A 57,671-nucleotide genomic window follows, 5' to 3' on the forward strand; every position below is an offset into this window, starting at 1 on the left:
TTGAGCTTCACGCCCACCGACCCATCTTCGCGACCCGCTGAGCGTGTCCCCGCACGGTCGGGGTGCGGACGCAGATGGCGGTGCGGGCCGGGCCCCGCGGCGTCGTGCCCAGTTCAACTTGCACGTGGCGCGGTTCAATGGTGACCGGGGATTCCGTGAAATCCGGGCGATCGGAAATGAGTGGTTCGCGCGTACCCATGGTGGCGCAGGCGGATAACGACCAGACACAGCCGCACAGCGCGAAAAAGTGCAGCGGGGATGATGGCACGACGGGATTCCGGAGCGCGGGGGGCTGGTGCAAGACTGGTAAATCATAGTAGGCCGATCAAGAATGCGCTGGATCGAACCGCACCCGAGTGCTACAGTAGTGCAGCGGGACACTCCCTCCAACTGGCGGTGATTAGTCGATGAGACGCTTGTGGTGCATCCTGGTAGCGGTTTGGGTAGTGATGCCCGCGCGGCCAGTACTGTCCCAGAACCCACCGCCTCGCGCGCCCGGCGCACCGCCGGCCATTGCCCGCGCGCTGTTTGACAGCAGCACGACCACCATCCCGTATTTCCCGCTCGGAGAATCACCGCTCGCGCTGCGAGGCCTCTCGCGCCCGGGCGCGTTTGTTTCCGCCGTGGGGCGGCGCGCGATCGCCATGGGCACCGAGGATGGCACACTGGAACTCTGGTCGTGGCCGGTCAAATGGCTGCACGATTTCGAGCTGTCGTTCCGCGTGCCCAAGTACACGGAACCGATTGCCGGTCACACCATTGCCCAGTCGGTGACCGAACGTCCTGAAGGCATCACCATCGAGTATGCGTACGAACAGTTCACGGTGCGGCAGCACATCTTCGTGCCGCTCGACAAGCCAGCCATCGTGATGCTGCTGGAAGTCGACGCCATTCGCCCGCTGGACATCCTCGTGCGTTTCGCGCCGGACATTCACTTCGCGTGGCCCGCGTCGCTTGGCGGACAGTACCTCATCTGGGAACAGAACGCGCGCGCCTTTCTCTTCTCGGAAGCGAAACGCTCGGTGAACGCATTCCTCGGGTCACCCGCCGTGACCGAGGCCTCGGATGTACCGGCGCATATGATGGCTGCGGCGCCACCGCAACTGGTGCTGGGGGTGGGAAGCGGCACCGAGCGATATACGGCGCCGCGATTGGGCGAGCCGCCGGGGCGCAACATCAATGCGCATGTCGCCTACATCCCCATCGTGCTGGCCGGCGGGGTGATGTCCCGTGATTCAGCACTGGCCATGTACCGGGAACTCATTGCACCTGGCGCCGCCGAGCGCGAATGGACGCGTCGCGTGGCGCATGCCGATTCGTTGCGCTCCACGATGTTCGCGCTGCACTCGCCCAGTCCGCTGCTGGACCGCGCGGTGGAATACGCCAAGGTCAATCTCGACGAGTCGTTCGTGTGCAATCCCGACCTGGGGTGCGGACTGGTGGCGGGCTATGGTCTGTCGGGTGCTGCCAGCGATCGCCCCGGATTCGGCTGGTTCTTTGGCGGCGACGCGGCCATCAACTCCTTCGCCATGAGCGGGGCGGGGCAATCTGCCTTGGTGCGTGACGGCGCGTTGCGGTTCTTCGCCAAGTATCAGCGGGCCGACGGCAAGATCACGCACGAGATCTCGCAGGGCGCCGGCCATGTGGACTGGTTCAGCTATCCGTACCCGTACTATCACGGCGATACGAGTCCCTTCTGGATTCTGGCGTTTGGTGAATACTGGCTGCAAACAGACGACTCGGCGCTCTTGCGCGAATTGTGGTCAAACCTCAAGAAGGCGTATGAGTGGTCGCGGTCCACCGACAAGAACGGCGACGGGCTCATGGAGAATCCGTCGGCGGGCGCTGGCGCGTTGGAAGTGGGCGACCTGCAGATTGGCATTCTCTCGGACGTGTACATGAGCGGCGTGTGGGTGGCGGCGCTCGACCGTTTCGCCCGCATGGCCGACAGGGTAGGCGATCCCGCGCTGGCGGTACAAGCGCGTCAGATTCGCGCCACGGCACTGGCGACGATGGAGTCGAAACTGTGGATGCCGACGCTTGGACAGTATGCGTTTGCGCTGCTGCAGGATGGTACGGTGAATCCCAACCTGACCGCGTGGGCGGCCACCGCCATGGCGTTCGGTGTGCTCGACCAGTCGCATGGCGCCCAGATGGCGGCCAAACTCGCGTCGTCGAAAATCATGACCGACTGGGGCGCGCGGCCGCTGAGTGCGACGAGCCCGTTGTTTGACCCGCTCCACTACAACAATGGCGCGGTGTGGCCGTTCGTCACAGGGTTCGTGTCGCTGGCGCAGTATGCCTACCACAATGCAGCGGCTGGCCTGTTCGCGTTGGAAGCCATCGCGCGTACCGGGTTTGATCATGCGATGGGGCGCAACCCGGAAGTCATGTCGGGGCGACTGTATAAGCCGCTTGATACGGCGGTTCCGCAGCAGTTCTTTGCCACATCGATGGTGCTCACGCCGCTCATTCGCGGTATGCTGGGCATTTCGGTGGATGCGCCGAGAGGCCACATCACGATTGCGCCGCACCTTCCGCCCGGATGGGATTCGGTAGCGGTGGACAACGTCCCCGTGGGCCCGGAACGCATCTCGTTCGTCGTGCGACGCAGCGCGGGCAGGATGACGCTCGCGGTGCGTCGGCGGGGTGGAGAGGACCGTGTGGCACTGGACGTGGCCTTTGCGCCCGCGTTGCCGCTGGGCGCGCAGGTGTCCGGCTCGGCCGAGACGCAGCGAACACCCGGCGACGTGCACGCGTCTGTGCACGGTTGGGTGGTCACCTCGAAGGAGTTCGCGGTGACCTACGCGGGCGGGTGGAGTATCGAGCCGCCTTCCATGCCGCCTGCCGTTGGCGCGCGATCGTCGGCGCCGCGTGTGCTCAGTGAGCGGCTTGATGGCGAACGATATGTGGTGGCACTGGAAGGTTTGGCCGGCAAATCCTATACGTTTCGCGTGAATCGACCCCTATCCAGCGGCGCGGCCCGCGACACGATGGTCACCTTTCCCGCGAACGGCGCCAACGCCGATGGGTACACCACTACCACGGTCACGTTTACGTCAGGGTCCCGATGAACGACTGCATCCGTCGATACGTGTCGCGCGGCGTTGTCGCCGCCCTGCTCCTCCTTAGCCCAATTGCCTGCGTGTCTGGAGACAAGTCGAAGTCCGCCAGCGTGCCGAATGCCACCGTGGTTCGCTCGCCGTTCGGCGTGCTGCCGTCCGGTGACTCGGTGCACCTGTTCACGCTCACTAACGCCAGCGGCGTCGAGCTGCGCGTGATCGACTACGGTGGCCTGGTCGTGTCGCTCAAAACGCCCGACCGCCGCGGTGCACTGGGCGACATCGTGCTGGGCTATGACGATCTTGACGGCTACGTGAAGGCGACGCCGTACTTCGGTGCGCTGGTGGGTCGCTACGCCAACCGCATTGCCAAGGGCAAGTTCACGCTGGACGGCCACACGAATTCTTTGGCCGTAAACAACGGTGTGAACGCGTTGCACGGTGGCCTGAAGGGGTTTGACAAGGTGGTGTGGCACGCTGACCCTCGGCAGGATTCAACGGGCGTGGGTGTGGTGCTGACGTACACCGCAAAGGACGGCGAGGAAGGATACCCGGGCACGGTTTCGGCGCAGGTGACGTACACGCTCACTGACCAGAACGAATTCGCCATCGACTACCTGGCCACCAGCGACAAGGCCACGCCCATCAACCTCACGCAACACAGCTATTTCAATCTTGCCGGTGATGGTGCGGGCGATGTGCTGGGTCATGTGGTGTCGATCGATGCCGACACCTTCACGCCGGTGGACTCGACGCTCATCCCGACGGGCGTATTGCAGCCGGTGAAGGGCACGCCGTTTGACCTGCGAACACCGGTGACGATAGGCGCGCATATCAACGATGCAAATACGCAATTGACCATCGCCGGTGGCTACGACCACAATTTCGTGGTGAACCGCGCCGGTGCCGGACTGACGCACGCGGCCCGCGTGGTGGAGCCCATCAGCGGTCGCACACTGGATGTTGCGACCACCGAGCCCGGCATCCAGTTCTACACCGGCAATTTTCTCGACGGGAGCAACATCGGGAAAGGCGGCCACGTGTATGCGCGGCGGAACGGATTCTGTCTGGAGACGCAGCACTTCCCCGATTCACCGAATCGACCGGCGTTTCCGTCAACAATTCTTCGGCCGGGTGGCGAGTATCGGTCGCGCACGGTGTATACGTTTGGGGTGGCGCGGTCCCAGTAACTGGTCAACGCACGCCCGAGAGCTGAACCGCGAAGGTCGCAGAGGACGCGAAGGAGACGCTGAAAATCTCTCGGCGCACTTTGCGACCTTCGCGGTTCAGAATTGTTACCGATCTACCGTCCTAGCGGCCAGGTGGCACCACTCCCGATCCGTACTCCGTTTCCACGTTCTCGAAATACAATCCGCGAAACTGCCCCGGCTTGAGCGTTGGCAGTGTCAACTCGAAGCGGTACGCGCGGTCGGGCTCAAGCAGCGACACATCGGCGTAGAACCCCACAAACGTGCTGCGCACCACGCGTACCGCCGTGTACGCTTTGCGGAACTCCACCGGCTTGCCGTCTATCAGCAGTCGCGCCTCCCACGTGTCGTTGGCGTCGCTGAACGGTGCGAACAACAGGAGTCGCTCCGGCGCCAGCCAGGTGGTGCGGTAGTCGTCCGACGTCCACGGGATCGGCCAGGCGGCCTGCCGGGCGCGCAACTGGTCGAAGACGCGTTTGGGAATCGTGAATGTCCCGCTCACGCGCCCACCGGTGTTTGTCGAATCAAAAGAGACCACGGGTTGCATCTGCCGAAACTCAGTGCCATAAAACCTGCTATTGACCCCCACCACGTTGCCAGGTCGACTGGCGAATGCCAGCGTCAATGCCGTTCACCGTCACACCAGTCACGACAGATCGCGGTGGCAGCTTCACTGACATTCGAGCAATCGTGCCGATTTCACCGGACGCATTGCTGATAGCCACCACGCCGTTGGTGAATGTGGCTGAACCAGTTGCCCCGAAGACCATAGGCTCCTGAACGGCAGCGGGCGCTGGCATCACCGCAAGCACCAGCGCGGAGCCGCCGTCAAGCGTCACGCTGGCGGTGTCGCCGCGATTCCAGAAGCCCTCCCCGGGTTTGCCCACGCGCCGACCTTCCAGCGGATACACTTCTCGCAACACATAGCGTGCGCCGGTCGTCAGCCCGATCGACGCGTCGAGCGCAACATCGGCAGAGAGGCGACGCGCATCCGGGTTGAAGAGGAAGATGAACCCGCGATCGCCAACGATGGCCGACGTTCCATCAATCTTTCCCAACGACGGCTGTCCGAGAATGGTCCGCGTGTGCCGCAGCAATTCCTTGTTGGTGGCGGTCCACTGCAGCCAACCGCGCAACCACGCGCGGTCCTTTTCGCTGAAGGCGGCATACTCCGCCGAATCCCGGGCGGGCAGCATGTTGAGCACGTTGTTCCATCCGGCCACGGCAATGGACGACAGCACCGAGTAGCGCCAACCCAGATAGTCCCAGTCGCGCGCACGATACGACGTGAGCACGATGCCGCGATCGCTCGTCTTCTGCGACGGCATGTCATCGCGGTCGTCCGAGCGCGACGTCTGGTGCGTGATGAACCCCGGCACGAGTTCGCTGGGCGTGAACTCGTAGTTGCGGTAGCGGTACGCCGTGTAGCGCTCGCGGTTGGCCGACACGCGATCGAAATGCAGGTCGGGATACGGCGTGAAGCTCTCCGGCTGCTCGTCGTTGAACGTGGGGTGCGGATAGCTGCCCGCCAGCCAGCTCCACGGCCCGTACTGGTGATAGGCCTGCCGTCCGTCAATCACGATATCCGGAATGCGACGCCGCAGCTCCTCCATCACCCGGCGCCAGCCGTACCACTGCGCGTAGCGGCTGGAACCCTCGTAGGTAAGGAATGTGTGATCGAATGCATAACCACCGATCCCGGTGCGATCATGAAACGCCACCAGTTCCTCAATCAGCCAGTCCTGCAGCGCGCGACTGCCAAGGCTGGCCGCTTGTTTCGCGGAATTGTTGCGCGCCGGCACCAGCCACTCGGGGTTCTGCGCAAACGGCAGCACCGGATACACGTAGGCCAGCAGCTTGAGCTGCTTGCTGCGTCCATAGTCCACCATCTCCTGCACACTGGGCGGTATGGCACTTGTGCGCGGGTTCCATTCGTTGCGACGGATCTTCTGACCGAGACCCAGCCACAGCACATGCTCCCAACTCCAGTCGTCCACGCTTTCTTCCCGACGCGACAACACCGAATTGGACGGCGCGTACAGCACATACTGCGCGCCCGAAGCCGCGGCCTGATCAAACACCCGGCGATATTCGGCGCGCCCCGCCGGGGTCCCGGCGTCAATCTGGTAATCGTTCACGCACCAGCCGACGAACACGTTCAGGGGGTCTCTGGGTTCGTACAGCAACAATGAGCGCACCATGCCGGTGAACCCCGCGATTTCCGCCTCATCAAGACCCTGTGCCGCGTCGCCCGACGAGCGCCACTCGGGAATCATGTGGGCCGGGAGCCGCTTCCCGGAAAGTCGCACTGGCGCCATCAGACCTCGATCTGATGTGAACGTTCCGTAGGCCGCCCTCCACTCCATATCGGGCGCGTAGCGCAGGGACGCCACGCGTCCGTCCAGCGTGAATGTCAGGAACGGATTCTGGGCAATGAGCAGCAGCGAGTGGTTGTCGGAAAAACGGAGCGCGGCCCCGTAGTCCAGCGTACCGAGGCTTGGACGGACGCTGGTTGGCTTGAAGATATCGCGGGGCGCGTCGGCAAGCGTTTCGCGAAACACCGTGATGTCGTCCACGCGGAACGACTTGGCGACCAGCGAGACGACGCCGATCTGCTTGCTGACAAAACTCCAACCGGGCTTCAGCTCATAGGTGACATCGAACGCATAGGTGTCAGCGCTGAAGTGATAGATGACCGTCGTGCCACTTGTGCGCTTGCTAGGCACGGGGAGCGCTGCGCTCAGGAAGACCTGACTGCCCAGCGTGATTGCGAACTCGTCGGCCCGGAATCGGTGCGTTCGACTGGTCGTCAGATCGCGAAGCGCGGTAAGGCCGCGCGGTCCGAACTCAGCGCGCAGGTGGCTGTTCGTCAGCGTCTGAGCGTCGGCCACGCCGGACCCGACGAGCAACGCGAAGGTGAGCAAGGCGAGCCGGGAAATGATCATCATGGAAACTACGGCGCCCTTCCGGACCTGCCTAGCCACTGATATCTCTGGTGCGCAGGGCACGCCAATGTCTGACCGCCGTTCCAACGCGTTCCTCGGAGAGCCGCCGTCGTGAAAGCGCATTCGCTTCTGGTCTTCCTGCTGCTGGCGAACTCGGAAAGCGCGCGCGCGCAGTCGGTATCGCCGCCCGTGACGGTTCTGGTGGAGAAGAACCTCGCGGCCACCATGCGCGATGGTGTGGTCCTTCGCGCCGATGTCTACCGCCCGGATACGCCCGGACGGCACTCGGCCTTGCTCCAGCGCACACCGTACTCCAAGAATCCGACACAGGAGAATCCCGCCTACCGCCGTCTGGCAGAAGCGGGCTTCGTGGTGGTCGTGCAGGACACGCGCGGCCGGTACATGTCCGATGGCGTAGCCGTTCCGCACGACGAAGGCGCGGACGGGTACGACACGGTTGAGTGGGTGGCCGCACTACCCTACGTGAACGGGCGTGTTGGCATGTTCGGTGGCAGCTATAGTGCCACCACACAATTGCTGGCGGCACCGCTGCGTCCACCGCATCTGGCGGCACTGTTTCCCTCGGCGTCGTATGCCAGCCGGTATGACATGGTGTTCCAGGGCGGGGCATTCTATCTGGCCGATGGGCTGGGATGGAATCTCGGGCAGGCGGTGGACGCGCGTCGGCGCGCACTGCAGCCCACGGTGAGTCGCGACGGTGAGATTGGACTTACGTCGGATCAGCGCCGTGAATTCCAGGATGACTGGATCTGGCGCTTGCCGATGAACGCCATGTCGGTGCTCGATGTGCGACGCTATTCGCCGGGCTATTTCGACATGCTCGCCCATCCATCGTTCGATGCCTTCTGGTCCACCTTCGATGTGGCCGCGCGGCACTCGAAGTTCGAGGTGCCGGCGTACCACCTCACCGGGTGGTATGACGCGTTGCTCAATGGCACATTGCACAACTTCAGCGGCCTGCGGGCCAATGCGGCCACTCCGCGCGCGCGCCGGAATCAACGCCTCATCGTCGGACCGTGGACGCACGCCCGTCCCAACGCGGGCACGAATGCGATTGGCGACGTGTCGTTCGGGCCCGATGCGGGATTTGATTCGCAAGGGCTGATGATTCGTTGGTTCCGGCATTGGCTGAATGACAGCAGTGGCGTGGATTTCCCTGGGGCGCCGGTACGCCTCTTCGTGATGGGCGAGAATCGGTGGCGCGATGAGCAGGAGTGGCCGTTGGCGCGCGCGCGAGAGACGTCGTTTCATCTGGCCAGTGGCGGCACGGCCAATGCGCTGGACGGCAACGGGCGCCTGTCGGGTGGCCGTCCACTCGCCAGCGCGAAGGCCGATTCGTTCACCTACAACCCCGCCGCGCCGGTGCCCAGCGGCAGTTCAGGCGCCTACTCGCGCGCACCGCTCGACCAGCGCGCCACGGAGCAACGACGCGATGTGCTGGTTTACACTAGCGAGGTCATGGAGGCACCTCTCGAGGTGACTGGACCCGTCCGCCTGGTGCTCTGGGCATCGTCGTCGCGGCGTGACACCGATTTCACGGCAAAGCTTGTTGATGTCTTCCCGGACGGAACGGCTCGCGCCCTCACCGATGGCATCATTCGTGCGCGCTACCGCGCGAGTCGTACGACGCCGACGTTGCTCACGCCGGGGCGCGCCGAGGAGTTTGTGGTCGAAGCCGGTGCGACCAGCAACGTGTTCCTGCCGGGACATCGCATCCGGCTTGAAGTCTCCAGCAGCAATTTCCCGCGTTTCGATCGCAATCCGAATACGGGGGGTACGTTCGCCGCGGATACCACGCTACTGCCGGCGCAGCAGACCGTATTGCACGATGCGGCGCATCCCTCGCGACTTGTCCTCCCTGTAGTCCCGCGCGCCGTGGATCGGGCACCTCTCGGGTATACGCGCACGTCGGGTACGACCGAACGCGCGTTGGAGCAGCGATTTCGCGCCGCCGTATCCGCCGATTCGATTTCGGCACTGCACCGCCCACTCTCGCAACGACCGCATCCTGCCGGGTCGCCCGGCGGCGTCGAGGTGGCCGCGTATCTGGTGAAGACGTTGACGTCGTTCGGTCTGGAGGTGGAGACGCGCGACTACATGGCCTGGCTGTCGCAACCGCGATCGGAACAGTTGACGATGACGGCTCCGACCCGTCGCGAACTGTCGCTGCGCGAACCGCCGATTGCCGAAGATCCGACGTCGAATCATCCCGAACTGCGCGAAGCCTACATCGCGTATTCAGCCTCCGGTGCGGCGGCCGGCCAGGTGGTGTACGTGAACTACGGGCTCCCGGCCGACTACGCCGCGCTCGCGCAACTGGGTGTGTCGGCGCGCGGCCACATTGTGCTGGCGCGCTACGGCAAGAGTCATCGCGCCGTCAAGGTGCACGAAGCCCAACAGGCTGGTGCGACCGCGCTGATTCTCTACAGCGATCCGGCTGACGACGGCGTGACGCGAGGCCCGGCATTTCCCGACGGGTACTGGCGCGGCGAACAGATGCCGCAGCGTGGCAATGCGAAGCTCAGTTGGTTCTTCCACGGCGATCCGCTCACGCCAGGGACAGCCGCCGTCGCCAATGCACTGCGACTCGAACCGGCCACCGCACCAACGCTGCCAAAAATTCCGGTCGTGGTGATCGGCTGGGGCGAAGCGCGGCATCTTTTGGCGGCGCTTGGCGGAACACCGGCGCCCGCGGCATTTCGCGGTGGCGTACCCGTCGAGTACCGGGTCGGCCCCGGCCCAGCAACGGTATCACTCAACGTCACGCACGACGACGGCCTGCGCCCCATTCGCAATGTAGTGGCGACCGTCCGAGGCTCCCGTCAGCCGAACCGTGTGGTGATGCTGGGTACGCACCATGACGCGTGGACTTTTGGCGGCGTCGATCCCGGAACGGGCACCGCCTCGCTGCTCGAGGTGGCACGCGTGCTGGGCACCTTGGCGAAGTCCGGATGGCGTCCAGCGCGCAGTATCTCGTTGGCGTTCTGGGATGCCGAGGAGTTCGGCCTCATTGGGTCCACCGAGTATGCGGAGGAGTTGCGCCGGCGGTTGAAGGAACAGCTCATCATGTATGTCAACACCGACATGTACATGAAAGGTCGCCTGGATCCCGGAGGCGTTCCATCGCTACGGGACTTCGTGATCGATGTCGCCGGCGATGTGCCAGCGAATGGCAACAGCGTGCTCGCCTCCTGGCGCCAATCGGCATGGGAACGTACCGCGCCTGAGCTGCGCACAGGTTCGGTGGCCGATTTCATTCCGGAGCTGAAAAATCTCGGGAGCGGTGCCGACTTCGTACCCTTTCAAGACCATCTCGGCATTCCCTCACTCTCGATGGAGTTCATTGGCGCCAACGGCTATGGTTTCGGCACCTACCATTCCAACTATGACTCACGCGCCTACGTGGAACGCATTGCCGATCCGGGCTTTGCGCAGGGCGTGACCATGGTGAGCATGCTGGGCACGCTGGCGCTTCGCATGGCCAACGCCGATGTGGTGCCGTTTCGGTTCACCCCGTATGCGCAGTCGCTGGTGAACGCATTGGGATCAACCACGCTGGGGCCGCGTGCGCGCATCGCGCTGACGGAGGCCACCCTGCTTGACGACGCCATCACGAAGGCGTTGATGCGCGGAACGCTGACGGCCGCTCGCGCAGGGCCAGTGAATGATCGACTGGCCCGGCTCGAACAACAGCTCACGGATGATGCCGGGTCGGCCGACACCAAATGGTATCGTCATGTCTTCTACGGGTGGAACATCTACTCGCTGTATGACGGCCAACCGTTTCCCGGCCTGGCCGAGGCGGAGCGCCTGCGCGACGACGCGCGCGTTGCGCATGAAAGGGCGCGCATTGCTGGCGCGCTTGAGCGCATGATTGTTGAACTCCGTGCCGCGCGAGGGCTGGCGCAAGCGCGGTAGGGGTGAGCGGTCCTTCAAAGCTTTTGAATGGAGGAATTTCGAGCGGAACTGGCCGACGCGGCCCCGCGACGCCAGTACAGATAGAACGGAATACCCGTTGCCACGATGCCGACGCCGATCAGCACCTGCGGGCCGCGCGTGGTGAGCAAGGTGGTCAGGTACCACAGCAGAATTGCCAGATACAATGCCGGCGTAAACGGATAGCCGAATACTCTGTAGGGACGCGGCAAGTCGGGCGCCGATCGACGTAACAAGAACAGGCCGATCACCGTGAGGGCCATGAACGCCTGATTGACGAATGCCGCCCAGCCCAGGATCTGTGTATACGAGCCTGCCAGCGCGAGCATAGACGCCCACACCCCCACCAGCACGATGGCGCCGGTGGGGACATGGCGTCCTTCGTGCACGCGGGCGATGGCGCGGAAGAAGAAGCCGTCACTGGCCAGCGCGTACGTGATGCGCGGGTAGTTGAGCAGTTGCGCGTTCAAGGTGCCCAGGGCCGATAACAACACCACCAGTGCCGTGGCGTCGGCCGCGCGCGGCCCGACGGCCCGAGCCATCGCGTCAGCCGCTACACGCGGTGACGTGCGCAATTCGTCAAATGGCAGCACGTAGATGAACGCGAGATTCAGCAGGAAGTAGGTGGCCAACACCACGGCCATGGCGATCATGATGGCCCGCGACAAGGTTTTGCCGGGATCGCGTACTTCGCCCGCCACGTGCGTCACGAAATAGAAACCCGAATAGGCGAATATCGACAGGATCATGGCGTCCGCAACGGAACCGCCGATTTCCGACACGCCGCGCCCTTCGGGAAGAAAGGGGACAAAGCGAGTCGCATCGCCCGCTGGCGACAGCAGGCACGCGGCGACGATTGCCGCCATCATCAACACCTTGACCATCGTGAGCACATTCTGAACGCGTCCGCTGGTGCGCAGTCCCATCACGTTCACGGTCGTCAGCACGGTGATGATCGCCACTGCCGCCAATCGCTGGGCGAACGAGTTCGCCGGAATCGCCCCGCCGAAAAAGTGCCCGGCATACAACGATGCCATTGAGGCGACCACGGCGATGTTGCCGGTGCCTTGCGCGAACAGCATCATCCAGGCGAACAAGAACGCGATGGGGGTGGCAGGATAGGCGCGCTTGAGGAAGACGTAGGTCCCTCCGGTCTCCGGCATGGCCGAGGCGAGCTCAGCGAAGGCCAGCGCACCACAGAGCGCCATCAGCCCCGTGAAGACCCAGGTGAACAACGCCAGGCCCGGGGCGCCCACTTCGCGGGCGACGCCGGCCGGCACAAGGAAGATGCTGACACCAATGGTGCCACCGACGATGAGCGACGTGGCTTCCAGCAGCCCGAGGCCTCGTTGCAGCGTGGGTGGCGAAAGCGGGATCGTCATGTTCGCCGATTCTATGCGCCCTCCGCATGGACCGCAATGCGAACGGACATTCGCGCGTGCGCATCGGCGCAGGCGCATCGTATATTCCCTGCATGTCATCGACTCGCCCTGAACGCGAGACGGTCCTGCACAGTTGGACCGTCCAATCCGCCTGGGACGCCCCCACGGTGGTGGGTGGCGAGGGGGCGTATTTCCACACGAGCGATGGTCGTTCAGTGCTGGATTTCAGCAGCCAGTCGGAGTGTTGCAATCTGGGACACCAGCACCCGCACGTGGTGGCGGCCATCAAATCACAGGCCGATCGTCTCTGTTACATCGCCAATGCATGGGGCGCCGAACCCCGCGCCGCATTGGCCGAGCTGCTGTTGGAGAAGAGCGGCTTCGAGCATGGCAGAGTGTTCTTCACGCTGGGCGGTGCCGATGCGAACGAGCACGCGGTGAAGTTTGCGCGACAGGCCACGCGGCGCCCGCGCGGTCTCGTGATCGCCCGTGACCGTTCGTATCACGGGGCAAGCTATGCCACCATGGCCCTATCGGGCGACACGCGCACGCATGCGCAGGTGGACCCGGCGCTGCACCATGTCATCCACGCCTTGCCACCGTACGCCTATCGCTGTCCGTTTGATACCACGGATGCCGACGGGTGCGGTCGTCGCGCTGCGGCGCATATTGGTGAACTGCTGGACCTCCATGGCGCCGCGAATGTGGCTGCCGTGCTCATGGAATCGGACGCCGGCACCAACGGTATTGTGGCGCCCGATTCGTTTTGGCCCGCGCTGCGCGCCACCACCCAGGCCCACAACACGCTGCTGATTGCGGATGAAGTGATGAGCGGATTCGGCCGCTGCGGCGAGTGGTTTGCCTGGCAGCGACACGGCGAGGCGGGTCGCCCGGATCTCATGACACTGGCCAAGGGGCTCACCGGAGCGCATGTGCCGCTGGGCGCAGTGGTGCTGTCGGCGGCTGTCGCCGCCACGCTTGAGCAGGAGATGTTGTACACGGGGCTTACGTACTGTGGCCACCCGCTGTGCTGTGCGGCTGGCGTCGCCGCGATGGAGGCCTATACGAACGAAGGGCTGATTGAACGGTCTCGTCGACTCGGCGCCGGTATGCTGACGGCGTTACGGGCGATGCAGTCGCGACACACGGTGATTGGCGATGTGCGCGGCGGGCACGGGCTGTTCGCGGTCGTCGAGCTGGTGGCCGATCGCGAGACGCGCGAACCACTCGCCCCATGGCCATCGGTACCGGCCGCACTGGCCGCGTTGGTTCGTGATGGCCTGGCCAGTGGTGTGTCGTTTGCGGTGCGTGGAAATCTGCTGCTGCTCGCCCCGCCGCTGGTGATCAAGGAACACGATCTCGCCGACGCGCTGGCCATGCTCGATCAGTTGCTCACCGTGCATTTCCCACCACGTTCCTGAACCTCTCATGGCCTTCATGACGTTGCGCGAGGCGATGGCTCTCCATGTGCACGACGGCATGACCGTGGCCATGGAGGGCTTTACGCATCTCATTCCATTCGCCGCAGGGCATGAACTCATCCGGCAGCGCCGTCGTGGGCTGACGCTGGTGCGCATGACTCCCGATCTCATCTACGATCAGCTCATCGGGATGGGCTGCGCCACGTCGTTGGTGTTTTCGTGGGGCGGCAATCCCGGCGTCGGCTCACTGCACCGGTTGCGCGACGCCATCGAGAAGCAATGGCCGCACGCGCTCACCATCGACGAGCACAGTCACGCCGGCATGGCCGTACGCTATTCGGCGGGCGCCAGCGGACTGCCATTTGGGATGCTGAGAGGCTACACCGGAACGGACCTGCCGGCGGCGAATCCTGCGCACATCGCGACCGTGTTGTGCCCGTTCACCGGTGACGCCCTCACGGCGCTGCCGGCCATCACGCCTGATGTCACCGTACTGCACGCCCAACAGGCCGATCGCGCAGGAAACGTGCTGCTGCGCGGCATTGTTGGAGCAAGCCGCGAGGCGGCCCTGGCCGCGAGAACGCTGGTGATCACGGTGGAACAGGTGGTGGACGAACTGGATGCGGCCATGAACGCATTCGTGATTCCGGCCTGGCAGATCGCCGCCATCGCCGAAGTGCCGGGGGGCGCATATCCGTCGTACGCGCACGGCCATTATGCGCGCGACAATGCGTTCTATCTGGCGTGGGACGAGATCGCGCGCACGCGGGACGGATTCCTCTTGTGGATGGAGCGCCACGTGCTGGGCACGGCCGACCACGCCGCATTTCTTCGCAGTGTGGGAGCGGCCGAATGAGCACGCTCCCGTATACGCCCGACGAAATGATGACCGTTGCGGCGGCGCGTCGGCTGCGAAACGGTGCCGTGTGCTTTGTGGGCATCGGGTTGCCGAGTGCGGCGTGCAATCTGGCGAGGCTCACTCATGCGCCGGATCTGGTACTGATCTACGAATCGGGCACTGTGGGCACGCGTCCTACGGTATTGCCGTTGTCGATTGGTGACGGGGAACTGGCCGAAACGGCCCGCAGCGTGATTCCGTTGCCTGAGATCTTCACGCACTATCTGCAACGCGGTCGCGTGGACGTCGGGTTTCTGGGTGCCGCGCAGATCGACCGCTTCGGCAACCTGAACAGCACGGTGATTGGTGCGTACGGTACGCCCACGGTGCGACTGCCGGGGGCGGGCGGTGCGCCGGAAATCGCCATGCATGCGCGCGAAGTATTGGTGGTGATGAAGCAAGCGAAGAAGGCGTTCGTCGAGCAACTTGATTTTCGTACCAGCGCGGGTCGCCCGCGCGCGTTGATCACCGATCTCGGCGTGTTTGAGCCTGACAGCGAGACGCGCGAACTGACGCTGTGCGCCTTGTTTGAAGGCGTGACGGTCGAAGCGGTACGCGCCGCGTGCGGATGGCCGGTTCGGGCGGTCTCTTCACTGACGACGGTCGCGCCACCAACGGACTCCGAGCTCGAGGTTCTCCGCGCCCTGCACATTCGCACACGCGAAGCCCATTCGCAGCGTATACGTATCGTCCTACCGCGCTAAACGCCTTTCAATCTGAAAACCGGGAAGTCTCCCGTCTCCATTCTCCCGTCTCCAGTCTTCAAATCGATGAACAATCCGCATATTACGACTCCGCTCCCCGGCCCCAAAGCCCTCGCCATGATCGCGCGCGACGCCGAAGTCGTGTCGCCGTCGTATCCCCGCGACTACCCGTTCGTGATGTCGCACGGCAAGGGCGCCGAAGTGTGGGACGTGGACGGCAATCGTTTCCTCGATTTCGCTGCTGGCATTGCCGTGTGCAGCACCGGTCATTCGCACCCGAAAGTGGTGGATGCCATCTGCGAAGCCGCCAAGGGATTCCTTCATATTTCAAGCGATTACTGGCATGAAGGCCAGATCCGGCTGGGCGAGCGCATTCGCGACCTCAAGCCCATGGGCGATGAACCGGTGATGAGCTTCATGTGCCAGAGCGGCACGGAGTCGGTGGAAGGCGCGCTCAAGCTGGCCCGCTATGTCACAGGGCGCAGCCGGTTCATTGGTTTCCTGGGCGGCTTTCATGGTCGCACCATGGGCTCGCTGTCGTTCACGTCCAGCAAGTACACGCAGCAGGCGGGGTTCTTTCCCACGATGCCCGGCGTGACGCACGTGCCGTATCCCAACAACTATCGCCCGCTGTTTGCCGGCGACGATCAGGGGAAGGCGGTGCTCGACTACATCGAGCATGTGCTTTTGCGCACAACGTGCCGGCCAAGGAAGTGGCGGGAATCCTGATTGAGCCCATCCAGGGCGAAGGCGGCTACGTGGTGCCGCCGTCAGGGTTCCTCGAAGGGCTGCGCGCGCTCTGCGATCGTCACGGTATCATGCTCATTTTCGACGAAGTGCAGTCGGGGATTGGACGCACCGGCAGGATGTTCGCGGCGCACCATACGGGCGTGGTGCCCGACATCATGTGCCTGGCCAAAGGCGTTGGAAGCGGCATGCCAATAGGCCTCGTGGTGGCCAAGAAGAAATGGATGGAACAGTGGAAGCGCGGGGCGCATGGCAACACATACGGCGGGAATCCGGTGTGCTGCGCGGCGGCATTGGCCACCATCGATCTGGTAGAAGGAGGGCTCATGGCCAACGCGGCAGTCGTGGGCGAGTACTTCATGCAGCGCTTGCGCGAGTGGCAGTCGCGGTGCCCGCAGATTGGGCAGGTGCGCGGGCACGGGTTGATGATTGGGATGGAACTCATCGCGGGTGCTGGCGACAAGACGCCGGCGCGGAAGGTGTGCGACGATTTGGTTACGCGTGCGTACCACAACGGGCTGATACTGCTGTCGTGCGGGGCGAGTACGGTGCGATTCATGCCGCCGCTGCTTATTACGCGGGCGGATGTGGATGAGGCGATGACGATGCTGGAGGCGAGCATGGCAGAGCTGAGCTGATTGCACCGCAAAGTTCGCGAAGTACGCGAAGAACTGCTTCAGCTAGATTCAGTTCTTCGCGTACTTCGCGAACTTTGCGGTTAAGACTTCGTGCCGTCGATAATCACGGTCCCCCCGAATGCCCCCCCCATGCCGCGCGACCCCCGCTACGACATCCTGTTCGAGCCCGTGCAAATCGGGCCCGTCACCGCGCGCAATCGCTTCTTCCAGGTGCCGCACTGCAACGGCATGGGCCACCAGATGCCCGCCGCCCATGCGGCCATGCGCGAAGCAAAGGCCGAAGGCGGCTGGGCCGTGGTGTCTACGGAGGAATGCGAGATTCACCCCAGCGGTGATGTCACACCGTATGTCGAAGCGCGGCTGTGGGACGATGCTGACATCCCCGCTCTGGCGCTCATGTGTGACCGTGTGCACGCGCACGGCGCGCTGGCGGCCGTCGAGCTCACCCACAACGGGCCCACGTCGTCCAATCTGTACTCGCGCGAAGTGGCCCTGGCACCGTCGCATCAGCCGCTGAAATACGGCTATCCGCATCAGGCGCGGGCGATGACCAAGCACGATATCCGCGAGTATCGCCGCTGGCACCGCGAGGCGGCCATTCGCGGACGAACCGCGGGATTCGATCTCATTTACGTGTACGCGGGGCACGACCTGAGTCTGGCCATGCACTTCCTCCAGCGCCGGCGCAATCAGCGCACCGACGAGTACGGCGGACCGCTGGAGAATCGCGTGCGTCTGTTTCGCGAGATCATTGAAGATACCAAAGACGCCGTGGGTGACACGTGCGGCGTGGTAGTGCGTTTTGCTGTGGAAGAAATGCTGGGCGAGGATGGCGTGACGGTAAGCGAAGCGCAGGAAGTCATCCACATGCTGGGCGAACTCCCCGATCTGTGGGATGTGAATGTGGCGGCGTGGTACAACGACTCCATTCCTTCGCGATTCGCCAAGGAGGGACATCAGGAGCCGTTCACCCATTGGGTAAAGCGCTACACCACCAAGCCCGTAGTGGGTGTGGGTCGCTTTACGTCACCCGACACCATGGTGGATCAGATTCGCCGCGGCGTGCTGGACATGATTGGCGCCGCGCGGCCAAGCATTGCCGATCCGTTCCTGCCAAAGAAGATCAAGGAAGGACGCATTGACGACATCCGCGAGTGCATCGGGTGCAATATTTGCGTGACCGGCGACATGACCATGACCCCCATTCGCTGCACGCAGAACCCGTCCATGGGCGAAGAGTGGCGAAAAGGGTGGCACCCGGAGCGCATTGCCGCGAAGAGTTCGAACGCGCGTATCCTGGTGGTAGGTGCCGGGCCTGCCGGATTGGAAGCGGCGCGTGCACTCGGCCAGCGTGGCTACGAGGTACATCTGTCCGAGACCAGTCGTGAACTGGGCGGCCGCGTGCTCACGGAAGCGCGACTGCCCGGGCTGGCCGAGTGGATGCGGGTGCGCGACTGGCGCGTGGGGCAGATTGAGAAACTGTCGAATGTCACGGTCTATCGTGAGTCGCCCATTGCGGCGCAGGACGTGCTGGATTTCGGTGCCGACCATGTGGTGCTGGCCACGGGCTGCTCGTGGCGTCGCGACGGATATGGCCGCTCGAACGGGTCGGCGATTGCCGGGTTCGGTGACCACATATTCACGCCCGACGATCTGATGGCGGGCCGAGTACCCACCGGCCACGTGGTGATCTTCGACGATGACGCGTTCTATCTGGGAAGCGTGATGGCCGAACTGCTGGTGAAGGCCGGCTGTACGGTCACGATCGTCACGCCGGAAGACACCGTTGCGTCATGGAGTTCCAATACGCTCGACTTCCGCCACATCCAGAAGCGTCTGTATGCGTTGGGTGTGCAGCAGGTGACCACGCACAACATCGTCTCGGCGGGCCCCGGTCACGTGCGCGTGCAGCACCATTGGTCAGGCGCCGAGCACGACGTCGCCTGCCACGCGATTGTGAGTGTGACGGCGCGTGTACCGAATGACGTGTTGCACGGCGAGCTGTTGGCGAGGCAGTCCGAGTGGGCGGCGGCCGGTGTGAAGTCGGCGCAGTGCATTGGGGATGCGCTGGCGCCGGGGCTCATCGCGCATGCGGTGTACGCGGGGCATCGGTACGCGCAGACGTTTGACGAGGGGCGCGAGAAGGACGTGCCGTTCAAGCGGCATTTGCCGGTGGCGCAGCTGGGCTGAGGGGGACGCGCACTTGACCAAAGTGGTCATGAAGGGGTAGTTTACGAGGGGTCAACATCCCGCCGTCAGGAGACACCTGTGCCGCGAAAGCCCAAAGTGGTGCGAGAAGCCGTCAGTCTCTACGATGCCAAGACGCACTTGTCTGCGTTGGTAGAGCGTGCGAATGCCGGTGCGGAGATTGTCATCATGAAATCGGGACGCGCACGCGCTCGGCTGGTACCGATGGACAATGAGCCTGTACTTCGCGTGCCCGGTCGCGGGAAGGGCGCCTGGCGCGTGAGCGCCGACTTCGATGCCCCATTGCCCGATGACATACTCGACGCGTTTGAAGGCGCGCCGTGAGGGTGTTGTTGGACACCCACGTGTTGATCTGGTGGGACGCCGGGCAAAAGTTGAGCGCGGCCGCGCTTGAGGCCATTCAACACGCCGACGATGTGTATGTGAGTGTCGCGTCGGCCTGGGAAATTGCGATCAAGGCGTCGCTGGGGAAGATCTCCAGCAAGCGATCGGTATCGCAGGCCACCGCCGAGTGCGGGTTTCTCGAGTTGCCTGTCACGTTCGAGCACGCGGAGCTGGTCGCGACGCTCCCCTCCATTCATCGCGATCCATTTGATCGGATGCTCGTTGGGCAGGCGATTGTTGAGGGACTCACCGTGGTCACGCGGGATCCGGCGATCAGGCAGTACCACGTGTCGGTGATTGCGGCGTAGCGCTGTTGGCAATTGGGCCAAAGGCGTTTCAAGAACGTTTCACATTCATTTGACATGCACCCAAAACTCCACCCGACAGACTGCGACTGGGTCATTGAGCGGCTGGACTGGGGGAGCTGTGATGTCGGTACGTGTATCCCCCAGGGCTTCGAACAGTACCTTCGCATCCTTCACCCAGCTCATCGCCATGCCGCCAATGGCCACGCTGTCCCGGTGCTCTGGTGTGACATTGCTTCCGCGAACGGCTGCACCATGGCAGAGGTGATGCGGCGATTTTCAGTGGGCGGTCTACCATCGGAATTCGGGTCGATCGAGAGCGAGGAGCGCGAGCACGGCGGCACCGCCATGTGGCAGCGTGCGCCGGGCATTGGGTCGTTGCCAGGCGGCTTATGCATGCGCCTTGTCAGCGTCCTGACTAAGCACACTCAAACACCAGCGAGTTCTATTCTTGGGATCTGGGATGGCTACGGTGGTGTCCTCTATCCCCCTGATGAAATTGGCATGATGGATTTACCATTCCTGCGTCGACTCTACCTGTACCAGCGTCCGCTCAGCGCGGTCATGAGGACGTTCCAATTTCATGGTTCGCGCTCCTACCGCGCCCCGAACCTCTGGTGGCCAGCCGATCGATCATGGTGTGTCGCAACAGAGATCGACTACGCATGGACATATGTCGGTGGGACGGATGCGTGCATTGCTGAGATCGCTGCCGATCGGATGTTCGAATCGTTGCCAGCTCGAATTGACGAGGGGAATTACCTGGAACGGTGAATTGGCCCGGCGGCGCGGCGTTCCGACGGTGCACTCGCAGCGGTGATCGGTCTCTGATCAGCGAATGCGCCGTGCCGGGGACAGTCCCGGTGGTGTCACTCGACGCTGGACGGACAACACGCGTATGCCGCGGAGCGAGTCGAGCGACACCGCGAGCGGATCCCCGGATAGCGCGACGGAATCACCGCCGCCCAATTCGAGCCCGCCACCTGGGGCCAACCACGCGCGGGTGAGTCCGATCAATCGCATACGCACCGCCGGCGTATCACCGCGGTCGCCAATCGCGTTGATGCCGGTCAACCCGGCTTGCATTCCCGCCATCGGCGCGCCGGGCTCGCCGAAGTAATCGGAGCCCTCCACCAGCAACGCTCCCATTCTATCGAGCCGGTCCCACGCGTAGGCCCGAGGCGCATTGGCGACACCGAGTCGTTGCTCGGCGAAAGTGGGCGACACGCCGCGCGGCGTGTTGAAGTTCGACTGCACCGAGAGCGCAACGCCCAGGCGCACCGCCCGAGCAAAATCGCCCTCGCGCGCATAGGAGAAGTGTTCGATGCGCAAGCGACCGGGCACGAGGCGTGGTCGTTCTCGCAGCACCATCTCATACGCGTCGAGGACCTCCTTCACGGCCTGATCGCCGATAGCGTGGGTGGCCACATCGAGTCCGGCATCCAGCGCGCGCCGCGCCCATTGCGCGATCTCACGCGACGTCATGCGCAACACGCCGTGGGTGTGCGGATCGTCCGCGTACGCGTGACTGAGTGCGGCACCGCGACTGCCAAAGGCGCCATCGGCGAAGAGCTTGAGGTGTGTGATGCGCACATTCGGCGACAGTCGCCGCGCTGTCGCCGACATTGCGAGTACCGACTCGGCGTACCGCGACGGCGCCGGGATCATGAGATGAATCGCAATCGGCAGTGCCCGTTGGCGATCGGCCTGAGCGAGCACCCTTGCATATCTCGCGAAGTCGGTATTCATCGCCGCCACGCCGGGAAGCGCCAGTACGCCCGCATCATACACACGGAGCACACCACGCGCGGCGAGAGCCTCGGCCCCCAGTCGCCAGGCCGTCGCGATGTCGCTGTCCGGTGGCGCGGGGATTCGCGCCACGACCGGTTCGACCGCGCGCTCGAGCAGCACACCTGTTGAAACGGACGACAGGCCGGCAGCATCGAGCGCGGCGCGATTTACCCACAGCGCATGTCCATCGGTCCGCGCGAGAGCGACCGGCACACGGCCAATCGCCGTGGAGATTGCGTTGAGCGACGGCAGCACCGACGTGCCCCACGCTTCCTGATTCCAGCCGAATCCGGTGATCCATCCAGGGCGAGAATTGCCCGCCGCCGTCGCCACGCGCTGCACCACCTCGGCTTCGGATTTCGCATTGCCAACGGACACATGGTTCAAGTCGTGGCGCTGCGCCTGCAAAAGCCACCAGCCTACGTTGAACACATGCACGTGATGATCGACAAAGGCCGGCACGACCACGCTGACCGCGCCGACGGGGCCGGCCTTGGTTCCGACTCGCGGAGCAGCGGACACCACGGACAGCGCCGCCACGCATGCGACGCCGAGTGCAACCAGTCCTACCGTGCCCGAACGTGTCATCGTTGTACGATCACGGCCGCGCCGCGCGCCGAGTCGCCGCCGCCGCCGCATCAATCCTCGCCGTCACAATCGCCAGTTGCGCCCGCGCCCGTTCCCAGTCGCCGGTGTCCACCGCCTCCTGCACGCCGGGCAGCGTCATGGCTGCGTAGGTGTACTTGGGCGCGTACAGCACATGCTTGAACCACGGCCGACCGGGAATCCCGTCGGCATTGAGCAGTGTCTGCTCCACCTCCCGCATGGCCTCGTTCATCTCGGCCAGTCTGGCAGTGCGGTTTTCCGAGGGCGGCGCGGCGAGTGTCGCCGCCAGCACGTGTTCCAGTGCCTGCGCTGCGGCGCTCCATCGTACGCGCGCCGCCCGCACCGCGGTGAAGTCAAGCTTGGATTTCACCGCAGGCTGCGCCGCGAGCGCCGCTATGAACCCACCAGCCCGTTGCGCATAGATCGCGAAGTCGTGCGGATAGTGCTCGGCGTTCGCCAGCCGCAACGCCATACGGCCCCACACTTCGGCCATCGTGGTCATGTACTTGAAGCCCGGGTCGCCGAAGTGGGTCATCCAGTAGTAGTCGTCGTAGGCGGAGTGATACACGCCGTACGGTCCGTTGAAACTCATCTCGATGACGGGCAACCCCAGAAAATTCAGGAACACGGTGTAGTCGGATCCTGATCCCAGCGCGTTTCCGGGATAGTCGATGGGTCGCCGCGCGGAGGTAGCGCGTGTGGCGCCGCCGCCAATATTCGCCTCGGTCTTTTCCGAGCGCAGTGCACGACCCCAGGCATCGAGCACCGAACCCGACGCGACCGGATCTTTCACATCACGCACACTCTGCGCGACCAGTGGATTGAGACTTGCAATCGCCCCCGCGCCAAAATCCGAGCCGCTGGTGGAACCATCCACGTTGAGATAGGCGATGGCGTTTTGGCGCAGATCGTCGGCAAACTGTTCGCCCCACTCGGTGGACCCTGTCAGGTGCCACTCTTCCGCATCCCAACTGGCGAACACGATGGTGCGCTTGGGTCGCTGACCGGCCTTGGCCTGTGCGCCCAGCACGCGGGCGAGTTCCATTTGCGTGGCCGTGCCCGACGACGGATCGACCGCGCCGTACACCCACGCGTCGCGATGATTGCCGAGTACCACGTACTTGTCCGGTTCGTCGGTGCCGGTGATACGGCCTTCCACCACCCAGATGGGGCGTGTGGCGTCGTCCATGTCCACTTTCACGCGCACCGTGGCCGGTCCTGCACCAACACGGTAGGGGAATCCCAACGCGCCTTGCCATGACGCTGGTGCCGTCGGTCCGCCCAGCGCCTGTAACAGAGGCCGCGCATCGCGATACGACATGGGCACCATCATGATTTTCGGGATCGACAGCGCGTCGGCTTCCTTAATGCGTGGTGCACCCGGCAATGACGCGTATCCCGGCGTGAGCGGATCACCGGCCACCATGAAGTCGTAGGTGAGCGCGCCACGCTGAATGTGACTTTCCGGACCCCACGGGCCATCGGGAAACGTCCTGCCTTTCTTGAACCCGTCTTCGGCGGGATCGGAGTAAATGAGCAACGCCTTGATGCCGCGTTTTTCGGCGGTGAGTGCCTTGAAGCCGCGATAGCTGTACGGCACCGAGTAGCGCACCAGGGCGATTTTGCCGGCAAGGTTCACACCGTGCTGTTCCAGCCAATCGTAGTCGGACGGATTGCCACTGGAGGCGTACATGAGTTCACCGGTGATGTCGCCGGACGCACTCATGCCCAGATAGGTGATGCCCGCATCCTTCGCCGAATGCGGGTCTTGGGCGTACGCGTCTTCCTTGAGTGACGCGCGGTACACAGTAGGCGCGGTCATCGTAACGCTCACTTCGCGCGGCCATGGCAGCAGCACGTCGTACCGGTGCAGGGTCACATGGTCGAGGCCCCACGCGCGATACTTGTCGGCAATGAAGTCGGCCAGCTCCTTGTTGCGCACCGAGCCGGCCGGGTGTGGCTCGTCGGTGAGGTACCGGAAGTACTCACCCGTGGAATCGCGGCTGAGGGCACGCGCGAGCGCTGTTTCAATGGTGCGTTCGCGACCGGCGGCCGCAGCGGAGAAGCCTCGTAGGGAGTCCACTCGCGCTGCCGTGCGTTTGGGTGCCGACTGACTGAACGCGCTGGCGTGAATCAGTGCGCAAAGAGTTCCAAGGGCGACCAGGCGAGTTGGTGCGCGCATGACTTACTGCCGGGGTGCGGTGAGATACTGCTTGAACCACCCCTGCATTTCCTTCCACCACACCTGCGCGTTGGCCGGTTTGAGAATCCAGTGACCTTCGTCGGGAAATTCCACGAACCGACTGGGCACACCCTGACGCTGGAGCGCGGTGAACATGGCCACGCCTTCCGTGAACGGCACGCGAAAGTCCTTTTCGCCGTGCAGCACGAGTGTGGGTGTGCGGAACTTCCCGGCTGACAGGTGCGGAGACCAGCGACGATACTGCGTATTCAGCGCGTTGGCGTCCCACATGGGTCCACCAAACTCCCAGTCGGTGAACCACAATTCTTCGGTGGCACCACTCATGTGCTCCAGATTGTACACGCCGGCATGCGTGGCCAACGCCTTGAATCGCTGATTGTGTCCGGCAATCCAGTTCACCATGTAGCCGCCAAATGAACCGTCGGCGGCGCCCAGGCGTGTGGAGTCCATCCATTTGTTGTTAGCCAGTGCGGCGTCGAGCCCGTTCATGAGATCGGTGTAGACCTTGCCACCCCAGTCTTTCGACACACCGTCTACAAACGCCTGGCCATATCCCGTGCTGCCGCGCGGATTGATCGCAATTACCGCGACGCCCGTTGCGGCAAAGAGTTCGAAACTCCAGCGCGATCCCCAGTTGTCCAGCCACGCGCCCTGCGGACCACCGTGAATGAGCAACAGCACCGGCCACTTCTTCGCGGGGTCGAAACCCGGCGGCTTCACCACGAATCCGTGGACGCTCGCCCCGCCAGCACCGGTGAAACGATAGTCTTCTGCCGCCGGCAGATCGAGCTGGGCCACCAGCGCATCGTTCTCGTGAGACACGGCGCGTTCGCCAACCACCGAAGTGTTGGAGAGTTGTCCGGCATGAATCTCCGGCGGCAGATGAATGGCGTCGCGCACAAACGCGATCGTGCGCAAACCATCGGCACCGGCGGCCGTCGCAAAGGTGAACGCACTGGAATTGTGCTCACCTACCAACCGGATGGGCGGTGACGCCGCGCTGGCCGCGATTCCCACCGCGCCAGATGGCACCTTCGATCCAAAGGCCGCCGGAATGCCGGCCTGGAAGAGTTTGGTGCGGCCCGCGTCACTCGTTTCAATGAGCACGGTGTGCGCATCAACAAATTGCACCGCGTCAGCGTTGCGATCCCAGTTTGGCAGCAAGTCCGCGGTGGCACCAGTCGTGCGATTGCGCAGCATGAGACGCCAGCGATCGGCTTCGAATCCGGCGCGTCGCTGCGAGGCGTAGGCGATGTACTTGCCATCAGGCGAATACACCGGATTCTGGTCGGCTCCCTTGTTGGCCTGCGTGATCACGGTGAGGGCGCCGCCGTCGGCGGGCACCGTGTACACGTTCAGGTCGGTCACCCAGGCTTCATTCGCCGTCTCGGCTTTCGCCGTGAAGGCAATCTCGCGTCCATCGTGCGACCAGTTGTAGGCCTCGGGTCCGCCAAATGGGGCTGGCGGCACTTCCAGTCGCACCCCGGGCATGAGATCGCGCGCTTTGCCGCCTTCACTCGACACGACAAAGAGATGTGACCGCGACCCGTCGTCCCACGTGTCCCAATGCCGGTACATCAAACGGTCGGCGGTGCGCGCCTTGGATGGATTCGACTCGGCCTTCTTGGCGGAATCGGCGTTGCAGGCATCGGTGGTGCACGATGGGTACACCCGGGACGTGAAGAGCAGACGGGTGCCGTCGGGCGACCACTTGGCACCCGTAACACCGCCCCAGAGCTGCACGATGGATCGACGCGCATGCCCCTCGGCATCGGTCACCCAGAGCGCGCCGCGCGCGATGAAGGCCACGCGTTTGCCGTCAGGCGACCAGCGCGCCTCGCTGGCGGCTGTCGAGTCGTCGGGGAAGACACGAGGCGTTCCGCCGGTCGCAGTGATGGCGTAAGTGCGCCCGGCTCGGCGGTTGGCGGCCAGATCGGTCGTCCGCACTGAGTAGAGGATCGTCCGGCCGTCCGGCGACAGCTGGGGATCTCCGGCCACGCGAACGGCGGAAAGATCGGCGAAGGTCATGGCGCGCTTTTGCGCCTGGGCGGACAGCGGGAGCAATACCAGCGCGAGCAGCAGCGAACGACGCATAACGTCCTCGTGAGAGCGGTGAATGGCGGAACTCTGCACGCATTGTGGTACTCGTCAATAGGGGGCCGAGTCTAAAGGTCCAGCGCGCCTGAAAAAGCACACATTGAACCGCAGAGGACGCAGGGGCCGCAGGGGACTATTGTGGCTGTGACTTGGGGGCCGTCCTCTGTGCCCCTGCGCGCCCTGCGGTTCAATGATTCCCGACCGGTCGAGGACGCGCTCAACTCCGCCGACAGAACACCAAGGAAACCCCTACAGAAAAGGGGTGTGCACGCGACAAGGCTTCTGGCGGAGCTACACCATCCGCCCGAAAAGGTGATCGCCATGTCGAACTACGAAATCGTGACCCGCGAGGACTTCTCCGATGTCACGTTCCTGCTGGAGGTACGCCACCCGCTGATGGCCAAAGCCGCCAAGCCCGGGAGTTCGTGATTGTGATGCTGAACGAGCATGGCGAGCGCATTCCGCTTACCATCGCCGACTTCGACCGCAAAAAGGGAACGATCACACTCGTTATCCAGGCGGTGGGCAAGACCACCAAACAGATGCAACAGGAGTGCCTGGTGGGCACCTCGCTATACGGGATTGTCGGCCCGATGGGGATCCCCAGTCCGATGATCCACGCCAAGAAGGTGCTCTGCGTTGGCGGGGGACTGGGGGTGGCGCCGATCTTCCCTCAGGCGCGCGGATTCAAGCAGAACGGTGCGTATGTCATTGCGGTCCTTGGGTTCCGAACCAAGGACCTCGTTTTCTGGGAGGACAAGTTCCGCGATGCGTGCGACGAACTCATTCTCTGTACCAATGACGGCTCGGCGGGGATGAAGGGGCTGATCACCGATGGCATCAAGGTGGCGATTGCCAAGCATCCGGACATCGATGAGGTCGTGGCTATCGGTCCACCCATCATGATGAAAGCCACCGCCGACACCACGCGGCCCTACAAGATCAAGACCATGGTGAGTGTGAACCCGATCATGGTGGACGGCACCGGCATGTGCGGCGGCTGTCGGGTGAAGGTGGGTGACCAGGTGAAATTCGGGTGCGTGGATGGACCCGATTTCGACGGGCATCTGGTGGATTTCGACGATCTGATGCTGCGGCTGCAGCGTCACACCAAGGACGAGAAGGCCGCGCAGGAGCGCTGGACCGACAGCTGTCGCATGACGCGGCAGGTTGGCCCAAGCGCCTTGGACGAACTGGCCAAGGGCGGCGCGTCACAAAGTGACCTGCATGAATTGCCCGATCTCACTGAATTCTCGCTGGGAGGCTGAGCGATGGCCAAGAAGAAGACCATCCGCACCATTCCCCAGGAACGCACCCCCATGCGTGAACAGGATCCGCAATGGCGTGCGAAGAATTTCGAGGAGGTGGCCTGCGGCTACACAGTGGAAGAGGCCCTGCGCGAGTCGGAGCGCTGTCTCATGTGTCCCGACCAGCCGTGCGTGTCCGGCTGTCCGGTGGGGATCGACATCCCGGGATTCATCCAGAAGATCAACGAAAAGAATTTCCGCGGCGCCTACGACGTGCTGACCGACACCAACTTGCTGCCGTCCATCTGTGGGCGCGTGTGTCCGCAGGAGAACCAGTGCGAAGGGGTCTGCACGGTTGGCGAATCGCTGGTGTCGGTGGCGATCGGGCGCATGGAGCGGTTTGTCGGCGACACGGCCATCAAGGAAGGGTGGGTCAACATTCCCTACATCGAACCGAACCGGTTCAAGGTGGGGATTGTCGGTTCAGGGCCCGCCGGTATGGCCTGCGCGGCCGACATGGCGAAGGCCGGGTGCGATGTCACGGTATACGAAGCGTTTCATCTGCCCGGCGGCGTGTTGCGATACGGCATTCCGGATTTCCGGCTGCCCAATGCGGTGATTGACGCCGAAATCGAGAACCTGAAGAAATTCGGCGTCACGTTCGAGTGCAATACGTTGGTGGGTCGCCTGTTCACTATCGAGCAGATGATCGACGAGATGGGATTCCATGCCGTGTTCGTTGGCGTGGGTGCCGGCTATCCGACCATGCTCAACATTCCCGGCGATTCGTTGAACGGGGTGTTGTCCGCCAACGAACTGCTGACGCGCTGCAATCTCATGCGTGCGCGCGACTTTCCGGACTTCGACACGCCGTTGCCCATTGGCAAGCGCGTGGCGGTGGTTGGTGCCGGCAACACCGCCATGGACGCCATGCGCGTGTCCCTCCGACTGGGCGCGGAGAAAGTGTACTGCATCTATCGGCGCTCGCGCACCGAAGCGCCGGCGCGCGCCGAAGAGGTGCACCATGCCGAACAGGAGGGCGTGGAGTTCCACTGGCTCACCAGTCCGGTGTCAGTACTGAACGACGGCACGGGCAGTGTGCGCGGGATGCGATGCGTGCGCATGGAACTGGGCGAGCCCGATAGCTCAGGTCGACGCAAACCGGTGCCGGTGGCCGGCAGCGAGTTCGATTTCGACGCGGACCTGATTGTCTATGCCATCGGCACGAACGCCAATCCCATCATGGGTCAGACGTCCCGGATGAAGCTGAACAAGCGGGGGTACATCGGCACCGACGACACGCTCGCCACGTCAGTGGCCGGTGTGTTTGCCGGTGGAGACATTGTCACCGGTGCGGCCACGGTCATCGAGGCGATGGGGGCGGGTCGCAAGGCGGCGCGCAGCATGAAGGCCTACCTTGGCATTCGCGATGTGTCGCTGCCGTATGCCGGCGACGGTGCGAACGGCACCGGCACGTTGTTCGGCATCGACAGCCGAGAACGCAATTTCGCGCGGGTTCGCGTCACTCAGGCGGCCACATGAGCCGCATCGGGACCACCATGATTGAAGTCACCACGCTCACGGAGCACATCGTCGAAATCATCAGTGATTCCGGCGAAGGCGCGCAGAAGTGCGGGCAGTCGATGGGGACCATCGCCGCGCAGATGGGCAACGGCATCTGGACCACCGAGATCATTCCGGCCGAGATTCGACCTCCCGCGCGCAGTGTCGCTGGCGCGAGCGGCAATCGCATCCGCATCGGGGCGGGCTACATCACCAACGGCGGTGATGAGACCGATCTCGTGGTGGCCTTCAACGAACAGGTGCTGCTGGGGCGCGTACGGGCCAAGGCGCTTAAACCCGGCTGCATCATTCTGCTGGAAAGCATGTGGCGCACCCACTCCGACGCCAACGTGGTGGCGTCGTATGTGGAGACGCACGACCGTCTGGTGGCCGCGGGATATGATGTCCGCGAAATCCCGATGGAGCAGGAATGTCGCGCGTTGATGGCCGATGCGAAGAAGGGCAAGAATATGTTCGCGCTGGGGATGCTCTGTCACTTGTACAGTCTGGACATGAAGCTGGCGGTGGACCAGATCGTGAGCACGTTCGGCAAGAAGGACCGGAGTGTCGTCGACCAGAACATCAAGCTGCTTGACGCGGGTCGCCTGTGGGCGGCCGAGCACCTCGATTTCTGCTATCGCATTCCGGCCGTGCGTTCAACCGACCCGCAGATTGTGGTGAACGGCAACACCGCACTGGCGCTTGGCGTGCTGGCATCCGGCATGGAAATCTGCGCCATGTATCCCATCACGCCGGCCACGTCGGCCTCGCACTATCTCTCCGAGGTGTTCGAGAACGTGGGTGGCATGGTGCATCAGGCGGAAGATGAAATCGCCGCGTGCGCGTTTGCCATTGGCGCGTCGTATGCCAGCAAGTGCACCGTGACCATCACCTCGGGCCCCGGATTCTCCCTCAAGCAGGAAGCGATCGGGTTGGCGGTGATGGCGGAGATTCCGCTGGTGGTCGTGAACGTGCAGCGCGGTGGCCCGAGCACCGGGCAGCCTACCAAGATGGAGCAGGGTGACCTGATGACGGCCATCTTCGGCAGCCACGGCGATGCGCCGAAGGTGGTGATGGCGCCGGGCACCATTGAGGAGTGCTTCTACTCGATCATCACGGCGCGCAAGATTGCCGAAACGTTCAACATGGTGGTGGTGGTGCTGTCCGATGCCTCCCTGGCCACATCACAGCAGCCGTTCAAGCGCCCCACGTTCAACCCGGCGTGGGTGGCGCCGCCAGTCGACCAGAGCGCGGTGCCGGAAGGCGCCAAACCGTACGATTGGGACGATACCACGGGCCTGGCCCGTCGTTTCATACCCGGACAGCCCGGCGGCATGCACACGCTCACGGGTCTTGCCCATGACCGTGACAGCCATGTGGCCTACGACGCGGACATCAACGAACAGACACTGCGCTTCCGCAGCCTGAAACTGGCGGCGTTGCAGAAGACGCTCACGCCGCCGCCGGTGTTCGGCGACAAGACCGGTGATCTGCTGGTGGTGGGGTGGGGCAGCACCAAGGGCGCCATCGAGGAAGCCGTCACCTCGATGCGGGCCGAAGGACACAAGGTATCCTCGATGCATCTCCAGTTCCTGCAACCCCTGGCTCCCGGTATCAAGGAAATCATGCAGAGATTCGGGCAGGTGATGACTATCGAGAGCAACTGGAGCGACCGCCCCGGCGACCTGATCATCGACGAATCGAACCGGCGCTATTCGTCGGTCGCGATCCTGCTGCGTTCGCGATTCCTCGTGGATGTCGATTGCTGGAGCGAGGTCCGCGGCCAGCCCATCAAGCCCAGCACCATTCGCCGCGTGATGATGAACAAACTGCAGCAACCCAGCGACGTCAGGTAACCCGTCATGACCACGACCTCCGCCACGCACTGCCTGCTGCAAACGTATGACGAACACCTCAAGCTCGAGGACTATCAGAGCGGGGTGCCGCGCTGGTGCACCGGCTGTGGCGACAACGCCATTCTGGCCGCAGTGCAGCGCCTTTGTCGCGACGAAGGGTTGCGGCCCGAGAAGACCGTGTTCGTCTCGGGTATCGGCTGCTCCAGCCGTTTCCCGCACTACATGAACACCTACGGCTTCCATGGCATTCACGGGCGCGCCCTGCCGGTGGCCGAAGGCGTGAAGATGGCCCGCCCCGATCTCACCGTGTTCGTGAACACGGGTGACGGTGATTGCTGCAGCATTGGCGCGGCGCACTGGATTCATGCGATCCGCTACAACATGAACCTGACCGTGTTTCTGCACGACAACCAGATTTATGGGCTGACCAAGAAGCAGGCATCGCCCACCTCGCCCATTGGCACCAAGAGCAACACGACACCGCGCGGCAGCTATCTGGAAGCGCTGAATCCGCTCACGGTGACGCTCGGCGTGCAGAACGTCTCGTTCGTGGCCCAGGCGGTGGATTGGATTCCCGAGATGCTGTACGATGTGGTGCAGGCGGCCTATCGGCACAAGGGATTGTCGTTCGTACGCATTGTGCAGCGCTGCCCCGAGTGGTTACCCAACTCGCTCAACCCGTGGATGCAGGACCCGAACCGCGTGCAGTTGCTCAAGCACGCGGACGGCCTGCAGTACAGTGCCGGCCTCTCGCGCATCTACACGAATCAACTGGAGCACGATCCCGGCAATATCGATCGAGCGCGCGAAGTGGCCTCCAACGCAGAGTGTATTCCGGTGGGCGTGGTGTATCGCAACGACGAGGTTCCGTGCTACGAAGATCTCCGTCGCTCGGACAAGATGCGCACGCCGGAGCTGACACGGGTTGGCTTGGATGCGGAGTTCGACAAGTACACCGTGTGGCCAAATACGTAGTACCTAGTACCTAGTACTTAGTACTTAGTACTTAGTACTTAGTACTTAGTACTTAGTACTTGGTACTTGGTACTTGGTACTAAGTACTTAGTCCTCCACCAGGCGGATACCGACATGGAAGCGGACACTCAGGCGCAGGTGGCGTTCTTTTTGACGGGCTCACGGCCGGTCAAGTATCTGGACGCGGTCGATGGACTTGGTCTCAAGCCGGCGCTCTTTGCCGGATACCGGGAACTGACGCAGCTCCGCTACGACTTCCCGCTGGTGCTGATGCCGGCGCGGGCCGACGGCGTGTATGCACTGTCGCTCTCCGGTGTGGTGGACCGTGCGCTGGCGTTGGTCGCGCAGGGCAGTGACGGCGAGCGCATTCGCAAGCACGTGCTCCGGGTGGAGCAGACCATTCGCACGCTGATCGCGGACGGGGCGACGGGCTCGCTTTCGACGCTGTGGGATCGGGCCACGCAACATGTAGCGACCGAAACAGATGCGACCGTTTCCGATAGTATCCGCCGGGCCCGCGCCGCAATTGTTGACGACGGCGAGGTCGTCGACTGTGACGCCGCGCTGCCGTCGCGACTATTGCAGCACGCGTGGCGCGCCGTGCAGGCACAGAAGGCGAGTGTGTTTCGTCAGACCACCGATCGCCTGAAGCTCAAGCTGTCGGACATCCTGCGCGCCGATTACGAGCGATCGGAGGAAGGGCGGAGTGCGTCGCATCTGCAAGCCTCATTGGGCGAAGGATTCGGCGGTGCGTTCGACTTCGAGGCCATGTCGCGGCTGCTGGGCAAGGCCTTGCCAAAGGACGCGCTGCCCGAGAGTCGTCGAGCGCGCATTCGCGAACTGCTGGACGTGCTGAACCGTCAACAGTTCTTCCCGACGGGTGACCGTGCGTCGGCGAGCGACGCATCGGCGGTGTATGGGTTCCTCTTTGACAGCTGTGGTGACGCGCTGGCCGCGTTCCGTGCGCGCATGCCGAAGATGATCGAGCTTGCGCGCGCGATTGCCATCGCCGAACTGGAAATCGATTCGCAGTACCGTGAAGCGCCGCACGACGCCCTGTTTGCGCAGTTTGGCGCGAACGGTCTGGATCCGCAGGAATTGGAGCCGTTCCCGGACTATCTGGTGTGCGTGAACGCGGCCAGACTGCAACCGGCCGATCATGTCCAGCTGATGGAGATTCTGGCCTCCGGGTTGCCCATCAAGGTGTTGCTGCAAATCGATGACATTCTTGAAGAGTCCCCGAACAGCGAAGGCAATCTCACGACGGGCATGCGCATCCGGCAGATTGCCAGCATGGCGATGGGTCTCAACGAAGCCTACGTGCTCCAATCGTCCAGCTCCAATCTGTATCGGTTCCGCGATCGTCTGGTGCGAGGACTCAGCAGCCACGGCCCAGCGCTGTTCAGCGTGTTCAGCGGCGCGCGCGGCACCTCCTCCGGCATCTCGCCCTACCTGATGTCCGCCGCGGCGATGGAATCTCGCGCGTTCCCGGCGTTCACCTACGATCCGTCGGCGGGACCGAATTGGGCTTCGCGGTTTTCGCTGGACGCGAATACGCAGGTCGACCTGGACTGGCCGATCGAAGGGTTTACCTACGAGGACGAGGCCAATCAGCGCGTCACCGAGGATGTGGCGTTTACGGTCGTCGACTTTGTCGCCAGCGATGCGCGCTACGCCAAGCACTTGGCCCGTGTGCCCCGCGCGCGGTGGAATGGCAGCATGATCCCCGTGGACCAGTCGCTCACGTTTGAGCGCAAGGGGGTGCCGGACCAGGTGCCGAGCCTGCTGATGGTCGACGAGGGCAACGCGCTGCACAGAGTGATTGCCGATGAACGGTTGATTCGCGAAGCGCGCCGCTGCCGCGAGATGTGGCACAGCCTGCAGGAATTGGGCGGCGTTCACAATTCGCACGCCGAGAACCTGCTGTCCCGGGAGCGGAAGGTCTGGGAGGATCGAGCGCGGGCGGACGCCGAGACGCATACGGAAGAGCACGCCGAGTCAGCGACGGGTCAGGCGCCCGCCGCAATCGCGACGCCGGTGCCGGCGGCCGCGCCGGCCGAAACAGAACGATCCCCCGATGAGGCCTACATCGAGACGGCGCGCTGCTCGACCTGCAACGAGTGCACGACCATCAACAAGAAGATGTTCGCGTACAACGCGAATCAGCAGGCCTACATTGCCGACATCACCGCGGGCACATACGCGCAGCTGGTGGAAGCGGCGGAAAGCTGCCAGGTCTCCATCATCCACCCCGGCAAGCCGCGTAACCAGAACGAACCGGGGCTGGAGCGGTTGTTGGAACGCGCCGCAGCGTTTCCCTGATTGCCGATTGACGCACGTTTGACGGTCTTACGTTAGTAGTGATGACAATGCAGTTGGAGGGTTCCGAATAACCAATTTCAATTTCGAGGTGCCGACGCATGAAGCACGCTTCAATGAAGGTCGCCATGGCCGCGCTCGCTTTTGCGGCGGCGTGTGCTCCTGAACCAACGGCTCCGGACATGAGCGCGCTGACGCCGCGTGCGTCGCAGGCGGTTGTGCCGTCTGCCGGCACCGTGGTCTACAACAACATTCCCAGTCCGCTGCCCGGAAACGTTCCCAGTCAGGGCTACCAGTGCTGCCAGACGGCGGAGCTTGGCGATTACGTGGCGTTGGCCGGAACGGCGCGACGTGCGCGGAGTGCCACCGTGCTGATGAGTAGCTGGTCGCTGCACAGCAACTACCCGACGATGGATGTGGCAGGATACACCCACCCGATCACGCTCAACATCTACAACGTCAACACGTCTGGACCGACGCCGGCGCTGGGTGCCCTTATCGGCACCGTCACGCAGAGCTTCCTGATTCCCTGGCGACCGGCCGCAGATCCGACGTGCCCCGGTGGCACAGCTTGGAGAGCCACTGGTGGTTCGTGCTACAATGGCTTCGCGTTTACCATCGAATTCGACTTGCGGACGCTCGCCCTGACACTGCCCAATGAGTTCATCTTTGGCGTGGCGTTCAACACGAATTCCTGGGGTTATCAGCCCATCGGCCAGCCGGGTCCCTACGAGTCGCTGAACGTTGGCTTCGCTAATGTCGGCGGCGCAGCAGTGCCCCCGTCAGTCGGCGTGGACGTGGAACCCGATGCGGCGTTCTGGAATACCGGCGTGGCCGCATGGTACTCCGACGGCGGTGCGGCCGGCTTCAGCATTTTCCGGCGGGATACCGGCTGGCTTGACTATCCGCCAGCCGTTCGATTCAACACGATTGCGTTGGCGGCCTCGGCGGCCGATTGCAAGAACGGCGGCTGGCAATCGTTGGCTCGCGCCGACGGGAGCGGATTCACCAATCAGGGCGACTGCGTGTCGTACACCCGTAACGGGAAGTAGAGCAGGGCGCCGAAGCATTGGCGCGGCAACTTGTGGTTCACAGGGCGTCCATACGGGCGCCCTGTAGTTTTTTTGACGGTGGCGCATCAAGTTTCCCCCGCCCGATTCGGCGCGCGTCCACCTCTCCCAGGCTCCCATGCGTTACTCGTCCGTTGCACTCGCTGTCGTCGCGACGTGCGCCCTGTCGCTCGACGCGCAATCCAAGCCCCGCGAAAACGATCTCAAGCTCCCCATCGGCGGCACACCCGGTCCGCTCGACGCCATCACCGATGTGCAAGGCGTCGAAGTCGGCCACGCCACACTCATCGCCGGCGGCGGGAAGCTGGTAGTGGGGCAGGGACCGGTGCGCACCGGCGTCACCATTGTGCATCCGCGCGGCAAGGCCAATCCCGATCCCGTGTTTGCATCGTGGTTCACGCTCAATGGCAACGGCGAGATGACGGGAACCACCTGGATCCAGGAAAGCGGCTACCTCGAGGGGCCCATTGGCATTACCAACACGCACAGTGTGGGCGTGGTGCGTGACGCGATCATCAAGTGGGAAGTGACGCAGAAGAACGTGTTGCAGCCGTGGTGGTTGCCGGTGGTGGCCGAAACGTACGATGGCGGTCTGAACGACATCAACGGCTTCCACGTGAAAGAGCAACACGCGCTTGACGCGCTCAACTCGGCGACGGGTGGGCTTCCCAAAGAGGGCGCGGTGGGTGGCGGCACCGGCATGGTATGCCTTGGCTTCAAGGGCGGTATCGGCACCGCGTCACGCAAACTGCCTGCCGCGCAGGGCGGCTACACCGTAGGCGTACTGGTGCAATGCAACTTCGGGTCGCGGCGCGATTTGCGGATTGCCGGGGTGCCGGTGGGCGAGGAGATTCCCGACTTGCAGGCGTGCATTGCCAACAGCGATCCGCTACCAGCCAATTCACCACGCCCTCGTTGCGGTGCAAGCGGTGGAGACGGCGCCGCGGCCAACGCGCCGGAGCAGGGATCGATCATCGTGGTAGTGGCCACCGACGCGCCGCTCATGCCGCATCAGCTCAAGCGCATTGCCACGCGCGTGTCCCTGGGCATTGGGCGTCAGGGCGGATTCGGCGGGAACGGCTCCGGCGATATTTTCGTCGCGTTCTCCACGGCGAATCCGAAAACATGGGCGTCGGATAGTGTCACCACGCTGCAGATGGTGACCAACGATCGGATTTCGCCGCTGTTCCAGGCGACGGCGCAGGCCACCGAGGCGGCGATCACGAACGCCTTGCTGGCCGCCGAGACGACCACTGGAGCGAATGACTTGCGGGTGTACGCGATGCCGTTGGATCGGATGATGGCGGCGATGCGGAAGTACGGGCGGATCAAGTAGGGCGGGCGCGCAGGTAGGTCGGGTGCATTTCCTGAAAAGATTGAACCGCGAAGTTCGCGAAGTTCGCCAAGGGGATCGGAACGGATCCTTGGCGAACTTGGCGAACTTCGCGGTTCAATGGTGTTTGTTTGTGTCTTCGCGTCGCGCTTACATCACCCCGTACGCCAGCATCGCCTCCGCGACCTTCACAAACCCGCCGATGTTGGCACCGTTCACATAGTTCACGAAGCCACTGCCATCGTCGCCGTGCTTCACGCACGTGCCGTGAATGTCCAGCATGATGTGTTTGAGCCGCTCTTCCACTTCCTCGCGGCTCCACACCAGGCGCATCGAGTTCTGCGACTGCTCGAGACCTGACACCGCCACGCCGCCGGCATTCGCCGCCTTGGCCGGGCCGAACAGCACCTTGTTCGACAGCAGCGCATGCACCGCGTCCGGCGTGCTGGGCATGTTCGCACCTTCCGCCACCGCGATCACCCCGTTGGCCACCAGCGCCTTCGCGTCATCCACCAGCAGCTCATTCTGCGTGGCATTGGGAAACGCCAGGTCGCATTTCACCTGCCAGGGCGTCTTGCCGGCGTGGTACGTCGCGCCGGTGTACTTGTCGCAGTATTCCGCGATGCGGCCGCGACGCACTTCCTTGAGGTCCTTGAGCCACTCCAGCTTTTCGGCATCAATGCCGTTCGGATCATGAATGAACCCGCCGGAATCGGACGCGGTGAGTACCTTCGCGCCCAGCTGAATGAGCTTGTCCATGCAGTATAGCGCCACGTTGCCCGAGCCGGAGACCACGGCCGTCTTGCCCTTCACGCCATCGCCGCGGGTGGCCAGCATGGCCTCGGTAAAGAACACCAAGCCGTAGCCGGTTGCTTCGGGACGGATGTTGCTGCCGCCGAATGCCTTGGCCTTTCCGGTAAACACCCCGGTGAACCGATTCTCGAGACGACGATACTGCCCGAACATGTAGCCGATCTCTCGCGCGCCGACACCAATATCCCCGGCGGGCACGTCGGTGCGCTCGCCGATGTGGCGAGAGAGCTCGTTCATGAGCGACTGGCAGAAGCGCATGACCTCGCGATCACTCTTGCCCTTGGGATCGAAATTCGAACCACCCTTGCCGCCGCCCATCGGCAGCCCGGTGAGTGAATTCTTGAACGTCTGCTCGAAACCCAGGAACTTGAGGACGCTGGGGGTCACGCTGGGGTGAAAGCGCATGCCCCCCTTGTAGGGACCGATCGCGCCATTGAACTGGACGCGCCAGGCGCGATTCACGTGGACTTCGCCGCGCTCGTCTTCCCAGGCGACCCGGAATGAAATCAGGCGATCAGGCTCGGCCATACGCTCAAGAATCTTCTCGTCACGATAGCGCTGGTCGTTCAGTACCAGCGGCATGACCGACTCGGCGACTTCGCGTACCGCCTGATGGAACTCCGTTTCGTACGGATTGCGGGCCACGATGTCCTTCATGAACCGCTCGACGGCGGCATGTGCTGATTCAGGCATTTGAGATATGGGTTGGATGAAACGCGGCAGGGCCGGTTGCCAATGCAACAACGCGGCCTCCAGACAGGTGCTTGAACTGCTGCGATCAAAACTGAGAGGTGGAGCAGAGTCGGGCTAGGGTGAATCCGGTCACGCGGCTCGGAGAAAGCCCTACAGCGGGGCGATCCGCCGGTTCAGGGAGTCCTACTCGCCGGTTGCAGCAAATAGTCGTATACTCGGATCGCGGCACCGCAGGCCCCTTCTTCGCCAGTGACCATCATGCCGGAATCCATGCTCATCCCGTCGGCGCTCCTGGCGCTGGCCATTGTCCTCCTCGCGTTGTCGCTCCGCGTGGTCAAGGAATATGACCGGGGCGTGATCTTCTTCCTTGGCAAGTTCACCGGCGTACGCGGACCCGGCCTCATCATCCTGATTCCGATACTGGAACAGATGACCAAGGTGACGCTGCGCACGATCACGATGAACATTCCGTCGCAGAAGATCATCACGAAAGACAACGTGTCGATCGACATTGCCGCAGTCGCGTACTACCACATTGTCGATCCCAAGAAGTCGGTCATCGCCATCGAGAACATCAACTCGGCCATCAACCAGATCAGTCAGACCACGGTACGCAACGTGGTGGGCCAATTCAGCCTCGATCAGTTGCTGTCTCAGACGCTGGATATCAACGCGAAAATCAAGGATGTCATTGATGGACATACGGAGCCGTGGGGTGCGCAGGTCACCGCGGTCGAGATCAAGGACATCACGCTGCCTGACAATATGCAGCGCGCCATGGCCAAGGAGGCCGAAGCAGAGCGCGAGCGTCGCGCCAAAATCGTGGCCGCCGAAGGCGAATTTCAGGCGGCGGTGAAGCTGGGTGAAGCGGCGGATATCATTGCGGCGCATCCGGTGGCACTGCAACTGCGCACTTTGCAGACGATGGCCGAGATCAGCGTCGAGAAGAACTCCACGATCATCTTCCCGGCGCAATTCATGACCACGGTGCACGAGGCCGTCAAGATGATTCGCGGGGACGGGGCGGCGTAGGAGATCGCGATCGTTTGCCCGCTTACTGCGGGATGCCTGCGGTGCGCAGCAGGGCCTGGTAGCGCGGCAATGAACCCAGGGCGCGCTGGACCGTCGGGAATTGCAGGGCGGACAATCCACCCGGCGATCGAAGACGGATGGCGGTTTCGAACTCAGGCATCGCCCGATTGACCTCGCCGATGGCGGCGTAGAGCCATCCCTTACGCGCTGCATCGAGTCCGGGATTGTATGAACGGATCGCGCCGATGGCTTGTATGACAGGGCGTTTCGACGCCGGTGTCGCGTTCATCGTCACGAGAGCCCTTCCGATCTCGGCCAATGGCGGCACCAGCTGGAACTCGCGGCCCATCGTGGCAAAATCGCGCTTCATACCGGCGATCTCGCCAAGCCAAATGTGCGCGAACAGATACGTGGGACTGAGGGTCAGGGCAATGCGCTCGCTGGCCGCCGCGTCGTCGAGTCGCCCGCTGAAGGTGAGCGCCGTCGCATAGGTGTGTCGCACACCGGCCGACGCCGGCTCGAGTTGCACGGCACGCTCGGCTTCGGCCATGGCCTCGTCGTAGCGGCGCAGGGTCGACAGCAGCGCGCTACGCAGCGTGCGCGCCTGCGCGTTGTCGGGATCCAGGCGCAGCGCAACACCGAACTCGCGGTCGGCTTCGGCCCATCGCCAGCTGCCATCGGAGAGCACTGCGCCCAGCGAGACACGGGCCTCGCTGAGCGTGCTGTCGAGCGCGATGGCGCGACGGGCCGCCGAGGCGGCCTTGGTGAATGCCACGGAGTCGGAGACTTTCGCCTGTGGGAAGTACGGCATGCTGGCGTAGGCGTCGGCGAGGCCGGCCCAGGCGCGCGCGTATGCTGAATCCCGCGTGACCGCCTGTGTGAAGAATGCGACCGCCTCGCGTATTCCCTGTTCCGAGGACTTGGCCAAGCTGAACCGTCCCTGCAGGTACGCGTTGTGGGCCTCCGGATCGACGGTTTCCACGCGCTGAATCGCCTGCCGCTCGCCCGCGAGCAGCGTCAGGTTGAGCGCACTGGCCACCTGCTCGGCTATCTGCGCCTGCACCTTGAAGAGCTCGCCCGGCGCCAAGCCGGCGGTCATGCGATCGGTCCAGAGCGGGGTGTCGGCGTCGGCGCGCACCAACTCCGGCGTGACACGGACTTGTCCGGTGCCATCGGCCAGCCGCTCGGTGCGCACGGTTCCCTCGAGCACGTACGTCACGCCCAGTTCCTTCGCGATCTCGCGCAGCGGTTTGGTCGATCCCTTATAGCTCAGTGACGTGGTGCGCGAGATCGTGCCGATCGAGGAGATCGTGGTGAGGCGCGAGGTAATCTCCTCGGTGAGGCCGTCGGCGAAGAACTCGTCTTCGGCCGAGCCGATATTGCGGAAGGGCAAAACGGCGATGAGCGGCCGCTCGGCTGCCTTGCCTGACGTTGATGATCGCAGGCTGAACCAGATGCCGACGCCCGCCACGACAATCACCGCAGCGCCGACGAACCACACCATGCGGCGGCGTGTGCCCCGCGTTGCCGTCGCGAGCGTGGGCGACGACCTATCGCCTGTCGTCGGTGCGCGCAGCGCGGCGATGAACTGCGCGGGCGTCTGGAAACGATCGGCCGGCGCCTTGGCCATCGCCCGCGCCAGTGCGACCGCGACGTGAGGCGGCGCGAGCGGTCGCAGCTGAGTCACTTCTGGCGGCGGAGTGACCAGGTGCTGGCGCATGAGACTTTCTTGCGTGGGTCCCGAGAACGGGGGCTGTCCGGCCAGCATCTCGTAGAGGACACACCCCAGCGCGTACACATCGCTGCGCCCGTCGAGTTCGCGCTCACCGGCGGCCTGTTCCGGGCTCATATACGCCGGCGAGCCCACGACAATTCCCGTGCCGGTCAGCGTGCTGCCGCGCACTTCGGACAACGCGCGCGCGATGCCGAAGTCGGCTACCCGCGCCTGGTTACCCGAGAGCAGGATGTTGTCGGGCTTGATGTCGCGGTGTACGACACCCAGCGCATGCGCGTAGGTGAGCGCGTCGCCCACGGCGCGCGTGATGTCGAGCGCATCGTCGACTGGCAGTTGCCGTTCGCGCGATAACCGTTCGCGCAGTGACTCGCCACGCACGAACGGCATCACGTAGTAGAGGATGCCATCAGCATTGCCGGAGTCGAGCAGCGGCAGTATGCCGGGATGGTCGAGGCGGGCCGTGACGGCGATCTCGCGCAGGAAACGGTCGGCGCCGAGTGCGCCAGCGACTTCGGCGCGGAGCACTTTGATGGCGACCTCGCGACCGTGTCGCAGGTCTTCGGCCAGGTACACGGTCGCCATGCCACCCGCGCCGATCTCGCGGATCACGCGGTAGCGGTCGGCGAGCGCCGATGTCAGTTGGCCGAGCGTGTCACCCATGGGTGGGAAACTAACTCCGAGTACGGGGTCAGCGCTGCACGATGTGACGATGGAGTATGCCGCACGTGAAGGCGCCGCGGAATCGTACAGGCCATCACGTCGATTCGTGGGGACGGGGTGTGATCGCCACCGGCTCATCGCTTACGACGCGCCCGTCGAGAATCCGCACTACGCGATCGCTCTCCGCCGCAATCGCCTCGTCGTGCGTGCTGATGAGAAACAATGTCCCGAGTTCGGCACACAGTTCCCGCATGAGCACGAGCACCTGCTCGCCCGTGTCCCGATCGAGATTGCCGGTGGGTTCGTCGGCGAGAACGATGTCGGGGGCATTCATCAGCGCGCGGGCAATCGCCACGCGTTGCTTTTGACCGCCGGACAGCTTGGTGGCGCGAAAGTGCATGCGATCGGCCAATCCCACTCGGCGCAACAGCTCCACGGCGCGCGCGCGGTCGGCGTCCGGGGTATGACTCCGTCGCGGGTACGACGGAAACAGCACATTCTCCAGCGCGGTGAAGTCTGGCAACAGATGGTGAAACTGGAACACGAAGCCAATGTGCAGATTGCGAAATCGCGTGACCGATTGCTCGTCGAGGGTGCTGAGTCGATTGCCCACCAGCTCCACTTCGCCACTGGTGGGTTTGAGCAGCGTGCCGAGAATGGCGAGCAAAGTGCTCTTGCCACTGCCGGACGGGCCCATAAGTGCCACGAATTCGCCGCGACGGAAGGTGAGGTCGATGCCCTTCAGGACCTTCGTTTCCTCTTCGCCATCCACGTACGTCTTGGTGAGATCCGAGAGACGCAGCACGACGTCGGTCATTGCTGGATGACCTCGACCGGGTCGACGCCGCTGGCGATGCGCGCCGGCAGCAGTGCCGCAATGGTGGAGGCGACTGTGGCGATCGAGACGGCAAGCCAGTATTCACCCAGTGCGGGATCCACCGGGAGGCCGAGCGAGCCATCAGCGCGCCGAGTGACGATGGTGATGAGGTTGGCGAATCCGTACCCGAGGCCCGCCCCAAGCAGTGAGCCGAACAGTCCGATGAAAAATCCCTGGAGCACGAAAATCCAGGTCACCGACGCACGCGAGACGCCCATGCTGCGCATGATGCCGATTTCGGACTTGCGCCGGATGGCCGACAGCAGGAGCTGACTGGCGACCGCGATGATGATCAGCAACACGGCGAAGAACTTCACCAGATCGCCCGTGCTGCCCTGTGCGGTGAGCGCGTCCTGCAATCGCCCGTTCTCCTGGATCCAGTCCACGCCTTCGAGTCCGGTCAGGGCCGAGAGGCGTTCGGCCAGTGCCGGCGCCGCGAAGATGTCGGTGATCTTGAGTTCGATGCGAGTGACGGCGCCCACCACCTCGAACATGCTCTGCGCCGTGGCCAGATCGGTGAAGGCGAGTCGCTCGTTGGCCGAGGCGTTCTTCACGTCGAACACGCCGCGAATGAGGAGCGCCCGCTCGCGCCCACGATCGCTGCGAATGCGCAGGCGTTGGCCCGTCGTGACGCCCAGCTGTTCGGCGATCTTCACGCCAATCAATACTTCGCCTGGTGCCAATGCTGACGTGCCACGCTCAATACCGGCCGCGATGTCAATCATGGCGCTTTCTTTGCCCGGCTCATAGCCGGTCACTTGCACCGGGAGGATCTTCTCACCGCGTTGGATGAACCCCGCGCCCGCCACGGATGCCGCGACGCTCACCACGCCAGGGAGTCGTTCGACCGATTGAACAATGTCCCGCCACCCGTTGATGACCGCGCGTGGTTCGTTGCCACGCTGGACCGCCAGTAGCGTTCGGACGTCGGCGCGCTCGCGCAGTTGGCGCGGCAATCGCGGCGCCGGCTGCAGCCGTACATGAGCGATGTTGCCGATCACGTCGTTGGTGAGGCTGACCGCGAGGCCGTTGATCAGCGCGGCCATGAACGTGAACACGACAATCCCAACGGCGACGCCGGAAAATATCAGCAGTGTCTGCAATCGTCCGCTGCGGATATAGCGCAGCGCCACGCGAAGCTCAAAGGGCATCGGGTCCCGGCTTGGTACGCACGACCAGGCCCGCCCGAACGAGCTTTGGCGAGAGCGCCATCGTATCACCCGGCTTGATCCCGCCGGTCACGACAATGTGCGGTGACGGCCAGTCGATCACCTGGACCGGTTGTCGCACGATGGTATCGCGGCGCACCAGCATCACATACGGCTCGCCGCCGAGCCCCGCAACGGCGGCACGGGACACGGTGGTCGCTGCGGGATGCGTGGCAACAACCAGATTCACGTCCACCGAAAGCCCGGCTGGTAGCCGAGGCGCCACACCGACGAACGCCAACCGCACTGGCACGGCGCCGCTGGATTCACTCACCCGGCGGCCGATGGTGCTCACTCGCGCCGCGAGCTGCTGACGCTCGCCAGTGAGCGGCGAGACGGTCGCGTCGAGTCCTACGCGCAGTTCGCCGAGGTACTGCTCGTCGATCTCCACTGCAATCTCGGCGCCGGTGGCGGTGGCGAGCTCGTAGAGTACCGTTTGTGGTGTGACGTTCTGTCCTGGATCAACCGGACGAGCCAGCACATAGCCGTCGATGGGCGACACCAGCGTGAAGTCCCGCAAGCGGGATTCCGACTCGCTCACCAGGGCTTCGAGTTGACGCACCGTTTCGCGTGCGGTTTCGAGCGCGAACTTGGCAGTCTCCACGTCGCGCGGTGCTACGCCGCCGGAGGCAAGTAGGGTCTCCAGTCGCTTGTACTCGAGTTCGCGTTGCTGGACATCGAGACGGCGCGCGTTCACTTGCGAGCTGGCCTGACGGATGGCGGCGCGCGTCGTTTGCGCATCGAGCCGGGCCAGCACGTCGCCCCGTCGCACTGCGTCGCCTTCCTCATGCGTGAGTGAGAGAATGGTGCCGGCCACCAACGACTGCACGCGATTGGCCAGGCGCGGGCGAACCCGGCCGGTCAGGGCCAATACGCGCACGGCATTCTCCGTGCGGGCCGTTGTGACTTCAACGAGGGGCGGCCGTGCGGCGAGGCGGCCATAGCCCGTATACAGCGCCCCGGCGATGGCCAGCAGGACGACCAGGGGCAGGAATCGGCGGAGCGTGCGCATCGAGAGGGGTTAAGGAGATCCGGCAGGGAGCTGAACGCTGCCGGACCTTCAAAGGATCCACAGTTCCGGGCGCAGACGCAATGTGACGTTTGCCCGGTACTCACTGGCCGAAGACGGGGCGGAACGATTGATTGGGTCGTTGGCGGAACGCGTACCGGCGCCTCCTCTCAGTTCGAGGGCAGGCGCCCGGCGGATGTCGTCCTCAAGCGGAGCTACCCAGCGCATGCTCGTCACTCTCGTCTCCTTCTTGCTGCTGTTTTCCCCAGGTTTCGCACCGAGTCTGGATGCGTATGCACGGCAGCCGCTGGATGTCGAGCACTACCGTTTCGCGCTCGCGCTTTCTGACAGCACCGATCGCATCGCCGGTGAGGCGACCGTGCGCATGCGAGTGTTGGCGCCGCTCGCCACGGTCTGGCTTGACTTGGCAACCGTCAGTTCGGCGCGGCAGGGACGCGGCATGACGGTGAGTTCGGTCACGCGGAACGGCACATCGCTGCGTTTTACGCATGCCGACGATCACCTGACCATGACGCTGGACAAGGCGGTGGCCGCGGGCGAAACCATCGAGCTCGTGGTGCGGTACGGGGGCATTCCTGCCGACGGGATGCAAATCAAACCCAACCCGCATGGCGACCGCACGTTCTTCTCGGACGATTGGCCCAACAAGGCCCATCATTGGCTGCCAATGATCGACCACATCGCCGACAAGGCTACCATGGAAATGAACGTGGTCGCACCGGCGCACTATCAGGTGATCTCCAACGGACTCCGCATGGAGGAAACGGACCTGGCTGGCGGTATGCGCCGCACCGTGTGGCGCGAGTCGGTCCCGATTGCCCCGTGGCTCTATGCGTTGGGGGTAGCGCGTTTCGCCGTGCAACATGTCGGCGACTACCACGGCGTGCCACTGGAGACGTGGGTGTTTGCGCAGGATCGCGACAAGGGCTTCTACGACTTCGCGGTGCCCACGAAGGATGTGCTGTCGTTCTACAGCGAGTTCGGGGGGCCGTATTCGTACGAGAAGCTGGCCAATGTGCAGTCCAACTCGGTGAGCGGTGGCATGGAGTCGGCGTCAGCCATTTTCTACTCGGCGGGCAGTGTGTCCGGCACGCGGTCGCTGCGGTGGCGCAACGTGGTCATCCACGAGATTGCGCACCAGTGGTTTGGCAACGCGGTCACGGAGAATGACTGGAACGACGTCTGGTTGAGCGAAGGATTCGCCACGTACTTCACGCTGTTGTTCATCGAACATGCGTACGGCCGCGACGAGTTCGCCGATGGACTGCGCAGTTCGCGCAAAACGGTGCTGGACTTCTACGCCAAGACGCCCGACTACCGCGTGGTGCACGAAAACCTGTCGGACATGGCGCAGGTGACCACCGGCATGACGTACCAGAAGGGCAGCTGGACGCTGCACATGCTGCGCCAACTGATGGGTGACGACAGGTTCTGGACCGGCATTCGCGACTACTACGCGCGCTTCCAGAACAAGAATGCCTCCACCACCGATTTCCGTTTGGCCATGGAGCGCGCGTCGGGGCTCGATCTGCAGGCGTTCTTCCAGCAATGGCTGTATCGCGGTGGCGTGCCAGCGCTTGAAGGCACCTGGCAGTGGAATGCCACGGCGAAACAGCTGGTGGTGGAGGTGTCGCAGACACAAGCGGGCGAACCGTTTCGGTTGCCCGTGGAGATCGGGATGACGCTGCCGGGGGCACGCGTGCGAACAGAACGGTTCGAACTCACCGGGCGATCGGGACGGTTTACCGTCGCGATTGATCAGGAACCGACTGCCGTGGAACTCGATCCGCACGTGCGACTCCTGATGGATGGTCGACTCACGCACCGGTAGCACCCCGCCGACGCAGGTGCGGGAACGACGGACAGGAGATCGGGGTTTCCCCGACACGGTATTCCTGCGGCCAACGTAGCGATCAGACAGGGAATGTCCGTTCCGTCACTACGGAGGCAAAGATGATTGCCGATCGCCGCTGGCCCCGAGGTTTGGTGATCGCCGGGCTTGTCGCCATGGTTCTGGGTGCCGTCGATCCCATGGAAGGGTCGATTGTCATCCTCGCCGGTTCTGCCCTCGCGGCACTTGGCAGTTCGTTAACCCATAGTCGTCACGCGCCCATGTTGCTGTGGTCGTTCGCGCTGGTGCTCTTTGGCGTCGGCTCCATGTGGGTGTTCAGCTTCTTTGGCGGCTTCGGCGGCACGACGGGTACATCGAAATGGTGGATGGTGACCATCGTGCCATATCCGATTGGCTGGCTGCTCGGGCTGCTTGGCTGCTGGCGGCGCCTGCATGAGGCACCGAACGTATCCACCGCTACGTGATGGTCAGCGGGACCGCCGGGAGGGCCCTGGCGTAGCGAGTGGCGCGACTAGCGCGAGTGACTTGAGTCGGCGGCTACGCGTCACGCCTGGACGACCCGTCGTGCGGCGGGAGTAGCGGCAATGGGGTGGAGTACGGCGCATACAGTTGGAATGCCACGACGGGTGCGTTCGCATTCGTGACTGGCCCCGTCGATTCGAACGGCGGGTGCGGCGTCTTCAACAGCATCTCAACGCCGCAGGCGGGATTGAGTGGCACGCTGGTGAAGAACGGCAACGTGCTGACGCTCACCGTCGCTGGTGGCACGATGGTGTTCACGGCGGTCACGTCCACGCCGAGCACGTTTCTTGGCAGCTTTCAGGTCGCCAACGAGCAGGACGGTAGCGTGATTCTGCTCCAACCGGACAATACCTACCTGGTCGTTCATACGCAGGTGAACGGCGCTGGGAATACCGGCATTAGCCTGGGGTACGAGCGCGGCTGCTACACGGCGACCGGCGCAACGCTCACATTCAGCCTCTCGGCGTCCTGTCGGCCTGATGGGCTACCGGCGCTGGATCTCAATGGCAAAGCGGGCTTCTCAGACGGCGGGTTGGGCGTCCCGATTCCCTACGTCATCACCGGACCCAACACGATCACCTTCGGGGGAGACACGTTTCTGATACGCATCCTGCAGAATTGAGGAGCGTGGCCTCCAAACGGTCCGATCGCTCTGGACGGACGTTCGTAACCAACCGACTATTCAGGAGTCACCGCATCGGCCTGCGTCACCCCATCGGAGCACCTCATGTCCAGCCGCCCAGCCCGACGTCAGTTCCTGTCGCAACTCGCCGCGTCCGGCGCGCTCGCGGCCGGCTTTGCGCCGACGTTTCGCTTCGATCCGCCAAACGGGCTGCCTGACGATACGCCCTTTGCGCCAAACGCCGAGGATTCAGACGCCAAGGTCTTCGCCGCGGCGCGCAAGCAGTTTCTCTTCCCAACCAACGTTACGTACTGCAACACCGGCACGCTTGGCGCGTCCCCGCGTGAAGTGATGACGGCGCTCGTGGGTGGTCTGCAGAATCTGGAACGAGACCTCCCCGACTGGCCGTATTTTCAGGCCGATGGCGAGCCGCTGACCGGCTATCAGCAGCTGGCTGACTTTCGTGCCGAAGCGGGCGCGTTCATCAATGCACCGGTGGACGAGATTGCCTTCACGCAGAACGCAACGATGGGCATGAGCATGATTGCCAATGGACTTGACCTGGCGTCAGGTGACGAGGTGGTTACTACCGATCAGGAGCATTCCGGCGGCATTGGCGGCTGGCTGTTGCGCGGCAAGCGGCATGGGGTCGTGGTGAAACAGGTCCCCATGGAGGCCGCATTCGCGAAGGGGCCCGACGCGATTGTGCAGGCGTTCGCCGACGCCATCACGCCGCGCACGCGGGTGGTGATGTTCAGCCAGATCACGTCGGGGTTGGGCGTACGACTGCCCACACGCGAATTGTGCACGCTGGCGCACGATCGCGGCGCCCTGGCCATTGTGGATGGCGCGCAGGCCATTGGTCAGGTCAAGGTGGACGTCAAGCAACTGGGATGCGACGCGTACGTAGCCAGCCCGCACAAGTGGCTGTTGGCCCCCAAGGGCACGGGCATTCTGTACATCACGCGGGCACTGCAGCCGCGGGTATGGAGCACGCTGGCCAGTGGCGGTTTTGACGACGACACCACCGGCGCGTTTCGCTTCATGCACTACGGCACGGGGAGTCTGCCCGTGATGCACGGCCTGCGCGCGGCCATCAAGTTCATCAGTGCCATTGGTATTGACCGCATCGAGCGCTGGGACGGCATGCTGACCAAACGTTTGCGTGACGGATTGGCACGCATTCCGTTGGCGCGCGTGGCGTCACCCGGTGACGCCCGTCTGGCGGCCGGGATCACCACGTTCTCGTTCAACGGTCAGCCGGGGCGCGACCTGCAGAATGCCCTCTGGGAGCGGAAGATTCGCGTGCGGGCGCAGGGCGGGAGTCGAGGCGTGCGGCTATCCGCGCACCTGTACGTCAGTCCGGCCGATATCGATCGGGTGGTCGAGGTGACGGCGGCGATGAAGCGAATCGGGTAAGTATGGTCAGCAGTTGCTGACACCAACTATTGTTCGCAACAGGCACGGAAAATTCGAGTCGGTGCCGGCCCGGTATAGCGTGAAGTCCACCACCACCGTCCCGTTCGAGGTGACCGTCACGGTCTTTGTCAGGGAGGTCGTGGAGACGTAGCCTTCGCGCGGGATGACCCGCACGAGATACACGCCGGCGTCAGCGACTCCGATGTCGACGGTGCCGTCACCCTGTGTGCGGGTGTCGAGTCGCGTCGCCGTTGGCAGTGTCACGATCACCTGGTTGCGGCCCGCTGGCGCGCCGCGGTCATCCCGCAGGCGGATACTGATGACTGTCGCGTCGGGGGCGGTGGCGCCGCGGGAGCTGCATGACGCGAGACCGACGAACAGCAGGACGGTGATGAGCGGGCGCATGGGAAGTCCTCAAACTGAATCCGTGTCGTGAAGACGGTGCGACGATCCCCACTCCTGAAATGAACCAAAGGCCCGGCGGGCGGGCAAGAGGAAGCCGCTGGCGAAGTCCATCCGGCGCACTCACTTTTATCCGGCCGCCACCGACCCACTGCCAGAGGAGCACCGCATGTGCCGCAATATCAAGACGCTTGCCAATTTCGAGCCACCCGCGACCGACGGCGAGATCCGCGCGTCCGCCCTGCAATTCGTGCGCAAACTGAGCGGGTCCACGCGTCCGTCAAAGGCGAACGAAGCGGCGTTCAACCGCGCTGTCGATGACGTGACGTTGGCCGCGGAGCGGCTCGTGCGATCCATGACCACGAACGCGCCGCCGCGCACACGCGAAGAGGAACTGGAGAAGGCGCGGGCGCGCAATCTCAAGCGATTCGGGTGAAAGCGGAGGGCGCTACACCAATCCGTGGGCGACCTTGCTGCGCTGCTCCTGCGCCTTGAAGGCACCAAAACGCGGTAGGAATTTGTCCCAGTCGATGATGTGCGCATCGATTTCGGGACCATCGATGCACGCATGTTTGCGCACCATCACGCCGTCAAGAATCACCGGCACCATGCAGGCACCGCACATGCCCGTCGCGTCCACCATGATCGAGTTGAGACTGGCAATGGTCCGCACACCATACGGTCGCGTGAGATCGCTCACCGCGCGCATCATGAGCGGCGGACCAATGGCCACCACCTCGGCGATCCGTCGACCCTTGCTCGTCACGTCCGCCTTCAGGATCTCGTCCAACGGTCCGGTGACGAAACCCTTCACCCCGAACGTGCCGTCATTCGACGTGTAGATCACGTCCAGTTGTTCGCCGTACTCTGCCTGGAGCCGCCCCACCCGCTCCTGCTCACCGGTCCAGAACAACAGGTTGGCCGAGCGGAAGCCGGCAATCAGTGTGACGTGATGGCCCATCCGCAGGTGCTCCCGCATGATCGGATACACGGGTGGCAGCCCCACGCCACCGGCCACGAACACGACCGTTTCATCGGCCGCATGCGCGTGCAGCTCGCTGGCGCGACCAAGCGGCCCGGCAATGCCGGCAAACGACTCGCCAACCGCCATCTTGTTCATCAGCATTGAGCTCGTACCCATCCCCTGAATCACGAGATCAATCGTGCCGGCCTCGGTGTCCCAATCGGCCAGCGTGAGTGGCACCAGTTCGCCGTCTTCCCACGCCAGTACGCGCACGAATTGACCAGCCTTCGCTGACGCCGCAATGAGCGGCGCGCGCACCGTGAACTCCACAATGCCACCGGCCAGGTCGACTTTGTTCACGATGGTCTGACTGGCCTGTCCGAGTTCGGTGTAGCGTGCTGCCCTTTCCACGCGCTCCTTGATCTCTTCAGCAGAGAAGGGAATCGCCCCGACAATCTCCCGCGCCGCGGCCTGTCCATCACCTGCCGCACGAATGGCCGTGGAACCGCCGCGCGCCGCATCGCCACCGGTGTACACGTCGGCAATCGACGTGCGCTGCGAGCCCGGCTCCAGTTCGATGGTGCCCCACTTCGACGTCTTGAGCCCCGGCTCCGCGTCGGTCATGATCGGGTTGGCCTTGTTGCCCAACGCCATGATCACCAGGTCCACCGGCACCCGCTCCGTGTTCCCTGTTGCGATCGGACTACGTCGACCGGTCTTGTCCGGCGGGCCGAGTTCGTTGACCTCGAGCACGGCATGACTGATGAAGTTCGTCACGGCATCGCCAATGAACTCGATTGGCGTGCGCAATGCCTTGAGCTGAATGCCTTCTTCCAGCGCGTGATGCAACTCCTCCTTGCGCGCCGGCATTTCCGACTGCGTACGACGATAGACAATCGTGACATTGGCGCCGAGTCGGCGTGCGGTCCGCGCGGCATCCATGGCCGTGTTGCCGCCGCCAATCACGAAGACTTCCTTGCCGTTGGTGTCGGGCAACGGCGTTTCGTACTTGTCGTCGATGGCGCGCATCAGATTCACGCGCGTCAGGAACTCATTCGCCGACATTACGCCCAGCAGGTGCTCGCCCGGCACATTCATGAACGTAGGCAAACCGGCGCCAGTGCCCACGAAGATCTTCCAGAAGCCCGCCGCCTTGAGGTCGTCCAGCGTAGCGGTCTTGCCCACCACGAAGTTGCGCACGAAACGACCGCCCAGCCGCGTGATCTTGTTGACCACGTCGTCAATCAGTTCGTTGGGCAGCCGGAATTCAGGAATGCCGTAGCGCAGCACACCGCCCAGCTCATGAAACGCCTCGAACACGGTGACGGGGAATCCTTCCACGGCCAGCAGATACGCGTTGATCAGCCCCGACGGGCCTGATCCCACCACCGCAATGGGTGGCTTGTCGCCGCGCACCCAGGGACTCACCACGCCGGCGAATCGCGGTGAGATGTCCGGGTTCACCAGTTTGTCGCGCTGCGGCAGATACCACTCCAGTTGACCAATCTCGATGGGTCGCTTGGTGTGCGCGCACACGCTCTGGCATTGCAACTCCTGCGGACACACGCGGCCGGTCACATTGGGAAGCGGGTTGCATCCCTCAATCAGCTCCAGCGCCTGCCGGAACTTGCCCTGACCCAGCAAGTCCAGCATCTCGGGAATGTGGATCTTGACCGGACAGCCGCCCTTGGGCTCGGGTTTGCCATGCACCAGGACACCCAGTTCGCATGGCCGATCCTGACACTGCTTGTCCCGCAGCACTTCAAGCCACACGAACAGCTCGACCTCGCGCGCCGAGTAGCCCACGTTCATGTAGCCCAGATAGCCCTGATTCACCAGCTCAAAGTCGTGTGAACGCTGTTCGGCGGGACGGATGTATGGTGGAATGTAGGCATCGCTTGGCCAACCCACCGACAGTCCTTTGAACATCGGGTACCGATCCGACAGATGCTCGTCGATGGCCTTGATGAACTTGCGCTTGAACTTGAGCGGCATTGCCCACAAAAAGCGCAACAGGATGGTGCTCATCTCATCGTCGCGCACCAGCAGGTTCCAGATGGTGCTCGTGAATGCCGCGCCCAGCGCATCCTGCTGGAATTCCCACGCAATGGCCTGCACGCCGTCGGCCACAAACATGCTGCGCAGCGACGTCGGGTCGGCCAGCAGTCGCTTCTTCAGCAACTCGATCTGCTTCTGGAAGAGGCTGACGGCATCGGTATGCTCAAGCTCTTCCAGCTGGCTGCGCGTCGCCTCCAGCGTGCGCGTGCTCTGCGCATACTGTTCCAGCTCGTCCTGCACCGGCAGCACTCGGCTCATCGAATGATCTCCGAATCGCAATTGGCGGCCACGCGGGCGACACGCGCAACAAGGTCGGGCGTGATGGTGACCCTCGAAAGCGCGCCCGGAATCATATGCGCGACGTCCTTGGTGACTCCGTCAACCACAATGCGGGTCTTCTCGAACAACTCGCTTACTTCCTGATAGCAAGTCTTGCAGTTGGTGCAGAGCGCCACGTCTTCGTCGCGTAGCATGGGCAAGCCGGCCACGCCCGCCGCCGTGCTCGCCGATGCGGTCGGCACCGCGGCTACCGCCACCGCACCGGCGGCGGCAGTTGTCGCTCCGGCCATCGCGCGGCTTCCGCCAAAGGGCGATAACGCCGCCGCCAAACTGCCAGCCGGCGCGCTGGACGCCGCCGCCAGTTCACTCATCGCGCGCGCGATCACATCCAGTGACGACTCACGCTGCACGACCGATTCCTGATACCGCTGCTGCAGCGCCGCGACTTCCACGTGATGCGCCGCATCCAACTTCTCCACCTGACGTCCCGCCAGAATCTGCAGCGTGCGCCAGTACTTCCGGCGCTCTTCCACCAGGTGAACGATTGTGTTGGAGACCTCCATGCGAATCAGCTGCTTCTCATCGTCCGTCGCGAACACGAACGGCGTCTTGCCAACCCGATCCAGCGCCGACAGCGTGACGTATTCGTGAATAGGCACCGCACGCGCACCTGGTGACAGCAGGCGGAATTGCTTCCGGAAGCGCGTTTCCTCCTGTGCAAACGTGGCCGGGGTGAGTGGCACCGGCAGCAACTTGGTTTCGCCGTTCTCGACGTACTCGAGCGAACTGGTGGTCCAGTCCTGATCGAGGTCCGGGTTGCCTTCCAGCGAAAAGCGCCCGTACAAATCGTTCCCGCGACGCGGGTCGTGCACGAACACCGGATTCATGCGGCTTTCCACGGCGAGTCGCGACCGTTGGCTCGCCGCCGCGTCGGCAATGCCGTGCTCGGCCTGACAAGGCGTATAGACGTCCAGCACGGCCGGTGATGCGGAGTAATTGAGATACTCCATCACGTTCTTCAGGAAATGCCCCTGCAGCGACGTGGACGTTTGCACGACAAATACGTTCGGATGGAACGCGGCGATCAGCCCGAGTTCCTTGCGATCTTCCTGCTTGCCCGCATGTGCGGCGCCAAAGCGTGTCAGATCGGAGTCCTGCCCCGTGAGGCTGGCGGTCGACGTCTGTCCACCGGTGTTGGAGTACACACCGGTGTTGAGCACCACCACCTTGATCGGCGTACTGGTGGTGAGTAGCCGAGACAGTGCGCCAAAGCCAATGTCGTACGTGGCGCCGTCGCCACCCATGCTGACAACAGTTGGCAGCAGCGCCAACTCCTGCGGCGTGAACTGATTCCAACCAAAGAAGCGCAGCGCCTGGTCGTGTACCGTCGGATCGTAGGCGTTGTCGAGTTCCAACCGCGCGACGCGCAGCGCCTTGATGTCGTCCAGGGCGGCCGCCGCTATGCCTTCGAACAGCCCCTTCGCCACTGCCGGTGTGTCCTGGAACAGACTGTTCACCCACGGATCGTTGTACGGATTGAATGGGAACGTCGAGGCATACACACTGCTGCACCCGGTGGCATTGGCGATCACCGCCGACGCGGGACCGTTGCCTGTGGGTCCGCTTTCCAGCAGGTAGAGCCGCTTCTCCAGGGTCTCGATGGCGCGTGCAATGCGCTCCGCACGCGTGGGGTCATCGAGCACCGTCGGTCGTTTCGCATGCAGTCGGCCAATCAGGGCATCCAGCTCGCGGATGTGTTCCTTGCGGCGCTTGGCGTGGATGGCGTGGTTGAGCGAGGTGACGAGGCGAATGGCCGTGACTTCACCGCAGCCGCGACAGGCGCCATGCCCGCCGGTGGTGGCATAGTAGTTGGCGCGCGCCAGCATCATGCGTTTGATGTCGCCGCCTTCCTTGACGGCGGTGTCGACGAAGCGGGTGGGCGTGTCGGCGGTCTGGCTCAGGAATTCAAAGCGCGCCTGCAGCGTTTCAAGGATCGTGGCGTCCTGCACGCGCGGCTGCAGGGCACCCGGGCCGCACACGTCGATGCACTCCATGCAGCCACTGCACTTCCACGGGTCGATGGCCAGCGAGAAGAGACCGCCGGCACCCGCCTTTTCCTTCTCCATGGCGTCGAAGAACGGTCGAGTGCGCGCCACTGGATATGTCGACAGCACGTCAACCAGTCGGCCGAGATTGCGCTTGAGCGTGGGACTGTCGTCGGTATCGACGCTGGCCGCCGCCTCAGCAACGGCCGCATGCAACGGCCGAGTGTCCTTGCTGGCGCGGTAGAGCTCACGCACCGCCGCGCTCAATCCATGCACCTGTTCGCGCAGGGCTATGCGCTGCGGCTCGGCTATGTCCAGCTGTTTGATACCCGTCAGCAGCAGGTCGTGAATGTCGTGCACCGTATTGGGGATGGCCGCATCGGGGCACACCAGCGTGCATTCCATGCACCCGGTGCATTGATCGGCCAGGAACTCCGGGACTTCGCGTCGGAACAGGCCCTTGTCCTTCCAGGCGGCGCTGCCGGCCGGGATGAACATTCCCGTGCCAGGCAGCACCGGCGATTCGCCAATGGTGCCATCGCGGAATGGCGCACCGATCATCTGTTCGTAGTAGTCGGGGTCGAACATCCCCTCATTGGGCGCGCATCCGTTGTGACGACACATGCCCGCCGAGATGGCGATGGTGCGGCGCGCCTTCGTGGCCACCTGCGTTTCGAGCTCAGCGAATTCGGGTGCGTCGTACTCCACGCGCTGCACGGCCTCCAGCCCTTCTGCCATCACGGAGAGGTTGCCTTCCACCACCGCGCCGCCTTTGGACCCGAACTTCTTGGAGATCTGTTTGCGGATCTTGTCGAGCAACACGTCGCGTGGTGCGTCCGCTGCAATGCGGTCCACATGGCCGCACACTGCGCCAATGAACGCGATCCCCATCATGCGGGTCTCAAGTTCGGGCGTGGGCGCATGGCGCTTGGCCACCGCAAAGCCGTCGAGAATGAAGAAGCGGATGTGTCGCGCACGAATAGTCTTGCGCGCCTGCTCGGGCAGTTCCTTCCACACCTCAATCGGCGACAACGTGGACTGCAACACGAACGTGCCGCCGTCAATCAGGCCGCGCAGCGGATTGGTGTGACTAAACACTTTGTGATCGGGTGAGATCACAATCTCCACGTCTTCCAGTTCCGCATTGGTGAGCTTCACCAATTCCGGACTGAGCGTGATGTAATAGTTGGTGGGGCACCGCTCTTTTCCGAGCCGTACTTGGGCGCGGCTTTCGAATGCAGATCCAGCGCGCCGGCCAGAATGTCGGTGATGAGTTTGCCCGTGGCGATGGTGCCATAGCCTCCCACCGAATGGAACCGAATACGAAACGCCTCCGGCGGCAGCAGTCGCGGATTGGGCTCCGTTTCCAGTGCCATGAGTTCCGTTTCCGGATACGCGACTCGCAACCGGTCTTGCAACGCGGCCAACGACGGCGACGGGTTCTTGGCAAAGAACTGCGAACCCAGATACACGAAGGGCGCGTTGGTGGTCTCCATGTTCTTGTAGGCCGCCACCAGATGGCGCGGCTGCAAGTCATGCGCGCCCAGTCCGAAAATGGCCGTCGTCATCTTGGGCAGTGTTTCAATGACGGGAATGCCCGGATGACGAATGCCGCTGGCATTCTCTACGCCCTTGAAGAGGGCCTGCGTAACCAGACTGGCCAGCGCCGTCACATCCGACCGTTCCAGCACGGTAACCGCCTTCTTGCCGCGCAGTGCTTCCACCAACTCCGCTTCGGGAAACGGCTGCAGCAACTTCACCGAGACCACGCCCACCTTCTTCCCCTGACTGCGCAGATAGGTGGCCACGGCCTCGGCATCGTCCGTGACGGAACCCAAACCTACCAATACCGTTTCGGCGTCGTCGCACAGAAACGTGTTGATCGGCTTGTACGTGCGTCCGGTCAACTGTGCGTACTCGGCCATGGCCTCGCGCACGAAATGCGGCACTTCGCTGACGAAGTGCGTGCGATGGTCTACCGAGCCGGCCTGGAAGTCCGCCTGATTCTGGACGCCGCCGGTGAGTCCGGGGTTGTTGATGTCCACCAGCGCCGGCACGCGCTGCCGGGTGCCCTTCTCGAAGGCATTGATCCACTGGCGTTTCCAAGGCGCCTGCAACTCCTCCGGACTCCACGCCAGCGTGGCGTCAATGCCGGCGCCCGTGTTGTCGCGCTCGATGGCGTCCGCGTTGGAGACCAGGTGCACAAGAATCTGCTCGTAGTGGCCCGGCGCGAGATCGGCGCGATGCCGGCCCAGGTATTGCTCCAACTGGTACACTCGTCCCTTGGCGCCAAACAGCATTTCCTGTGCCACCGTCGGCGCCTTCATGCGACCTGACGGATCACCGAGAAAGACGCGCAGCAACTCGGGCTCGGGCATGAGCGCTTCGCTCATCATGTGACTGGTGGCGAACCCGTCCATGGCGTTTGCCACCGGAATCAGTGACGTGGCGCTGACCTTGTATGAGATCGCCGCGAGATCGGCCGCTTCCTGCGGGTTGGAGCCAAACAGGATGGTGTAACCCGACTGCAGCAGCGCGTAC

Annotated in this window: 36 protein-coding genes and 3 pseudogenes (1 of these 39 only partly in view); 24 read left to right on the forward strand and 15 right to left on the reverse strand. The window is 63.5% G+C overall.

Annotated elements, in window-relative coordinates:
• Positions 1–7: 7 nt before the first annotated feature.
• Positions 8–268 (reverse strand): hypothetical protein, encoded by a 261-nt coding sequence (locus IPP90_13635; protein MBL0171738.1) that lies wholly within the window; start codon positions 266–268, stop codon positions 8–10.
• A gap of 181 nt (positions 269–449) precedes the next feature.
• Between IPP90_13635 and IPP90_13640 the strand changes: the two genes are divergently transcribed.
• Positions 450–3,074 (forward strand): hypothetical protein, encoded by a 2,625-nt coding sequence (locus IPP90_13640; GenBank protein ID MBL0171739.1) that lies wholly within the window; start codon positions 450–452, stop codon positions 3,072–3,074.
• Positions 3,071–4,252, forward strand: coding sequence for a galactose mutarotase (locus IPP90_13645; protein MBL0171740.1), 1,182 nt, complete (start codon positions 3,071–3,073; stop codon positions 4,250–4,252). The genes IPP90_13640 and IPP90_13645 overlap by 4 nt, the downstream gene beginning before the upstream one ends.
• A 121-nt stretch (positions 4,253–4,373) precedes the next feature.
• Here the strand turns inward: IPP90_13645 and IPP90_13650 are convergent, their stop codons facing one another.
• On the reverse strand, positions 4,374–4,772 hold the full coding sequence (locus IPP90_13650; protein MBL0171741.1) for a hypothetical protein: 399 nt from the start codon (positions 4,770–4,772) through the stop codon (positions 4,374–4,376).
• Positions 4,773–4,845: 73 nt separating this feature from the next.
• Positions 4,846–7,215 (reverse strand): hypothetical protein, encoded by a 2,370-nt coding sequence (locus IPP90_13655; GenBank protein ID MBL0171742.1) that lies wholly within the window; start codon positions 7,213–7,215, stop codon positions 4,846–4,848.
• A 111-nt stretch (positions 7,216–7,326) separates the two neighbouring features.
• On the opposite strand from IPP90_13655, the gene IPP90_13660 reads away from it, so the two are divergent.
• Positions 7,327–11,154 (forward strand): CocE/NonD family hydrolase, encoded by a 3,828-nt coding sequence (locus IPP90_13660; protein ID MBL0171743.1) that lies wholly within the window; start codon positions 7,327–7,329, stop codon positions 11,152–11,154.
• Between the two features lie 14 nt (positions 11,155–11,168).
• Here the strand turns inward: IPP90_13660 and IPP90_13665 are convergent, their stop codons facing one another.
• Entirely contained in the window at positions 11,169–12,554 is a 1,386-nt protein-coding gene (locus tag IPP90_13665) for an amino acid permease (protein ID MBL0171744.1), read from the reverse strand.
• Positions 12,555–12,646: 92 nt separating this feature from the next.
• On the opposite strand from IPP90_13665, the gene IPP90_13670 reads away from it, so the two are divergent.
• The 8 genes and pseudogenes from IPP90_13670 (at position 12,647) to IPP90_13705 (ending at position 20,633) form a co-directional block, all read left to right on the forward strand.
• Positions 12,647–13,975 carry an aminotransferase class III-fold pyridoxal phosphate-dependent enzyme gene (locus tag IPP90_13670; GenBank protein ID MBL0171745.1) on the forward strand — a complete coding sequence of 443 codons (1,329 nt, stop codon included), beginning with the start codon at positions 12,647–12,649 and terminating at the stop codon, positions 13,973–13,975.
• A gap of 7 nt (positions 13,976–13,982) precedes the next feature.
• Positions 13,983–14,831: a CoA transferase subunit A gene (locus tag IPP90_13675; GenBank protein MBL0171746.1), complete on the forward strand. Its 849-nt coding sequence runs from the start codon at positions 13,983–13,985 to the stop codon at positions 14,829–14,831.
• Positions 14,828–15,577, forward strand: coding sequence for a CoA-transferase subunit beta (locus tag IPP90_13680; GenBank protein MBL0171747.1), 750 nt, complete (start codon positions 14,828–14,830; stop codon positions 15,575–15,577). The genes IPP90_13675 and IPP90_13680 overlap by 4 nt, the downstream gene beginning before the upstream one ends.
• A 117-nt stretch (positions 15,578–15,694) precedes the next feature.
• Positions 15,695–16,962, forward strand: a pseudogene (locus IPP90_13685) (aminotransferase class III-fold pyridoxal phosphate-dependent enzyme).
• Between the two features lie 129 nt (positions 16,963–17,091).
• Positions 17,092–19,152, forward strand: coding sequence for an FAD-dependent oxidoreductase (locus IPP90_13690; GenBank protein MBL0171748.1), 2,061 nt, complete (start codon positions 17,092–17,094; stop codon positions 19,150–19,152).
• A gap of 99 nt (positions 19,153–19,251) precedes the next feature.
• Positions 19,252–19,494 carry a type II toxin-antitoxin system prevent-host-death family antitoxin gene (locus tag IPP90_13695; GenBank protein ID MBL0171749.1) on the forward strand — a complete coding sequence of 81 codons (243 nt, stop codon included), beginning with the start codon at positions 19,252–19,254 and terminating at the stop codon, positions 19,492–19,494.
• Complete coding sequence (locus IPP90_13700; GenBank protein MBL0171750.1) at positions 19,491–19,862, forward strand: type II toxin-antitoxin system VapC family toxin; 372 nt, start codon at positions 19,491–19,493, stop codon at positions 19,860–19,862. The genes IPP90_13695 and IPP90_13700 overlap by 4 nt, the downstream gene beginning before the upstream one ends.
• A 54-nt stretch (positions 19,863–19,916) precedes the next feature.
• Positions 19,917–20,633: a hypothetical protein gene (locus tag IPP90_13705; protein ID MBL0171751.1), complete on the forward strand. Its 717-nt coding sequence runs from the start codon at positions 19,917–19,919 to the stop codon at positions 20,631–20,633.
• A gap of 57 nt (positions 20,634–20,690) precedes the next feature.
• Here the strand turns inward: IPP90_13705 and IPP90_13710 are convergent, their stop codons facing one another.
• From IPP90_13710 to IPP90_13720, 3 genes are read right to left on the reverse strand one after another with little or no spacing between them, the layout of a single operon-like run.
• On the reverse strand, positions 20,691–22,238 hold the full coding sequence (locus tag IPP90_13710) for an amidohydrolase family protein (protein MBL0171752.1): 1,548 nt from the start codon (positions 22,236–22,238) through the stop codon (positions 20,691–20,693).
• A 10-nt stretch (positions 22,239–22,248) separates the two neighbouring features.
• A complete protein-coding gene (locus IPP90_13715) occupies positions 22,249–24,438 on the reverse strand; it encodes a M28 family metallopeptidase (protein ID MBL0171753.1) in 2,190 nt (729 codons plus the stop codon).
• A 3-nt stretch (positions 24,439–24,441) separates the two neighbouring features.
• Positions 24,442–26,553 carry a S9 family peptidase gene (locus IPP90_13720; GenBank protein MBL0171754.1) on the reverse strand — a complete coding sequence of 704 codons (2,112 nt, stop codon included), beginning with the start codon at positions 26,551–26,553 and terminating at the stop codon, positions 24,442–24,444.
• A 324-nt stretch (positions 26,554–26,877) separates the two neighbouring features.
• On the opposite strand from IPP90_13720, the pseudogene IPP90_13725 reads away from it, so the two are divergent.
• From IPP90_13725 to IPP90_13755, 7 genes and pseudogenes are all read left to right on the forward strand, one after another.
• A pseudogene (locus IPP90_13725) lies at positions 26,878–27,824 on the forward strand (sulfide/dihydroorotate dehydrogenase-like FAD/NAD-binding protein).
• 3 nt (positions 27,825–27,827) lie between these two features.
• On the forward strand, positions 27,828–29,345 hold the full coding sequence (gltA, locus tag IPP90_13730) for an NADPH-dependent glutamate synthase (GenBank protein ID MBL0171755.1): 1,518 nt from the start codon (positions 27,828–27,830) through the stop codon (positions 29,343–29,345).
• 17 nt (positions 29,346–29,362) lie between these two features.
• Complete coding sequence (locus IPP90_13735; protein ID MBL0171756.1) at positions 29,363–31,222, forward strand: 2-oxoacid:acceptor oxidoreductase subunit alpha; 1,860 nt, start codon at positions 29,363–29,365, stop codon at positions 31,220–31,222.
• A 6-nt stretch (positions 31,223–31,228) separates the two neighbouring features.
• On the forward strand, positions 31,229–32,197 hold the full coding sequence (locus IPP90_13740) for a 2-oxoglutarate oxidoreductase (GenBank protein MBL0171757.1): 969 nt from the start codon (positions 31,229–31,231) through the stop codon (positions 32,195–32,197).
• Positions 32,198–32,311: 114 nt separating this feature from the next.
• Positions 32,312–34,519, forward strand: coding sequence for a hypothetical protein (locus IPP90_13745; GenBank protein ID MBL0171758.1), 2,208 nt, complete (start codon positions 32,312–32,314; stop codon positions 34,517–34,519).
• Between the two features lie 98 nt (positions 34,520–34,617).
• Positions 34,618–35,568 carry a hypothetical protein gene (locus IPP90_13750; protein MBL0171759.1) on the forward strand — a complete coding sequence of 317 codons (951 nt, stop codon included), beginning with the start codon at positions 34,618–34,620 and terminating at the stop codon, positions 35,566–35,568.
• A 136-nt stretch (positions 35,569–35,704) separates the two neighbouring features.
• A complete protein-coding gene (locus tag IPP90_13755; GenBank protein MBL0171760.1) occupies positions 35,705–36,922 on the forward strand; it encodes a P1 family peptidase in 1,218 nt (405 codons plus the stop codon).
• A 147-nt stretch (positions 36,923–37,069) separates the two neighbouring features.
• On the opposite strand, the gene gdhA is transcribed toward IPP90_13755, so the two are convergent.
• Positions 37,070–38,425, reverse strand: coding sequence for an NADP-specific glutamate dehydrogenase (gdhA, locus tag IPP90_13760; GenBank protein ID MBL0171761.1), 1,356 nt, complete (start codon positions 38,423–38,425; stop codon positions 37,070–37,072).
• A 270-nt stretch (positions 38,426–38,695) separates the two neighbouring features.
• Between gdhA and IPP90_13765 the strand changes: the two genes are divergently transcribed.
• Positions 38,696–39,457, forward strand: a complete 762-nt coding sequence (locus IPP90_13765; protein ID MBL0171762.1) for an SPFH domain-containing protein — start codon at positions 38,696–38,698, stop codon at positions 39,455–39,457.
• 22 nt (positions 39,458–39,479) lie between these two features.
• Here IPP90_13765 and IPP90_13770 read toward each other — a convergent pair whose 3' ends face one another.
• The 4 genes from IPP90_13770 to IPP90_13785 all read right to left on the reverse strand — a co-directional run bounded on the left by IPP90_13770 (position 39,480) and on the right by IPP90_13785 (position 44,949).
• On the reverse strand, positions 39,480–41,852 hold the full coding sequence (locus IPP90_13770) for a protein kinase (GenBank protein ID MBL0171763.1): 2,373 nt from the start codon (positions 41,850–41,852) through the stop codon (positions 39,480–39,482).
• A 94-nt stretch (positions 41,853–41,946) separates the two neighbouring features.
• Positions 41,947–42,669: an ABC transporter ATP-binding protein gene (locus IPP90_13775; protein ID MBL0171764.1), complete on the reverse strand. Its 723-nt coding sequence runs from the start codon at positions 42,667–42,669 to the stop codon at positions 41,947–41,949.
• Positions 42,666–43,880, reverse strand: coding sequence for an ABC transporter permease (locus IPP90_13780; GenBank protein MBL0171765.1), 1,215 nt, complete (start codon positions 43,878–43,880; stop codon positions 42,666–42,668). Before IPP90_13780 ends, IPP90_13775 begins: the two co-directional genes overlap by 4 nt.
• Positions 43,870–44,949 (reverse strand): efflux RND transporter periplasmic adaptor subunit, encoded by a 1,080-nt coding sequence (locus IPP90_13785; protein MBL0171766.1) that lies wholly within the window; start codon positions 44,947–44,949, stop codon positions 43,870–43,872. The genes IPP90_13780 and IPP90_13785 overlap by 11 nt, the downstream gene beginning before the upstream one ends.
• Positions 44,950–45,172: 223 nt before the next feature.
• Here IPP90_13785 and IPP90_13790 point away from each other — a divergent pair, with 223 nt between their 5' ends.
• From IPP90_13790 to IPP90_13805, 4 genes are all read left to right on the forward strand, one after another.
• Positions 45,173–46,798 (forward strand): M1 family metallopeptidase, encoded by a 1,626-nt coding sequence (locus tag IPP90_13790; GenBank protein MBL0171767.1) that lies wholly within the window; start codon positions 45,173–45,175, stop codon positions 46,796–46,798.
• 122 nt (positions 46,799–46,920) lie between these two features.
• Positions 46,921–47,283 carry a hypothetical protein gene (locus IPP90_13795; GenBank protein ID MBL0171768.1) on the forward strand — a complete coding sequence of 121 codons (363 nt, stop codon included), beginning with the start codon at positions 46,921–46,923 and terminating at the stop codon, positions 47,281–47,283.
• 176 nt (positions 47,284–47,459) lie between these two features.
• Positions 47,460–47,963, forward strand: coding sequence for a hypothetical protein (locus tag IPP90_13800; GenBank protein MBL0171769.1), 504 nt, complete (start codon positions 47,460–47,462; stop codon positions 47,961–47,963).
• A gap of 105 nt (positions 47,964–48,068) precedes the next feature.
• On the forward strand, positions 48,069–49,382 hold the full coding sequence (locus IPP90_13805; GenBank protein ID MBL0171770.1) for an aminotransferase class V-fold PLP-dependent enzyme: 1,314 nt from the start codon (positions 48,069–48,071) through the stop codon (positions 49,380–49,382).
• Positions 49,383–49,388: 6 nt separating this feature from the next.
• On the opposite strand, the gene IPP90_13810 is transcribed toward IPP90_13805, so the two are convergent.
• Positions 49,389–49,787 carry a hypothetical protein gene (locus tag IPP90_13810; protein MBL0171771.1) on the reverse strand — a complete coding sequence of 133 codons (399 nt, stop codon included), beginning with the start codon at positions 49,785–49,787 and terminating at the stop codon, positions 49,389–49,391.
• Positions 49,788–49,953: 166 nt separating this feature from the next.
• Between IPP90_13810 and IPP90_13815 the strand changes: the two genes are divergently transcribed.
• Positions 49,954–50,220, forward strand: coding sequence for a DUF2277 domain-containing protein (locus IPP90_13815; protein MBL0171772.1), 267 nt, complete (start codon positions 49,954–49,956; stop codon positions 50,218–50,220).
• A 12-nt stretch (positions 50,221–50,232) separates the two neighbouring features.
• Here IPP90_13815 and IPP90_13820 read toward each other — a convergent pair whose 3' ends face one another.
• Together IPP90_13820 and IPP90_13825 are read right to left on the reverse strand one after the other, a co-directional pair.
• Positions 50,233–53,064: a sulfide/dihydroorotate dehydrogenase-like FAD/NAD-binding protein gene (locus tag IPP90_13820; protein ID MBL0171773.1), complete on the reverse strand. Its 2,832-nt coding sequence runs from the start codon at positions 53,062–53,064 to the stop codon at positions 50,233–50,235.
• A pseudogene (locus tag IPP90_13825) lies at positions 53,061–57,671 on the reverse strand (2-oxoacid:acceptor oxidoreductase family protein); it runs 407 nt beyond the window's last position. The gene IPP90_13820 and the pseudogene IPP90_13825 overlap by 4 nt, the downstream one beginning before the upstream one ends.

The sequence above is a fragment of the Gemmatimonadaceae bacterium genome (assembly GCA_016720905.1).
Lineage (GTDB): Bacteria > Gemmatimonadota > Gemmatimonadetes > Gemmatimonadales > Gemmatimonadaceae > Gemmatimonas.

Coding starts and splice junctions, on each gene's coding strand:
- IPP90_13640 (MBL0171739.1), top strand. CDS start 450: ATGCCCGCGCGGCCAGTACTGTCCCAGAACCCACCGCCTCGCGCGCCC.
- IPP90_13645 (MBL0171740.1), top strand. CDS start 3,071: ATGAACGACTGCATCCGTCGATACGTGTCGCGCGGCGTTGTCGCCGCC.
- IPP90_13655 (MBL0171742.1), bottom strand. CDS start 7,215: ATGATCATTTCCCGGCTCGCCTTGCTCACCTTCGCGTTGCTCGTCGGG.
- IPP90_13665 (MBL0171744.1), bottom strand. CDS start 12,554: ATGACGATCCCGCTTTCGCCACCCACGCTGCAACGAGGCCTCGGGCTG.
- IPP90_13670 (MBL0171745.1), top strand. CDS start 12,647: ATGTCATCGACTCGCCCTGAACGCGAGACGGTCCTGCACAGTTGGACC.
- IPP90_13675 (MBL0171746.1), top strand. CDS start 13,983: ATGGCCTTCATGACGTTGCGCGAGGCGATGGCTCTCCATGTGCACGAC.
- IPP90_13680 (MBL0171747.1), top strand. CDS start 14,828: ATGAGCACGCTCCCGTATACGCCCGACGAAATGATGACCGTTGCGGCG.
- IPP90_13690 (MBL0171748.1), top strand. CDS start 17,092: ATGCCGCGCGACCCCCGCTACGACATCCTGTTCGAGCCCGTGCAAATC.
- IPP90_13705 (MBL0171751.1), top strand. CDS start 19,917: ATGCACCCAAAACTCCACCCGACAGACTGCGACTGGGTCATTGAGCGG.
- IPP90_13710 (MBL0171752.1), bottom strand. CDS start 22,238: ATGACACGTTCGGGCACGGTAGGACTGGTTGCACTCGGCGTCGCATGC.
- IPP90_13715 (MBL0171753.1), bottom strand. CDS start 24,438: ATGCGCGCACCAACTCGCCTGGTCGCCCTTGGAACTCTTTGCGCACTG.
- IPP90_13720 (MBL0171754.1), bottom strand. CDS start 26,553: ATGCGTCGTTCGCTGCTGCTCGCGCTGGTATTGCTCCCGCTGTCCGCC.
- gltA (MBL0171755.1), top strand. CDS start 27,828: ATGGCCAAGAAGAAGACCATCCGCACCATTCCCCAGGAACGCACCCCC.
- IPP90_13735 (MBL0171756.1), top strand. CDS start 29,363: ATGATTGAAGTCACCACGCTCACGGAGCACATCGTCGAAATCATCAGT.
- IPP90_13740 (MBL0171757.1), top strand. CDS start 31,229: ATGACCACGACCTCCGCCACGCACTGCCTGCTGCAAACGTATGACGAA.
- IPP90_13745 (MBL0171758.1), top strand. CDS start 32,312: ATGGAAGCGGACACTCAGGCGCAGGTGGCGTTCTTTTTGACGGGCTCA.
- IPP90_13750 (MBL0171759.1), top strand. CDS start 34,618: ATGAAGCACGCTTCAATGAAGGTCGCCATGGCCGCGCTCGCTTTTGCG.
- IPP90_13755 (MBL0171760.1), top strand. CDS start 35,705: ATGCGTTACTCGTCCGTTGCACTCGCTGTCGTCGCGACGTGCGCCCTG.
- gdhA (MBL0171761.1), bottom strand. CDS start 38,425: ATGCCTGAATCAGCACATGCCGCCGTCGAGCGGTTCATGAAGGACATC.
- IPP90_13765 (MBL0171762.1), top strand. CDS start 38,696: ATGCTCATCCCGTCGGCGCTCCTGGCGCTGGCCATTGTCCTCCTCGCG.
- IPP90_13770 (MBL0171763.1), bottom strand. CDS start 41,852: ATGGGTGACACGCTCGGCCAACTGACATCGGCGCTCGCCGACCGCTAC.
- IPP90_13775 (MBL0171764.1), bottom strand. CDS start 42,669: ATGACCGACGTCGTGCTGCGTCTCTCGGATCTCACCAAGACGTACGTG.
- IPP90_13780 (MBL0171765.1), bottom strand. CDS start 43,880: ATGCCCTTTGAGCTTCGCGTGGCGCTGCGCTATATCCGCAGCGGACGA.
- IPP90_13785 (MBL0171766.1), bottom strand. CDS start 44,949: ATGCGCACGCTCCGCCGATTCCTGCCCCTGGTCGTCCTGCTGGCCATC.
- IPP90_13790 (MBL0171767.1), top strand. CDS start 45,173: ATGCTCGTCACTCTCGTCTCCTTCTTGCTGCTGTTTTCCCCAGGTTTC.
- IPP90_13795 (MBL0171768.1), top strand. CDS start 46,921: ATGATTGCCGATCGCCGCTGGCCCCGAGGTTTGGTGATCGCCGGGCTT.
- IPP90_13805 (MBL0171770.1), top strand. CDS start 48,069: ATGTCCAGCCGCCCAGCCCGACGTCAGTTCCTGTCGCAACTCGCCGCG.
- IPP90_13810 (MBL0171771.1), bottom strand. CDS start 49,787: ATGCGCCCGCTCATCACCGTCCTGCTGTTCGTCGGTCTCGCGTCATGC.
- IPP90_13815 (MBL0171772.1), top strand. CDS start 49,954: ATGTGCCGCAATATCAAGACGCTTGCCAATTTCGAGCCACCCGCGACC.
- IPP90_13820 (MBL0171773.1), bottom strand. CDS start 53,064: ATGAGCCGAGTGCTGCCGGTGCAGGACGAGCTGGAACAGTATGCGCAG.